The sequence below is a fragment of the Arthrobacter sp. J156 genome, from assembly GCF_056172865.1.
Window position 1 is genome coordinate 962487 of record NZ_CM149650.1, and the last position, 57671, is coordinate 1020157.

The 57671-nt window shown below is 71.4% G+C and carries 48 protein-coding genes and 1 pseudogene (2 of these 49 cut by a window edge); 10 read left to right on the top strand and 39 right to left on the bottom strand.

Translation table 11 applies throughout. From position 1 onward, the window contains the following. The 6 genes from AC0QR5_RS04475 to wecB all read right to left on the bottom strand — a co-directional run. Positions 1–469, bottom strand: partial view of a Gfo/Idh/MocA family oxidoreductase gene (locus AC0QR5_RS04475; RefSeq protein ID WP_329860812.1) — the beginning only. It extends 539 nt beyond the left edge of the window; only the first 469 of its 1008 coding nucleotides appear in the window; it begins with the start codon at positions 467–469; its stop codon lies beyond the left edge, outside the window. Next, complete coding sequence (locus AC0QR5_RS04480; RefSeq protein WP_329860813.1) at positions 466–1569, bottom strand: DegT/DnrJ/EryC1/StrS family aminotransferase; 1104 nt, start codon at positions 1567–1569, stop codon at positions 466–468. The genes AC0QR5_RS04475 and AC0QR5_RS04480 overlap by 4 nt, the downstream gene beginning before the upstream one ends. A 6-nt stretch (positions 1570–1575) precedes the next feature. Further along, entirely contained in the window at positions 1576–2184 is a 609-nt protein-coding gene (locus AC0QR5_RS04485) for an acyltransferase (protein WP_329860814.1), read from the bottom strand. Next, positions 2181–3485, bottom strand: coding sequence for a nucleotide sugar dehydrogenase (locus AC0QR5_RS04490; RefSeq protein ID WP_329860919.1), 1305 nt, complete (start codon positions 3483–3485; stop codon positions 2181–2183). The genes AC0QR5_RS04485 and AC0QR5_RS04490 overlap by 4 nt, the downstream gene beginning before the upstream one ends. 107 nt (positions 3486–3592) lie before the next feature. Then, positions 3593–5410, bottom strand: coding sequence for a hypothetical protein (locus AC0QR5_RS04495; protein WP_329860815.1), 1818 nt, complete (start codon positions 5408–5410; stop codon positions 3593–3595). A 70-nt stretch (positions 5411–5480) separates the two neighbouring features. Then, the gene (gene wecB, locus AC0QR5_RS04500; RefSeq protein ID WP_329860816.1) at positions 5481–6623 is read right to left on the bottom strand and encodes a non-hydrolyzing UDP-N-acetylglucosamine 2-epimerase; all 1143 of its coding nucleotides are present in this window, start codon (positions 6621–6623) and stop codon (positions 5481–5483) included. A 308-nt stretch (positions 6624–6931) separates the two neighbouring features. Here wecB and AC0QR5_RS04505 point away from each other — a divergent pair, with 308 nt between their 5' ends. The 3 genes and pseudogenes from AC0QR5_RS04505 to AC0QR5_RS04515 all read left to right on the top strand — a co-directional run bounded on the left by AC0QR5_RS04505 (position 6932) and on the right by AC0QR5_RS04515 (position 10888). Beyond that, entirely contained in the window at positions 6932–7822 is an 891-nt protein-coding gene (locus tag AC0QR5_RS04505) for an ABC transporter permease (RefSeq protein WP_329860818.1), read from the top strand. A 272-nt stretch (positions 7823–8094) separates the two neighbouring features. Beyond that, positions 8095–8754 (top strand): annotated as a pseudogene (locus AC0QR5_RS04510) (ABC transporter ATP-binding protein); the annotation flags it as partial. A 34-nt stretch (positions 8755–8788) separates the two neighbouring features. Further along, positions 8789–10888 carry a glycosyltransferase family protein gene (locus AC0QR5_RS04515; RefSeq protein WP_329860821.1) on the top strand — a complete coding sequence of 700 codons (2100 nt, stop codon included), beginning with the start codon at positions 8789–8791 and terminating at the stop codon, positions 10886–10888. Between the two features lie 48 nt (positions 10889–10936). Here the strand turns inward: AC0QR5_RS04515 and AC0QR5_RS04520 are convergent, their stop codons facing one another. The 6 genes from AC0QR5_RS04520 to AC0QR5_RS04545 all read right to left on the bottom strand — a co-directional run bounded on the left by AC0QR5_RS04520 (position 10937) and on the right by AC0QR5_RS04545 (position 20030). Beyond that, positions 10937–13153, bottom strand: a complete 2217-nt coding sequence (locus tag AC0QR5_RS04520) for a glycosyltransferase (protein ID WP_329860823.1) — start codon at positions 13151–13153, stop codon at positions 10937–10939. Next, complete coding sequence (locus tag AC0QR5_RS04525) at positions 13150–14106, bottom strand: hypothetical protein (protein WP_329860824.1); 957 nt, start codon at positions 14104–14106, stop codon at positions 13150–13152. The genes AC0QR5_RS04520 and AC0QR5_RS04525 overlap by 4 nt, the downstream gene beginning before the upstream one ends. Before the next feature lie 81 nt (positions 14107–14187). Beyond that, positions 14188–15420 carry a UDP-N-acetyl-D-mannosamine dehydrogenase gene (wecC, locus tag AC0QR5_RS04530; RefSeq protein WP_329860825.1) on the bottom strand — a complete coding sequence of 411 codons (1233 nt, stop codon included), beginning with the start codon at positions 15418–15420 and terminating at the stop codon, positions 14188–14190. A 140-nt stretch (positions 15421–15560) separates the two neighbouring features. Then, positions 15561–17390, bottom strand: a complete 1830-nt coding sequence (locus tag AC0QR5_RS04535) for a glycosyltransferase family 4 protein (protein ID WP_329860826.1) — start codon at positions 17388–17390, stop codon at positions 15561–15563. Further along, positions 17383–18636, bottom strand: coding sequence for a glycosyltransferase family 4 protein (locus AC0QR5_RS04540; RefSeq protein ID WP_329860921.1), 1254 nt, complete (start codon positions 18634–18636; stop codon positions 17383–17385). Before AC0QR5_RS04540 ends, AC0QR5_RS04535 begins: the two co-directional genes overlap by 8 nt. A 5-nt stretch (positions 18637–18641) precedes the next feature. Next, complete coding sequence (locus tag AC0QR5_RS04545; RefSeq protein ID WP_430970711.1) at positions 18642–20030, bottom strand: LCP family protein; 1389 nt, start codon at positions 20028–20030, stop codon at positions 18642–18644. 138 nt (positions 20031–20168) lie between these two features. On the opposite strand from AC0QR5_RS04545, the gene AC0QR5_RS04550 reads away from it, so the two are divergent. Continuing rightward, positions 20169–20420, top strand: a complete 252-nt coding sequence (locus AC0QR5_RS04550) for a type II toxin-antitoxin system prevent-host-death family antitoxin (protein ID WP_329860829.1) — start codon at positions 20169–20171, stop codon at positions 20418–20420. Next, complete coding sequence (locus tag AC0QR5_RS04555) at positions 20417–20827, top strand: type II toxin-antitoxin system VapC family toxin (protein ID WP_329860830.1); 411 nt, start codon at positions 20417–20419, stop codon at positions 20825–20827. Before AC0QR5_RS04550 ends, AC0QR5_RS04555 begins: the two co-directional genes overlap by 4 nt. 176 nt (positions 20828–21003) lie before the next feature. Here AC0QR5_RS04555 and mutM read toward each other — a convergent pair whose 3' ends face one another. From mutM to AC0QR5_RS04590, 7 genes are all read right to left on the bottom strand, one after another. After that, positions 21004–21903 carry a bifunctional DNA-formamidopyrimidine glycosylase/DNA-(apurinic or apyrimidinic site) lyase gene (gene mutM / locus AC0QR5_RS04560; RefSeq protein ID WP_329860831.1) on the bottom strand — a complete coding sequence of 300 codons (900 nt, stop codon included), beginning with the start codon at positions 21901–21903 and terminating at the stop codon, positions 21004–21006. A gap of 3 nt (positions 21904–21906) precedes the next feature. Next, positions 21907–22608, bottom strand: coding sequence for a ribonuclease III (gene rnc / locus AC0QR5_RS04565; RefSeq protein WP_329860832.1), 702 nt, complete (start codon positions 22606–22608; stop codon positions 21907–21909). Positions 22609–22617: 9 nt separating this feature from the next. Continuing rightward, a complete protein-coding gene (rpmF, locus tag AC0QR5_RS04570) occupies positions 22618–22821 on the bottom strand; it encodes a 50S ribosomal protein L32 (protein WP_329860833.1) in 204 nt (67 codons plus the stop codon). A 2-nt stretch (positions 22822–22823) separates the two neighbouring features. Beyond that, the gene (locus AC0QR5_RS04575; RefSeq protein WP_329860835.1) at positions 22824–23384 is read right to left on the bottom strand and encodes a YceD family protein; all 561 of its coding nucleotides are present in this window, start codon (positions 23382–23384) and stop codon (positions 22824–22826) included. A 166-nt stretch (positions 23385–23550) separates the two neighbouring features. Continuing rightward, positions 23551–24450 (bottom strand): UTP--glucose-1-phosphate uridylyltransferase GalU, encoded by a 900-nt coding sequence (galU, locus tag AC0QR5_RS04580; protein ID WP_329860836.1) that lies wholly within the window; start codon positions 24448–24450, stop codon positions 23551–23553. A gap of 54 nt (positions 24451–24504) precedes the next feature. Next, positions 24505–24978: a pantetheine-phosphate adenylyltransferase gene (coaD, locus tag AC0QR5_RS04585; protein ID WP_329860837.1), complete on the bottom strand. Its 474-nt coding sequence runs from the start codon at positions 24976–24978 to the stop codon at positions 24505–24507. Positions 24979–25017: 39 nt separating this feature from the next. Continuing rightward, entirely contained in the window at positions 25018–27108 is a 2091-nt protein-coding gene (locus AC0QR5_RS04590) for an NHL repeat-containing protein (protein ID WP_329860838.1), read from the bottom strand. Positions 27109–27193: 85 nt separating this feature from the next. Between AC0QR5_RS04590 and AC0QR5_RS04595 the strand changes: the two genes are divergently transcribed. After that, positions 27194–28402, top strand: a complete 1209-nt coding sequence (locus AC0QR5_RS04595; protein ID WP_329860839.1) for an aminotransferase class I/II-fold pyridoxal phosphate-dependent enzyme — start codon at positions 27194–27196, stop codon at positions 28400–28402. Next, positions 28392–29195 (top strand): spermidine synthase, encoded by an 804-nt coding sequence (locus AC0QR5_RS04600; RefSeq protein ID WP_329860841.1) that lies wholly within the window; start codon positions 28392–28394, stop codon positions 29193–29195. Before AC0QR5_RS04595 ends, AC0QR5_RS04600 begins: the two co-directional genes overlap by 11 nt. Here the strand turns inward: AC0QR5_RS04600 and rsmD are convergent. The 3 genes from rsmD to AC0QR5_RS04615 are packed head-to-tail and all read right to left on the bottom strand — an operon-like array spanning position 29157 to position 32915. After that, entirely contained in the window at positions 29157–29732 is a 576-nt protein-coding gene (gene rsmD, locus AC0QR5_RS04605; protein WP_329860843.1) for a 16S rRNA (guanine(966)-N(2))-methyltransferase RsmD, read from the bottom strand. The two genes, AC0QR5_RS04600 and rsmD, sit on opposite strands and share 39 nt — an antisense overlap. A gap of 33 nt (positions 29733–29765) precedes the next feature. Further along, a complete protein-coding gene (locus AC0QR5_RS04610; protein ID WP_329860845.1) occupies positions 29766–31934 on the bottom strand; it encodes an ATP-dependent DNA helicase RecG in 2169 nt (722 codons plus the stop codon). 9 nt (positions 31935–31943) lie between these two features. Further along, positions 31944–32915: a DAK2 domain-containing protein gene (locus AC0QR5_RS04615; protein ID WP_329860846.1), complete on the bottom strand. Its 972-nt coding sequence runs from the start codon at positions 32913–32915 to the stop codon at positions 31944–31946. 178 nt (positions 32916–33093) lie between these two features. On the opposite strand from AC0QR5_RS04615, the gene AC0QR5_RS04620 reads away from it, so the two are divergent. Beyond that, a complete protein-coding gene (locus tag AC0QR5_RS04620) occupies positions 33094–33432 on the top strand; it encodes a hypothetical protein (RefSeq protein ID WP_329860847.1) in 339 nt (112 codons plus the stop codon). Positions 33433–33539: 107 nt separating this feature from the next. Here AC0QR5_RS04620 and AC0QR5_RS04625 read toward each other — a convergent pair whose 3' ends face one another. From AC0QR5_RS04625 to AC0QR5_RS04655, 7 genes are read right to left on the bottom strand one after another with little or no spacing between them, the layout of a single operon-like run. Then, a complete protein-coding gene (locus tag AC0QR5_RS04625) occupies positions 33540–35363 on the bottom strand; it encodes a hypothetical protein (protein WP_329860848.1) in 1824 nt (607 codons plus the stop codon). After that, complete coding sequence (locus AC0QR5_RS04630) at positions 35360–39829, bottom strand: glycosyltransferase (protein ID WP_329860849.1); 4470 nt, start codon at positions 39827–39829, stop codon at positions 35360–35362. Before AC0QR5_RS04630 ends, AC0QR5_RS04625 begins: the two co-directional genes overlap by 4 nt. Further along, positions 39826–40638 (bottom strand): hypothetical protein, encoded by an 813-nt coding sequence (locus AC0QR5_RS04635; protein ID WP_329860850.1) that lies wholly within the window; start codon positions 40636–40638, stop codon positions 39826–39828. The genes AC0QR5_RS04630 and AC0QR5_RS04635 overlap by 4 nt, the downstream gene beginning before the upstream one ends. Further along, on the bottom strand, positions 40622–41545 hold the full coding sequence (locus AC0QR5_RS04640) for an ABC transporter permease (RefSeq protein WP_329860851.1): 924 nt from the start codon (positions 41543–41545) through the stop codon (positions 40622–40624). Before AC0QR5_RS04640 ends, AC0QR5_RS04635 begins: the two co-directional genes overlap by 17 nt. Further along, positions 41542–43227: a glycosyltransferase family 4 protein gene (locus tag AC0QR5_RS04645; protein ID WP_329860852.1), complete on the bottom strand. Its 1686-nt coding sequence runs from the start codon at positions 43225–43227 to the stop codon at positions 41542–41544. Before AC0QR5_RS04645 ends, AC0QR5_RS04640 begins: the two co-directional genes overlap by 4 nt. 53 nt (positions 43228–43280) lie before the next feature. Then, complete coding sequence (locus AC0QR5_RS04650) at positions 43281–44093, bottom strand: hypothetical protein (protein WP_329860853.1); 813 nt, start codon at positions 44091–44093, stop codon at positions 43281–43283. Between the two features lie 2 nt (positions 44094–44095). Then, positions 44096–45154, bottom strand: coding sequence for an LCP family protein (locus AC0QR5_RS04655; RefSeq protein WP_329860855.1), 1059 nt, complete (start codon positions 45152–45154; stop codon positions 44096–44098). 100 nt (positions 45155–45254) lie between these two features. Between AC0QR5_RS04655 and AC0QR5_RS04660 the strand changes: the two genes are divergently transcribed. Continuing rightward, positions 45255–45740 carry a DUF3515 domain-containing protein gene (locus AC0QR5_RS04660; RefSeq protein WP_430970710.1) on the top strand — a complete coding sequence of 162 codons (486 nt, stop codon included), beginning with the start codon at positions 45255–45257 and terminating at the stop codon, positions 45738–45740. 9 nt (positions 45741–45749) lie between these two features. Here the strand turns inward: AC0QR5_RS04660 and AC0QR5_RS04665 are convergent, their stop codons facing one another. The 6 genes from AC0QR5_RS04665 to leuC form a co-directional block, all read right to left on the bottom strand. Continuing rightward, positions 45750–46871 carry a D-alanine--D-alanine ligase family protein gene (locus tag AC0QR5_RS04665; protein ID WP_329860858.1) on the bottom strand — a complete coding sequence of 374 codons (1122 nt, stop codon included), beginning with the start codon at positions 46869–46871 and terminating at the stop codon, positions 45750–45752. Further along, positions 46868–47899: an NAD(P)H-dependent glycerol-3-phosphate dehydrogenase gene (locus AC0QR5_RS04670; protein WP_329860860.1), complete on the bottom strand. Its 1032-nt coding sequence runs from the start codon at positions 47897–47899 to the stop codon at positions 46868–46870. The genes AC0QR5_RS04665 and AC0QR5_RS04670 overlap by 4 nt, the downstream gene beginning before the upstream one ends. Next, on the bottom strand, positions 47896–48657 hold the full coding sequence (locus AC0QR5_RS04675; RefSeq protein WP_329860861.1) for a lysophospholipid acyltransferase family protein: 762 nt from the start codon (positions 48655–48657) through the stop codon (positions 47896–47898). The genes AC0QR5_RS04670 and AC0QR5_RS04675 overlap by 4 nt, the downstream gene beginning before the upstream one ends. Then, on the bottom strand, positions 48650–49990 hold the full coding sequence (murA, locus tag AC0QR5_RS04680) for a UDP-N-acetylglucosamine 1-carboxyvinyltransferase (protein ID WP_329860862.1): 1341 nt from the start codon (positions 49988–49990) through the stop codon (positions 48650–48652). The genes AC0QR5_RS04675 and murA overlap by 8 nt, the downstream gene beginning before the upstream one ends. Before the next feature lie 126 nt (positions 49991–50116). Continuing rightward, positions 50117–50716: a 3-isopropylmalate dehydratase small subunit gene (leuD, locus tag AC0QR5_RS04685; RefSeq protein WP_329860863.1), complete on the bottom strand. Its 600-nt coding sequence runs from the start codon at positions 50714–50716 to the stop codon at positions 50117–50119. A gap of 13 nt (positions 50717–50729) precedes the next feature. Beyond that, positions 50730–52193, bottom strand: coding sequence for a 3-isopropylmalate dehydratase large subunit (leuC, locus tag AC0QR5_RS04690; protein WP_329860865.1), 1464 nt, complete (start codon positions 52191–52193; stop codon positions 50730–50732). A gap of 113 nt (positions 52194–52306) precedes the next feature. On the opposite strand from leuC, the gene AC0QR5_RS04695 reads away from it, so the two are divergent. Then, positions 52307–53038: an IclR family transcriptional regulator gene (locus AC0QR5_RS04695; protein WP_329860866.1), complete on the top strand. Its 732-nt coding sequence runs from the start codon at positions 52307–52309 to the stop codon at positions 53036–53038. Between the two features lie 12 nt (positions 53039–53050). On the opposite strand, the gene thiL is transcribed toward AC0QR5_RS04695, so the two are convergent. The 4 genes from thiL to AC0QR5_RS04715 all read right to left on the bottom strand — a co-directional run. Further along, positions 53051–54037, bottom strand: coding sequence for a thiamine-phosphate kinase (gene thiL, locus AC0QR5_RS04700; protein ID WP_329860867.1), 987 nt, complete (start codon positions 54035–54037; stop codon positions 53051–53053). Next, positions 54027–55670, bottom strand: a complete 1644-nt coding sequence (locus tag AC0QR5_RS04705; protein ID WP_329860868.1) for a GTPase — start codon at positions 55668–55670, stop codon at positions 54027–54029. The genes thiL and AC0QR5_RS04705 overlap by 11 nt, the downstream gene beginning before the upstream one ends. Further along, on the bottom strand, positions 55667–57418 hold the full coding sequence (locus AC0QR5_RS04710) for a dynamin family protein (protein WP_329860869.1): 1752 nt from the start codon (positions 57416–57418) through the stop codon (positions 55667–55669). The genes AC0QR5_RS04705 and AC0QR5_RS04710 overlap by 4 nt, the downstream gene beginning before the upstream one ends. Positions 57419–57509: 91 nt before the next feature. Continuing rightward, positions 57510–57671, bottom strand: partial view of a hypothetical protein gene (locus AC0QR5_RS04715; protein WP_430970709.1) — the 3' end only. 954 nt of this gene lie beyond the right edge of the window; the window shows 162 of its 1116 coding nt (coding positions 955–1116); its start codon lies beyond the right edge, outside the window; its stop codon occupies positions 57510–57512.

Genomic DNA, 57671 nt, shown 5'->3' on the forward strand with positions numbered 1-57671 from the left:
CGATCCGGCCCGGGAAGGGGCCCTGGCGGCGGGTGGCGATTTGGACGACGCGGCCGATTTCTCCGGCCGCCAGCTGGCGCTTGAGCTCCTGAACCGCGGGGTTGAAGCGTTCGATGTGGCCGACGGCGCCGACAAGTCCCGCCTGCTCGAACGCGGTCCTGAGCCGGCGCCCTTCGTCGACGCCGGCGGCCACGGGCTTCTCGAAGAGCGTGTGCACCCCGGCCTCCGCGAGGCGAAGTCCGACCTGTTCGTGCAGGCCCGTCGGCACGGCGCAGACCGCCGCGTCGATGCCGTGGGCGATCAGGCCCTCGACGTCCGGATGGAGCGGGACGCCCGGGGCCGCCTGGTGGACGTCGCCGGTGGCGTCGGCGACGGCGACGAGTTCGACGCCGTCCAGGGCGCGGAGGACCCGGGCGTGGTGTCGGCCCATCATGCCGAGCCCGACGAGCCCGACCCTCAGGGGCGTCATGCGCCGGCCCGTGCGACGGTGTTGACGGCCCCGGCGATGCGTTCAAGGTCGCCATCGTCCAGGGACGGGTGGACCGGGAGGGACAGGACCTGGGCCGCGGCCGCGGCCGTGTGAGGCAGCTCGGCGGAGACCCGGAAGGAGGGCAGCTGGTGCGTCGGAACCGGGTAGTACACCCCCGAGCCGACGCCGTGCTCCTCCTTGAGCGCCGCGACGAAGCGGTCCCGGTCCCCGGCGGACGCGCCGTCCAAACGGATCGTGTACTGGTGGTAGACGTGGGTGGCGCCCTCGGTCACCCGTGGCGTTCCCACGCCCTCGAGGTGGGCATCGAGGTAGGCGGCGTTGGCCCTGCGGCTCGCCGTCCAGTCCCGGAGGCGTTCAAGCTGCACTCGGCCGATGGCTGCGTGCAGATCGGTCATCCGGTTGTTGAACCCGACGAGTTCGTTCCGGTACTGGGCTTCCATCCCCTGGTTCCGCAGGAGCCGGAGTCGACGCTGGATCCCCGGGTCCGCGACGCCGACCATTCCGCCTTCCCCGCTGGTCATGTTCTTCGTCGGGTACAGGCTGAAGACGCCCCACGCACCGAACGTCCCCACGGGCTGGCCGCGCCAGGAGGCGCCGTGGGCCTGGGCCGCATCCTCGAAGATCTCCAGGCCGTGCAGAACGGCGAGGCGGAGCAACGCGTCCATGTCCGCCGGCTGTCCGTAGAGGTGCACGGGCATGATGGCGCGGGTGCGTTGGGTGACGAGCGAGGCGGCATGATGCGCGTCGAGGCAGTAGGTGGCGGGGTCGATGTCGGCGAAGACCGGCGTGGCCCCGGTCAGGGCCACGGCGTTGGCGGTGGCGGCGAAGGTGAACGACGGGACGATGACCTCGTCGCCCGGTCCGATCCCGGAGGCCAGGAGCCCCAGGTGCAGGCCGGAGGTCCCGGAGTTGACGGCCACCGCAGGGCGGCCGTCGAGCAGTTCGGCGGAGAACTCCTCCTCGAACGCCGCGACCTCCGGTCCCTGGGCGATCATGCCGGACCGGAGCACGCGGTCGACGGCGGTGCGTTCGGCGTCCCCGATGACGGGCTTGGCCACCGGGATGAAGTCGTGGTTCATGGGCCCTTAGTCCTCCTGGCTCTCTTCGATGAGGACGCCGTCGACTTCGCGGTAGGCGGCTCCCGTGTCGGGGCAGCGGAAGACGGCGCCGTCCTGGATCAGGGGCCGGCCGGCGCGACCGACCCAGCCCCGGCGTCGGGCGGGGACTCCGGCGACGAGGGCGAAGTCGGGGACGTCGGAGGCGACGACCGCTCCGGCGGCGACCATGGCCCACCGGCCGATCCTCACGGGGGCGATGCAGACGGCCCGGGCGCCGATCGAGCACCCGTCGCCGAGTTCCACGCCGACGGCCTCCCAGTCGTCGGCGGTCTTCAGCGACCCGTCGGGCGCGACCGCCCGCGGAAAGGTGTCGTTCGTGAGCACGGCAGCGGGACCGATGAACACGCCGTCGCCGACCACCGCCGGCTCGTAGACGAGCGCGTGGTTCTGTACCTTGCAGCGTCGGCCCATCCTCACGCCGGAACCGATGTAGGCCCCCCGTCCGATGATGCACTCCTCGCCGATGACGGCGCCTTCGCGGACCTGGGCGAGGTGCCAGATCCGGGTTCCCGCACCGATCTCCACTCCGTCGGCGATGTCGGCGCCGGGCGCTGCGGAGAATCCGCCGGTGCTCACGAGGCGTCGCCCGGCGCGGTGCCGATGCTCCGGACGGTCACGCCGGGCCAGAGCGCGGGGTCAAGCACCCGACGCCCGTCGACGATGGTCCGCACGCCGGGCAGCTCGCCGGGCGTGAGCCCGCGGTATCCGGCGTGGTCGGTCTGGACGATGGCGGCGTCGACCTCCCCGCCCAGGTGGTAGGGCTCCAACCCCAGGGCGCGCAGTTCGTCGTCGTCGTAGAGCGGATCGTGGACGCCCACGCGGGCGCCCTCGGCGGCGAGCGCCTCGACGACCGGGAAGACGCCGGAGAACGCGGTCTCCTTGACGCCGCCGCGGTAGGCGGCGCCGAGCACGACGACGTGCTGTCCGGAGAGGGAGCCGTGGGCTTCGGCCAGGAGTCCGACGGCGTAGGCCGGCATCTGCGCGTTGGCCTCCCGGGCGGCGCGGACGATCGAGGCGTCGGGGTCGTTCCAGAGGTAGAGGCGCGGGTAGACGGGGATGCAGTGTCCGCCCACGGCAATGCCCGGCCGGTGGATGTGGCTGTAGGGCTGGGAGTTGCTCGCCTCGATGACCTGGTGGACGTCGATGCCCTGGGCGGCGGCGAAGCGCGCGAACTGGTTGGCCAGGCCGATGTTGACGTCGCGGTAGGTCGTCTCGGCGAGCTTGGCCAGCTCGGCGGCCTCGGCGCTGCCCAGGTCCCAGACGCCGTTCGGCCGCGGCAGTTCGGGCCGTTCGTCGAAGTCCAGGACGCGGTTGTAGAAGTCCACGGCACGCTCGGCCCCGGTCGCGTCGAGGCCCCCGACGAGCTTGGGGTACTTGCGCAGATCCGCGAAGACCCGCCCGGTCAGGACGCGCTCGGGCGAGAAGGCGACGTGGAAGTCACGTCCGGCCTCGAGGCCGGAACCGTCCTCGAGCATCGGCGTCCACCGGCCCCGCGTGGTTCCCACGGGCAGGGTGGTCTCGTAGGAGACCAGGGTCCCGGGCGTCAGGTGCCGGGCGAGCTCCCGAGTGGCCCCGTCCATCGCGGCGAAGTCGGGGCGGGCCTCGGAGTCGACGAAGAGGGGGACCACGACGACGACGGCGTCGGCGCCCGGTACCGCCTCCGCGTAGTCGGTGGTCGCGGTCAGCAGGCCGGCGGACACGGCGTCTGCCAGCCGTTGCCCCAGTCCCGCCTCGCCCGGGAACGGCTCGCGCCCGGCTGCGACGCTCGCGACAACGCGGGAATCGACGTCGACCCCGGTCACGTGGTGTCCCTTGGAAGCGAACTGCACCGCGAGCGGGAGCCCGATCTTGCCCAGGGCGATGACGGCGATCTTCACGGGTGGTTGTCCGTTCTTCTCGTGCGCCGATCGGCGCGAGGGCATGGCGTTGACCACAGTGTAGCCATGCGGGGGCGCGCCGGCGTCGCTTGGCGCGCTGGCGGCGCTCAGAGGTCCAGCCAGGCCCGCGATAGCCACACGTCGGCGGCGTAGATGCGCCAGAAGTACTTCACCATCTCCATCCGGTTCATCCCCTCCGGCACGGCCAGGTTGCCGGCCGCTGCCAGGATCAGGGCCTCGAAGACGTCATCGCTCAGGAGCGAGGCGAAAACCGGGGCGCGGTCGCTGCCGAGGATCTCCGTGGCCAGCTGCACCGCGAGCGTCGTCGAGAACTCGGAGGGCCGACGCGGTCCGGACGGCGCGGGAGCCTCGACGGGCGGCAGCGGCGTCGAACGCGCCTCGTACAGGGCGCCCGAGTACGCCTCGTCCTTGCCACCGGACTCGAACCGCCAGGTGGACCGGTCCAGCGGGAGCCCGAGGACCTCGGGCCAGATCCGGCCGAGCGCACCGAACAGAGCCTTCTCGGAGACCTTCTCGAGCATGCTGAGGGTGTCGCACACGTCCGCGACCTGGGCGTCGCTGATCGGATAGGCGAGCTGCCCGTCGCGCGAGTAGTGGGCCACATGCGCCTGCAGGTAGCGACCGGAACGGAACTGCCGCGCGAACAGGTAGAGCTTCTCGAGGTCGCTGGACGCCTGCACGTCGGCGAGCCAGCCGCGCAGCATCTCGTCGTGCGGCGCCCGGGCGGAGGCGTTCAACAACGCGCCGCCCTGCTTGAGCACCCGGTCCTCGACGCCCTCGGGCGTGTAGCGCATGCGCTTGGCCAGGCCGCCCTTGGTGAGCGGCCACTGGCCGAGCATGATCGCCTCTCCGGGGCGGCGCGGATCGGCCCCCCGGTAGCGGGACGTATGGGGTTCCGAGGGCGGCAGGCCGCCGGATTCGAAGACGGTCCGGCCCACCTGATCGGCGAGGGCGTCCCCGGCCGCCAGCTCCGGGATCTCGACGCTGTGGGGCGTCCCCGTCATCGCGGTCATCGTCCGGGCCAGCTGCACGTCGCCGTCGATTTCCTGGCCGTAGGTCAGGGCCCGGACCTCGATGTCCCGGCCCCGCAGCAGGCCGAGCAGCAGGCGGGAATCCTTGCCGCCGCTCATCCGCAATTGGAGCGGGCGGCCCTCGAGCGAGGCCTGGCTGCGGTCCATGGCGGATTGGAGCGCATCGGCCAGCGCCTCGGCGCCCTCCTCGACGCTGTGCCGGGAAGCCAGGGATCCCGTGAGCCCCGCCGGGAGGTCGACGAGCCGGGGCTCTCCTCCCCGGACGGCCAGGGCGCGGTCCGCCGGGATGGTGCGCACTCCGGTGAACGGGGTGAGCCCGCTGATGGAGTAGCCGAAGTGCAGGTATTCGGAGAGGTAGCCCAGGTCCAGCTGCACGGCGGACCGGACGCCGGACACGAGGCCCAGGGCCGCCAGGAGCGGCCGGTTGCTGATGAAGACATAGTCGTCGGCCACCGCGTAGTGGATGGCTTCGAGGGCGGGGACGGTGTTCCACGCGGTGACCCGGTCGAGGTAGCGTTCGCCGACGACGGTCGCGTACTGGCCCCACACGGGCGTCTCGTAGAGCAGCCGTCCGCCCCGCAGCGTGAGGCTCTGGAGCAGCTCGGCTCCCGCGTCGGTTCCGGCGGTGACGGTCCAGAGGTCGCCCTGCGTCCGCACGCGCTCCGGCTCGCCCGTGCGCGTCCAGCTCAGGACAGCGGCGGTCCCCTGGCCCGCCGTGGAGCTGATCCGCGGCTCGTCGCCGTAGGCCGGGCCCAGGAAGCGGGAGTATCCCTCGGCGATGCGTGCCAGCCGGTCCTGATTGCGCTGGGGCACCAGCTGGCCCTCGAAGGACGAGCGGTCGAGCCGGGGAATGGCAACGAGGAACTCGGACATGGATTCTCCCTTGGGGGTGGACGGTGTCCGGCGCGGCGGCGGGCCTCAGCCGCCGCCGCGCCGGCGCGGGCTAGGCTCCGTAATCGGGCAGTCGGCTTCCCACGCCCAGGAGCTGGGCGATGGCGGCCACGGTGCGCTGCGCGGCCTTGCCGTCGCCATACGGGTTCACGGCATTGGCCATGGCCTCGTACGCGGCGGTGTCGTCCAGCAACGTCGAGACCTCGGCGACGACACGCTCCTCGTCGGTGCCGATGAGCTTCACGGTCCCGGCGGTCACGGCCTCGGGACGCTCGGTGTTCTCGCGCATCACCAGGACGGGCTTGCCGAGCCCGGGCGCTTCCTCCTGCACTCCCCCGGAGTCGGTCAGCACGACGTCGGAGGCGGCCAGGAGGCGGGTGAACTCGCCATAGGCGAGCGGCTCCGTGACCGTCACGTTGCCCTTGCCCTCCAGGAACGGGAGCACGGCCTCGCGCACCACGGGGTTCTTGTGGGCGGGAAGGACGAAGTCGACATCGGGGTAGGAGTCGGCGAGCCGGCCCAGGGCGCGGCCGACGCCGCGCATGGCCTCGCCCTGGTTTTCGCGGCGATGGGTGGTCACGAGCACCAGCCGGCGGCCGTTGGCGGCGATCTCCTCCAACGCGGCGTCGCTGAACGGCACGTTCTTCTCGACGACGTCGAAGAGCGCGTCGATGACCGTGTTTCCGGTCACGCAGACGTCCTCCGGGGTGACGGCCTCGCGCAGGAGGTTGTCGCGGCTCGTCGTCGTGGGCGCCAGGTGGAGGCTGGAGATCTGCGAGGTCATCTTCCGGTTGGCCTCCTCGGGGAACGGGGAGAACAGGTCGAAGCTGCGCAGGCCGGCCTCGACGTGCACCACGGGAATGCCCCGGTAGAAGGCCGCGATCGCACCGGCCGTGGAAGTCGTCGTGTCACCCTGGACGATCACCGCGTCGGGCTTCTCCTGCTCGAACAACGCGTCGAGCCCGTCGATCGTGCGGGTCATGACGCCGTTGAGGGTCTGGCGTGGCTGGATGATGTTCAAATCGTGGTCCGGAGTGATGCCGAACAGCTCATTGACCTGGTCCAGCATCTCGCGGTGCTGTCCCGTCACGGTCACGATGCACTCGAATTCCTCGGAGGCCTCGAGGGCCTTGACGATCGGGGCCATCTTGATGGCCTCCGGCCGCGTGCCGTAGATGGGCATGATCTTGAGCATTGACTACCTCTACTCGGTCGCTTGCGGGGAAATCAGCGGGTCCCCGCCGCGCGGCGGGCGTCCCGGTGGAGGTCCGCGTCGAGGCGTGCGGACCACGCAACACCCTATCCCACGAGTCCCCCGCCGCGGCGCCGACGCGGCCCGCCCCGGGGTTTCCCGGTGCTAGAATCGTCGTCACTGCGCTCCCCCCTGGAGTGCCCGGGGCCTCCGTCGGGCGCGCTCCCCGGAGAGGTGAGGAACGCAGACCCACCGCACAGCGTTGATCTCCGTGTGGCACTCTGTGTTCTACTCAGCGAAAGGGTTGCTAGATGGGCCTGACTGGCCAGATGGAAGAGCCGGCGGAAGCCGAGCGGCGCTACGTCCTCGAGCGGACCGGGATGATCCGCGTTGGTCGCCGCCCGTCGCTCGCGGGATACCTCAAGCAACTGTGGGACTTCCGCGCCTTCATCCTCTTCGACTCTCGGGCACGCATCGCCACGGGCAACAGCGACGACGCGCTGGGCAAGGTCTGGATGGTGCTCAACCCCATCCTCAACGGAGCCACGTACTTCCTGGTCTTCGGGATCCTCCTGGGCACCGGTCGGGGGGTGCCGAACTTCATCGCGTACCTCATCATCGGCGTGTTCATGTTCCGCTTCACCACGCAGTCGATCATCAACGGGGCCCGGTCGATCAACAACAACCAGGCGATCGTGCAGGCCTTCAACTTCCCGCGGGCCACGCTGCCGATCGCCATCAACGTGCGCGAACTCATGAGCCACGTCCCGGTGTTCGCCGTGATGTTCATCCTGATCCTGGCCATCCCGCCGCTCGAGCCGATCTCCTGGCTCTGGCTCCTGTTCTTCCCGGTGCTGGCCCTGCAGATCCTCTTCAACATCGGCCTGAGCCTGCTTCTGGCCAGGATCGTCACCCAGGTCGGCGACTTCGTCCACCTGATCTCGTTCGGGACGCGGATCTGGCTGTATCTCTCGGCCGTCTTCTTCTCGGCGGACCGCTTCGCCGACCACCCGCTCATGATGGCCTTCATGAATGCCAACCCCATGTTCTGCGTCCTGGACATCGTCCGAGACGTGATCCTCTACGACACGCTTCCGGAGGCCGGGCGCTGGCTCGTCCTGGGCGGTTGGACGGCCGCCCTGCTCCTCATCGGAACCATCGTGTTCTGGAAGGCCGAGGAATCCTACGGACAGGAGAAGTGATGACTGCGGAGAACACCGGCCCCGTGGCCACCGGCGATTCCCAGGGACCGATCGACGACGAGGACCTCGAGCCGGACGAGCCGGAGATCGCCCCGCCCGTCATCAGCGACGAGGTGGCCGTCGTCATCGAGGACGTCTCGATGACCTACACCGTGCGTTCGCAGCAGCAGGACACCGGACGTCGATCACTCATGGACAGGGTCCGCGGCATCTCCGGGACGCATACGGTCCAGGTCCCGGCCCTGAAGCCGATCAGCCTCGTGGTCCACCATGGCGAAAGCGTCGGCGTCATCGGCACCAACGGGTCCGGCAAGTCGACCCTGATGAAGATCCTCACCGGCAGGGTCCTTCCCACCACCGGCAACGTCTACGCCTCGAGCACGCCGATCATGCTCGGCGTCAACGCGGCCCTCGTCCAGCAGCTCTCGGGAGGCGACAACATCACCCTGGGCTGCCTCGCCATGGGCATGACCAAGGAGCAGGTCGCCGCCAAGCGGCAGGGCATCGTCGAGCTGTCCGGGCTGGAGGACTCGCTGCACCTCCCCCTGCGGTCCTACTCCTCCGGCATGGCCGCGAGGCTGCAGTTCGCGATCGCCACGAGCGTCGACCCCGAGATCCTGATCATCGACGAGGCCTTGAACACGGGCGATGCGCAGTTCCGCAACCGGACCCGGCGCCGGTTGGACACCCTCCGGACGGAGGCCGGCTGCGTCTTCCTCGTCAGCCACTCCCTCGCCACGATCAAGGAGATGTGCTCCCGGACCATCTGGCTCGAGAAGGGCGAGCTGATCATGGACGGCGACCCCGAGGAGGTCACCAGTACGTACGCGGTCTACGCCAAGAAGCTCGGCCAATCCAAACCCCGCGGCGCCCGGCTCATCCGCGAGGCGAAGCAACGCGAGCTGGCCAAGACGGTCGTTTCATGGCGTTGATCCCCCAGCTCTTCCCCGGCGGCCCGGGACCATCGTGAGGATCAGCGGCCTCCGGGCCATCGCGAGGGAACGGGGGCGCCGCCTCCGCGACCTCGTCGGCGACGCGGCCGCAGCGGCCTACCGGGGCGCCGGCGCGCGGTTGCCCGTGCCCTCCGTCCCGGCCTTCGCCTGGCCGGCCGCTGATCCGGCGCCCGCCACGTTGACGGCCGTGGATGGGGCGGCCGGATCGCGTCTGGGCCTCGTGGTCGACGCCGGTGACCTCTCCCCCGGCGAGCTCCGCGCCCTGACGGGGGCCTCCTTCAAGCCCGTCGACGGCCCTGCTCCCCTGTCCCCGCCGCTCCAGTGGGCCAGGTCCCTCCACGGTGCCGGCCACGACGTCCGGATCCTCCCGGCCGGTGATCGGACGACGGTCGGCGGCCAGGACGCCTTGGCCGTGCTGGCGGGCTCCCCCGCCGCACACGTGGCGGAAGCGCTGGCGGCCGGGTCCGGCCTGCCGCTCTTCGTCCTTCCCGTGCCGGACATCGGAAGCGTCGTCGATACGCGGGCCTTCGCTCCGCGACCGGCGCCGCCGAAGCTCCGCCGCTGGCTTCCGGCCGCCCCCGGAACCCCCCTCGTCGGGTTGAACGTGGGTCCCGCGGACTTCAGCGAGGAAGCGCTCCACGCGCTCATCGTGGCCTGGGACGAGGTGTGTGCCGCGATGGGCACCGAGCAGGCTGTTCCCCTGGCCACCGCTTCGGCCCAGGACGTACGCCGACTGCGGCGCGCCGCGGGGGACCTCGCATCCCGGACCGGCCTGGCCTTCGTCCCCCGGCCGGAGGACGCCCTTCGACCACCCTTGTTCAACGCCTTCTCCGCCGTCGTCGAGGCACCACGGCACGTGGACGACCCGCCATCGCAGTGGATCCGGGAGGCCATGGCGAGTGGACTGCCCGTCCTGCGGTCCACCGGCGTCGGCCCGCGGTCGGTTGCCCTCGGACTCGGGGACATGGCGCGGCGCCAACGCCTGGAGATCGCTGCTTCCGGCACGGACGCGCTGCTGGCGGGCATCGACGTTCCCGGCGCGGCCACATCGCCCGGGGATGCTCCGGCGGCGGCTGCGGAACCCCGGGTCGCCGGGGCCCTGGGCCTCGTCGAACGGCGGAGGATCGTCGTCGCCGGCCACGACCTGAAGTTCGCCCGGGGCCTCGTCGCGCATCTCGAGGCGTCGGGGCATGAGGTCCGGTTGGACGAGTGGAGCGGGCACCAGCGCCACGACGCCGAACGCAGCGGCGCGCTCGCGCGCTGGGCGGACGCGGTGTTCTGCGAGTGGACGCTCGGCAACGCCGTCTGGTACTCCCGGCATGCGGGACCGGGCACGCGTGTCACCACGCGCCTGCACCTCCAGGAGGCGGCGCTGCCGTTTCCCGGGCGCGTCCGCGAGGAGGGCATGGACGCCTTCGTGTTCGTAGCGGACCATGTGCGTCGGCAGGTGGTCGCCGACCACGGGATCGACTTCCGGCGCACCGTCGTGATCCCCAACGCCGTCGGCATTCCATCCGCGCCACCACGACCTGATCCCGCCACACGTCATCGCCTGGGACTCGTGGGCATGGTTCCCGCCCGCAAGGGGCTGCACCGGGCGCTCGACGTGTTGGCGCTGCTGCGCGCCGAAGACCGCCGCTTCACCTTGGACCTCAAGGGGCACCTTCCCACGGACCACGCCTGGATGGAGGGGCGCGGTTCGGAGGCCGTCTACTTCCGGGAGCAGTTCCGCCGGATCGAGGAGGACCCCCTGCTCGCCGGCGCCGTCGCCTTCTCCGGCTACGCCCCGGACATGGCTTCGTGGTGGCAGGGCGTCGGCGTCGCCTTGTCGACGAGCGACTTCGAGTCCTTCCACTTCACGCTTCCCGACGGCGCCGTCCATGGAGCGCTGCCGGTCAGCCTGGCCTGGGCGGGGGCGGACCAGCTCTACCCCCTCGACTGGCTCCACGCCGATGCCGCGTCGATGGCCGCGCGGATCGGCGCGCTGGCGGACGACGCCGGGCGGTGGGCCGAGGAGGTCGCCTCCGCTGCGGCGTTGGTCGAGGCACGCTACGGGGCCGAGGTCGTGCTGCCGCGGCTCGAGGCGTTGATCCTCGGCCTCCCCGGGAGCTAGGCCCGGCTCCGGCGGGGACGCACGTGGCGCGTCCCCGACGGCCGCTGCCTAGCCGACGCCGAGGTGGCCCAGCCAGAGGCGGTTGACGGAGCGCAGGTCCCAGGTCCGCGCGCGGTCGCGCATGCCCAGCGCGGCCTCGTGGTAGGACTCCGGATCCGCGCCGTAGGCGAGGATCTTCTCGGCCGCGGCCGCGGCATCGGCCACCACGAGGTCCTCGCCGAAGACGTCGGCCGAACCGGGCCGATCCCAGACGATCGGCACGGCGCCGGACGCCATGCCTTCCGCGGGCGCCAGGTGGAAGCTCTCGTCGGAACTCGGCGAGAGGACGAATCCGATCTTCCTCAGCCAGGAGCCCATGTCGGCGCCGAAGGGCTCGAACACGACGGCGTCCCGCAAGCGGGCGGACCGGCCCACGCGCTCGAAGAAGGACAGGTAGGCCTCCTGCTCGACGGCCTTGGCCCATACGTGCGGGTATTCCCACGGGAGCCGCCCCCGGATGTGCAGGGTATAGCACGGGTCCTGGTCCAGGAGCAGTTCGAGGGCGTCCAGGGCCCGGTCCGGGCGCTTGAGGAACGGGACGATCCCCACCAGGCCGAGGCGGTGTCCGCTTCCCGGCAGCTTGGACCGGCCGAGGTCGCGGACGTCCAGGGCGTTGGGGACCACGTGGATCTTGGCGGCGTCCCATCCCGTGGCAGCCTCCACCCGGTCGACCATGAGCCGGGAGACGGTCAACAGTCCATCCACGGCGTCGAAGTCGATCTCGGAGAGCCAGGGGGCCCGGACTTCGAAGCCGTGGAGCCGCACGAGCAGCCGCTGTCCGGGCCGCTTGCGCTGCGAGTACCAGACCGCGTTCTTCCCTGCCCACTCGCACAGCACCACGTCCGCCCAGCCGAGCAGCTCCGCGGAACGCGCCTCGTCGTGGACATGGAGCGAGGGCCACTCGTCAAAGCGCAGCTCGATGAGGGGATGCGCCTCCAGCATCTCGATGAGCTCGCCGGCGAACTTCAGGTCGTGCCCGGCGAGAAGCACCTTCAACGGCGCCGTGTGCGGCGTCGCGTCCGCCCGAGCCGGAAGCTCCGTTTCCGCCGCGGCCAGATGGCCCTCGAGACGCTCGGCGGAGGCCGAGAGGGCGTACCAGCGGACGGAGTCCTGTGCCCTGCGCCGCGCGGACCGGATCAGGCCCGCGTCCTGGGAGAGGACGCGGACGAGTTCCGCGACGTCGTCGCGGTCCAGGAACAACGGATAGTCGGCTCCGAGCAACGCCTCGTGGGCCGCCGTACGGTTGAGCAGCGGCGGCGTCCCCACGGCCGCGTACTCCAGGGCCTTGGTGGAGATCTCCAGGCTGGCATCCAGTTCCGGCGACCGCCATCCGAGGCCGATGTCCGCGCGGCGGACGTGTTCGAGCGTCTCCTCGCGGGACATGCCGCCGAGCCAGTCGACGCTGTCCAGCTCGAGACCTTCCCGCATGGCGCCGCCCCAATGGGCGTCGCCGCGGACGCGCTGGAACTTGTCGCCGATCATCGTCACGCGGGCGTCCACGCCGTGCTCGGCCAGTGCCGGAGCGAGCGAGCACATCTCGAGGGTGCGCCACTCCTTGGCGAACTTGCCCGCATAGATCAACTCGAGGGGCCGGTCCGCTCCGCCGTCGACGCCGTCCGCGTCGAGGTCGGCGAAGAACTCGTCGGGGATCATGGGGTTCAGGATCAGCGTCTTGCCCGCCGCGGCGGGGACGTTGGCTTCGAGGTAGGCGCGGGCGTCCTCGGTCTGGGCGAACATCCGGCGGGCCCGCTCGGCGACGAAGCCGATCTCGCGCAGCGCGTAGGACGTCGCGTGCTGCAAGGGGTAGGGCAGGTCCGTGATGTAGGCCCAGAGGCGGCGGGCGAGTCCGGGCCGTTCCGCCACCTGGCGGCAGACGGCCTTGCCGCGCACGACGACGACGCTGGCGGAGACCTCCGCCGCGACCTCGGCGATGCGTTCGGCGGCGCGCTCCGGGGTCAGCTCGGGCGGCTGTCCGGACCAGATCTCGGTGACTCCCGGGCCGGGATCGTGCAGGGTGACGCCGTCGAAGGAGTGCAGTCGCTTGAGGAGGCGGTCGTTGCGCACCTTGCTCTTGAGCAGCACGTGGACGTCGGAGCGCGTCTTCGACAGCGCCTCCGCCATGGAGATCAGCCAGATGGCCGAGCCGTCCAGGACATCGAGGACGACGTCCCCGTACAGCACGATCGTGCGCCGGCCGCGGTCGTGGTTTGGCTCGTGCGCGGTCATCGGCTGACCCCTTCCGATCGCTGGACCGCCTGGGAGGCGGCATGGGATTCGAGCGCCTCCAAGAGGGGAAGGGACGGGGCAGCGGCCCCGTCCGTCCCCGGAACGGCCGCCGGCGGTGCGTCGGGCTGGACAACGTGCGTGGCCACCCCGCGCAGGGTGGTGGAGGAGAGCTCGAGCGTGTCCGAGGCGACGACGTAGAAGCCGATGCCCCGCTCGCGCGATTCCCTGGCCACCTCGAAGATCTCACGCAGCAGGCCGGTGCCGCCGGCCTGCAGGGCCGAGTACCAGGCGCCCGCCCGGAGCGCATCCTCTTCGACCACGACGGCCGTCGGCTGGCTGGCCTCGAGCTCTGCCAGCGACAGGCCGGGCCTCAGGGCGGACACGGAGAAGTCCCCGTTGAGCCGCGCAGCGAGGCGGGGGGTTGCGATCGCCGCGATCCTGCGGCCGGACCCGTTCTCCGGGGCCGCGCCTCCGGGGGCGGCGACCGTACCGCGGGTGGCCGCATAGAGGCGGAAGGGACGCAGCGGGTCGCTGTCGACGGCCGCGGCCTGGCGTCCCTTGGCGGACGGGTTGACGACGTCGAGCTCGACCCGGCCGATGGCCTGGAGCCTCGACGCGGCGGAATGGGCGTCGATCCGCTGTCCGTCCTGTGGCGGTGCCGCGGCGGCGTGCCCGGTGGTCTTGATGCCGTCCCTCAGCTGACGGTCGACGCGCGCGAGTCGAAGGGCGGTCTTCGTGGTCTTCACCCCGAGCACCAGTCCGGCACCGCCCAGGAGCAGGGTACCCGCGGCTCCGAGCCACCATCCCAGGATCAGCAGTTGGACCACGATCAGGGCGGTACCGAGGAGCACCGCCGCCGAGACGGCCAGGCCGACCTGGTTGGAGCCGCCCAGGAGTCCCCGTCGGAGGGCTCGGACGATCCGGCGAGGGAGCCCCCGGAAGTTGCTCGGCACGCGGCGGTTCCTTTCCTTGGCTTGACTTGGGGTTCGGCGCCCGGTCGGCAGGGACGGCCGGGCGCCGTCGACGGCGTCGGGCTAGCGCCAGACGCCGCGGGTGTCGATGACCTTCTTGCCGTCCAGCAGCTGGCGGTCCACGGCCTTGAAGTCGTCGTGGTCGACGAGCAGCAGGACGATGTCGGCCTGCTCCAGGGCGCTCGCGGTCGGCTCGAGGCGGACGTTGTCGAGGCCTTCGAGGCTGCGGGGCAGGGCCTCGATGTGCGGCTCGACGGCCAGGATGGAGGCCCCGGGCAGCGCCGCGGAGAGTTCCTGGGTGATGTGGATGGCCGGGGACTCCCGCAGATCGTCGATGTTGGCCTTGAAGGCCAGCCCCAGCGCGGCGATGACCGGGGATTCCCCGGACTCGGCGGCGGCCGCACGGACCTGGTCGACGACCCAGGCGGGCTTGGCGTCGTTGGTCTCACGGGCTTGGCGGATGATCTGCGCCTCGTCCTTGGCCGCGTCGACGATGAACCAGGGATCGACGGCGATGCAGTGGCCGCCGACTCCGGGTCCCGGCTGCAGGATGTTCACGCGGGGATGGTGGTTCGCCAGCTCGATGAGTTCCCAGACGTTGATGCCGAGCTTGTCGGAGATCACGGACAACTCGTTGGCGAACGCGATGTTGACGTCGCGGTAGGAGTTCTCGACGAGCTTCGCCATCTCGGCGGTGACATCGTCGGTGACGAGGATCTCGCCCTCGCAGAAGGTCGCGTACAGTTCCTTGGCCAGCCGTGCGGCCTCCGGGGTCATGCCGCCGACGATCCGGTCGTTGGTGACGAGCTCGATCATCACACGGCCGGGAAGCACGCGTTCCGGGCAGTGCGCGACGTTGAGGCTGTCGAGGCTGAGGTCGGGGCGTGCGGCGAGGATGCGTTCGGCCATGTGGCGCGTCGCCCCCGGCGGGGAGGTCGATTCGAGGATGACCAGCTCGCCGCCCTTGAGCTTCGGGGCGATGCCATCGGCCGCCGCCTCGATGTAGGACAGGTCGGCGCTCTTGTCGGCGTTGAACGGCGTCGGGACGGCCACGATGTAGGCATCGGCTTCGGGGGTCTCGAGTGACGCGCTGAGGGCGCCACGCGCGACGGCGCCGGAGACGTAGGCCCCCAGATCGGGCTCGACGAACGGCACCTCGCCACGGTTCACGGCGTCGACGGTGCGCTGGCTGACATCCACGCCCTGGACGGTCGATCCGTTGGCGGCCAGGATCGCTGCGGTCGGGAGTCCGATGTATCCCAGGCCGATAACGGCGACGTTCTTGATGGTTGTCATCCTCGGTTCTTTCCGTGAGTCCAATAGTGTGCCGACGCGCATCCGACGGTGGAGTACCCACTCGTCGGGCGTCTCCGAGGGGACACGCCAAAGAACGGCTCCCCCGGTGAGGCCAGCCATCAGTATAGCGAGGGCGTGGACTAGCCGCGGGCGCCGCGCGGGCCGGGATCCGATCCCGTGTCCCCCGCCACACCGGCGCCAAGCCCCCGGTAGACCGCCGAGTACTTCTGGGCATTGGCGGCCCACGTGCGCTCCTCGAGGACCCACGCGCGGCCGGCCGCACCGAGCTTCTCGCACAGCTCCGGATCGCGCAGGAGACGGTCGATGGCGTCGGCGAGCCGCTCGGGAGATTCCGCGGGGGCGAGGAATCCGGTCTTCGCATGGTGCACGAGCTCCGCCAGCGCATCGAGGTCGCTCGCGACCACGGGCCGGCACGAGGCCGAGGCCTCGACGGGCTTGAGCGGTGTGACGCGGCGCGTCACCTCCTGGTCCTTGCGGGGCACGACGAAGACATCGAGGGCCTGGTGGTAGACGGAGGCCTGCTCGCGCGCAACGCGGCCCGTGAAGAGGCACCGCCCGGCGACGCCGAGCTCCTGGGCCAGCAGCCGCAGCCCGGGGAGCGAGACGCCGTCCCCGACGACGAGCAGCCTGAGGTCCGGGTGCTCGTCCGTCAGCAGTGCAAAGGCGCGGACGAGATCGTCGAGCCCCTCGTAGGGGACGACGCTCGTGACCGTGCCGATGTAGGACAAGGAGGGGTCGAGCCCGAGGGCCTTCCTGGCCTCGGTGGCCGGTCCGGGAGCGGCCAGGAAGGCCTCGCCCACGGCGTTGGGGCAGATCGTGATCCGTGACGGGTCCACGCCCTGGTCCACGAGCTCGCGACGCATGGCGGCGCCGAGCGTGATGACGGCGTCGGCCGCGCCCGCCGCCTCCGCCTCGCGGTCCCTGAAGAGCCGGTACCGTTCGGAGTCCCTGGCCTCGTCGGGGCGCGTGGAGGCCCACGTGTCGGCGAGCTGTCCGCGGACTTCGTAGACCCAGGGAATGCCGTAGGCATCGGCCACGGAACGAACGACTGCTGCGTTGACGAAGTGCGTCGTCGTGTGGAGCACGGCGGGCCTGAACTCCTCGACGATCGAGGCGAGGAGCCGGGCCTGCTGCGCCTGTCGCCCGACCAGGTCCCCGGCGATGCGCGTGGGGAGGAGGCGTCGGTACCGGATGCCGTCGACGACGTCCTCGTTGCGCGCCAGGGGCTTGCCGACCTCGACCGGGTATCCGAGGCGGGTCACGGCCAGGACGTCCCAGCCGTCGTGGCGCAGCGACGCCAGCACGGACTGGGTGCGCTGCGCGTATCCGCTCCCCGTGTGGGGCAGCGAGTTGGTCACGAGATGCAGGGCACGCCCCGGGACGGCCCGGTAGCCCGGGCGCGCCGCGAGCCGCGGCGCCTGGCCCCGGAAGGTCGCGAGTTCCCCCTGCATGGTCCGACGCAGGCGGTGGTGCCCGCCGGGCAGGCCTTCGAGCACGCGGACGGCGGCGCTCATGTCGCCGTCGTGCCAGGCCAGCCGTGCTCTCGCCCCGGCCGCTGCGGAGTCGAGCGGAGGCAGGGCGGCGAGGAGCCGGCCGGCCAGGGCGGAATCGCCGATGGCCGTCGCGACGTCCGCAAGGTGGACCGTCCGGCGTCGGCCGGTGCCCCGCGACGCCACGCGTGAGAGGTCGCGCCGGACCGATTCGGTGTCGCCGAGAACCGCGCGGAACACGGCTCCTGCCACCGAGTCGTCGCGGGTCAGGAGCCTGGCGCCGAGGCCGGCGGCCGCCAGTACGGGCCGGGTGTTGAAGCGCCGCGCCGTTTGCAGCAAGAGCACGATCGGGTCGTCGTTGACGTGGTCGCGCACCACGCCCCAGGTGATCGCGGCGTTCTTCAGCAGGCGTCCGATCGGCGCACGGCCGCCCGATGCGCTCGTTGCGGTCCTACCCATGGCGTGGTTCCCCCTTTCGACGCACCCCGTGCGTCCTCACCGCAGGGCCTTCGGCCGTCCTCCCGAACCGCTCGGCGATCAGGTCCATGTACCGACGTGAGAGCCGGCCGTAGTCGCCGTGCTGCCGGACCCAGTCACGGCCCAGGCCGTCTCGTTGCAGGCGCCCACGGTCCCGGGCCGCCTCCCTCCAGAACGCGGCGATCGCCGTGGGATCGGCCGGCAGGACATCGGCCGCACCGGACTCCGTCAGGATCCGCGCCGCTTCGCCGCGGACGATGCCCGTGATGTGCCGGCCGACGGCCAGGAGCTCATAGGTCTTGGAGGGAACGGTCCAATCGAAGCTCGGCCAGTCGTCGCGCAGGCTGATGACGCACGTGTCCGCCCAGGCGTAGTGGGCGGTCGTCTCCTCACCGTGCGAGGGCGGAAGGAACTCGATGGACGCTCCGACGCCGCGGGCGTGCTCTTCGAGCTCCATCCGCCGGGTTCCCGTCCCCACGAACCGGACCTTCACGTCCTCGCCGGCCAGACGGGCCGCGTCGATGATGGTTTCCAGCCCCTGGCTCTCGCCGTGGTTGCCCAGGTAGAGCACGTGCAGTTGCCGTTCGGGCGGCGCGGAGGGGACGCCGTGGGGCAAGGTACCGAGGCTGATGCCATTGTTGACGGTGACCACGTCACGGCATCCACGCTGCCGCAACAGCTCCGCGAAACCCCGGGTGACCGTGACGACCAGGTCAGCCTTGCGCTGGACACCGGCCACGATCCGTTCCATGAGTCCCGGGCGCGCACCGGAAACCAGGTCCGCGTCGCGCGCCAGATCGGGCCAGGCGTCACGCATTTCGACGACGAGAGGGCGGCGCCGCAATCGGGAGACGGCGTAGCCAGCCGCGATGTTCGGAAGGGCCGGAACCGTGACCACGACGACGTCGGGGCGCGGACCCAGGAGGGCCGCCGGCACCATGAAGACGGCACCCATGAGGTGGCTGAACAGCTTGCTGGCCCGTGATTCGCTGTGCTTCAGGAGCGGCACGCGGCGGATCCACTCGCCGTGGCGGCCGTGACCGGCGGTCCAGGCCCGGCCCCGCTCGCCACGGGACGTGTGCGGGGCGCAACGGTCCGGGTGGGCGGTGGGGACGACGACGTCGACGTCCCAGCCCTCCCGGCGGAACGCGCCGATGAAGGCGGCCCACCGCCGTTGCGGAGGAGTCGACTCCGGGTCGTAGGAATGCGTCAAGAGCAGCACGCGCACGGGGCTCAACCGCCCGATCCGGTGTCCGGCGTTCCCGTCGGGGCGCTGCTTGTCCCACCCGTGCCGGTGGTGTCCGTGATCGATCCGCCGAAGGCGTCGGTTCCATGGCCCGAGGCCAGGAAGTCGGCGAGGGTGTCGGAGCGCAGGGCCGTGCGCAGCTCCTCGAGAACGGCGTCGTCGCGCGTGATGATGTCCGCTCCCCCAGGCCCGGTGGCAGGTGGTCCCGTCGGAATCGTAAACATCGTGACGTCGCTTGCGCGGACGTCGCGCAGCTGGAAGGCCAGCCCGGCGACCGTGGCGGCGTCCAGGGTGTCGTCGACGCTGAGGAAGCCCGAGAACTCGGAAACGACGTCCTGGATGCGGGCCGGGTTCCCCAGGGTCTCCGCGTTGAGGAAGCGCTCCAGGACGCCCTTGACGAAGCGCTGCTGGTTCTGCACGCGGTGGAAGTCGCCGTCGGCGAAGGACTTCCGCTCGCGCACGTAGCGCAGCGCGGCGGTCCCCTCGAGCGTGATCTCGCCGGCTTCGAAGCACGACGGATTGACCTGGCCCGCGCAGAAGGGAACCGGGTTGTCCACCGTCACGCCGTCGAGCGCCTCCGTCAGCGCGCCGAATCCCTCGAAGTCGATCGAGACGATGTTGTCGATCTTGGTGTCGAGCAGTTGCTCCATGGTCTCGATCATGAGGGGGTATCCCCCGAGGCTGAGCGCGGCGTTGATCTTGCGCTCCCCGTGCCCGGGAACCTCGACCCAGAGATCGCGCACGATCGACATGACGTAGACGTTCCGCCGGTCCTCCGGCAGGTGGACGAGCATCATCGTGTCGGAGCGTTCCCCGGCCTCGCCCTTGTTCTCCTCCGTGTCGAGCCCGTCACCGCGGCTGTCGGATCCGAGGAGCAGGATGTTCCGGGAGCCGTCGTCGACGTCCTTGTCGGGGCGTTCACTGGGAAAGGCCGAGGCGATCGTGTTGCTCCGGGAGTTGAACGTCCCGGCGAGGTTGGCCACGTAGCTCCCGACGACGACAACGGCGCCGAGCACCAGGACGAGGGCCGCGGCGATCGCGATGCGTCCCCGGCGGCGCTTGGGCTGGGCACGGTGGCGCGGCTGGTAGCCGGGCTGGCGCCGGGTTCGTGGCAAGTGGGCTCCTCGCAGTGCAGGAAACAAATCCCCACAACTGTAGTCCGGATTTCTGTGAGATTGCTGCAGGCCCGTGCCCGGGACGGGCGCCGGCCACGCGCCGATCCTCTCTCCAGCCCGGGCCGTCGAGAGGCTGCACTCCTCCGCGAGGCTCCCCGCACGGAGGCGGCCGATGTCGCTACCCAGCGGGTCGACGGCCTCGACCACCTGGTCGAGCACACCGAGGGCGCGCAGCACCTGCGCGACGTTGCCGAAGCCCACGCCAAGTTCTCCGGACTCGATCTTGCGCAGAGTGTCGCGGGCAGGGCAGCCCATCGCTGCTTCGGATGACCTCGCGCCGGAAGCATCGAGTATACTACCTACTATAGGTACAATTTCGGGAGGCCAAAGGAGACGATCATGTCCACCACCATCACGAGTCGCGACTTCAACCGCGACGTCTCGGCCGCCAAGCGGGCAGCCGAACTGGGGCCGGTCACTATCACCGATCACGGACGGCCATCACACGTGTTGCTCACCGCGGAGGAGTACGACCGGCTCTCCGGCAAACGGGAGTTGATGGGCGATCTCCTCTGGCGGAACCAGGACCCACGCATCGAACTCGAGCTGCCCCGGCGACGCGTCGAGCCCGATCGGCCCTTTGATCTGTGAGGTACCTGCTCGACACCAACGTCCTGAGCGATGCACGCCGCCGGGCCTCTCCAGCGCTCAACGCCTGGCTGTCCACGCAACCGCGGGCCGATCTGGCGATCAGCGTCGTCGCATTGTTGGAGCTCGAACGCGGCGTCCTCCGGCTGGAGCGCCGGGACCCGATAGCGGGAGTGCAGTTGCGCTCGTGGCTGACGCAAGACGTCCCGGCGGCCTTCGCCGGCTCGATCCTTGCCGTCGATGAACGCATCGCGCGTCGCACGGCGGGCCTGCATGTGCCAGATCCCATGCCTGAGATGGACGCCCTCGTCGCAGCCACAGCCTTGGAGCACGACCTCACGCTCGTCACCCGCAATACGAAGGACTTTCAGCGCGCAGGCGTCGCCCTGCTCGACCCCTGGGTGCTGTGAGCAGCGTCAACGGCCGCGCCCAGGGGCCTCCAACCACGGGGAGACCGTCCGCCGCTCAGAAATCCCGCGTCGGATCCATGCGCTGGTGCAGGATCCGGATCACGTCCACGCCGTCGGCGCGCTCGGACACGTGCTACGTCGTCAGACCCAGCACCATGCGCCCGCCGCGCACGTGCTCAGTGACGCGGCCCTCGTTGGCACCTCGGACAGAAGTGGCTCGAGCGGTTCATAAAGGCCTCGCGTTCGATCAGAGCGCCGCACCGCGGGCAGGGCCGCCCCTCGCGGCCGTAGACCTTCAACGATCGTTCGAAGTAGCCCGAGGATCCGTTGACGTTGACGTACAGCGAGTCGAAGCTCGTGCCGCCTTGGTCCAACGCACGGAGCATGACCTCCCGGAGGGACTCGAGCAGCCGTGCGGTCAGGCCGGGCCGCATCGAGGAACAGGGCCTTTCGTAGTGGATCCGGGCGTCGAAGAGGGCCTCGTCGGCATAGATGTTGCCTACTCCCGAGAGCAGGCGCTGGTCGAGGATCGCCCGCTTGATGCCGCTTCGCCTCGAGCGGATCAGCGCGTGGAGCCCCCGGGCCGTCACGGCGGGGTCGAGGACGTCGCGCGCGATGTGCGCGGCGGCGACGGGCAGGAGCGGCTCCTCGGAGCCCGTTCCTCCGGGGCCGCCGTCGCCCGTGGCCACGAGTCGGGAGGTGTGGAGGCCGCCGAAGATCCGCTGGTCGACGAAGCGCAGCTCGTCCGGGGATCCGGCGGACGGACTCAGGCGCAGCGTGGCCTTGAGGTGGCGTGGTTCCGGGTGGTCCGCGTCCTGGACCAGGAGTTGGCCGCTCATGCCCAAGTGGGCGACGAGCGACAGGCCTTGGCCCTCGAGCGGCATCCACAGGAACTTGCCCCGGCGGACGGCCGCCGCCAAGCGGGCGCCCTGGACCGCCGCGACGAACTCGTCCGGGCCTCCGGCTTGTCGGCGCAGGGACCTCGGATCGTGCACGGTGGCCGAGAGGACGTGGCGGCCCGCGACCCATTCCTCAAGGCCGCGGCGGACCACTTCCGCCTCGGGCAGTTCGGGCACCGCTCAGGTTCTCCGCGGAAGTTCGCTGCCCGCGGTGAGCATGCGGAAGGAGACGGCGGCGGCCTCCTGCTCGGCTTCCTTCTTGGACGGGCCGGTCCCGGACCCGTAGCGGGTTCCGTTGACCGCCAGGGTGGCCTCGAAGACGCGGGCGTGGTCCGGTCCGGAACCCTGGATCAGGTACTCGATGGTGCCGAGCTTGCGTGCGGCGACGATCTCCTGGATGGACGTCTTCCAGTCGGTGCCGGCGCCCCGCAGGGCCACATCGTCGAGCAGCGGGCCGACGAGGCGCAGGACCAGCGCACGGGCCGGATCGATCCCCGCACTGAGGAACACGGCGCCGATCACGGCTTCCATGGTGTCGGCGAGGATGCTGGCCTTATCGGCCCCGTTCGTCAGCTTCTCCCCCTGGCCCAGCAGGACGAACTCGCCCAGGCCCAGCGTGCGGGCGATGCCGGCGAGGGCGCGGGTGCTGACGACGGCGGAGCGCCGCTTCGCGAGATCCCCTTCGGGAAGCTCGGGGTACTCGGCGTAGAGGTGCTCCGTGACGGAGAACCCGAGGATCGAGTCGCCGAGGAACTCGAGTCGCTCGTTGGTGGGGACACCGCCATGCTCGTAGGCGTAGGAGCGGTGCGTCAGGGCAAGACGAAGCGTCTCGGGGTCGATGTCGACCCCGAGACGCTGCGCAAGCTCTTCAGTTGAAGGCATCGAACGCGGTTAGGCGTCGGCGACCTTGCGGCCCTTGTATTCAAGGAACAGCGCAGTACCGGCGGAGTCGGTCACGACCTTGGCCTGGTGCGGCAGGCTGTAGCTGACGCGGCCGTTCTCCACGGTCTTCACCAGGTTCGGCGCGGTCGCCTTCCACTGGGAACGGCGTGCGCGGGTATTCGAGCGGGACATCTTCCGCTTGGGAACAGCCACGGCTAACTCTCTTCTCTCTCGACGGATTCGGTTTCTTGCACCGCGTCGTCCGCGGCTGTGCCGGCCAGCCCGGTGAGGGCCGCCCAGCGAGGATCAATGACCTCGTGGTGGTGGTCGGGATCATCCTCGAGACGCGTTCCGCATTCGGAACACAAACCCGGACAGTCTTCCCGGCACACCGGCTGGAACGGCAGCGCGGTCACCACTGCGTTCCGCAGGACACCGTCCAGGTCGACGAAGTCTCCCTGGACCATGTACTGCTCTGCTTCCTCCTCCTCGGGCAGCTCGCTGCCCTCGTAGTAGAAAAGCTCCTGGAGCCTCGCCTCGAGGTCGTACGCGATGGGTCCCAGGCAGCGACCGCATTCGCCGGTGACTTCGGCGAAGGCGGTCCCGGAGACCAGGATCCCTTCGTGCACGGCCTCGAACCTCAGGTCCAGATCGACTACCGATCCTTCCCGGACTCCGATGAGCGCGGCTCCGAGCTCGGCCGGTGCCGCGATCGATTCCTCCAGGGTCTTCATGCTTCCCGGGCTGCGCCCGAGGTCCTTGACCGAGAAGGCCAAGGGCGAACTGCGATCGATGCCGTGTGACGACGAACGATCGTTGCGCTTCTCGCTGATGAGGACTCCCCTAGAACATAGACCGACATTACATCTTAGCCTGAAGCCCCGAGGTTACTCAAAACGCCGACCCCGTGGCGCGTCGGTTCGGCCCCCTGCGGGTCCGTTCCTAGTCCAGGCCGGCCACGAACGACTTCAGCCACGGCCTGAGCTCGGGACCGAGGTCCCCGCGGTCGCACGCGAGGGTGACGACGGCCTTGATGTAGCTGAGCTTGTCGCCCGTGTCGTAGCGGCGGCCGCGGAAGACCACGGCGTAGACGCCGCCGCCCTCGCCGTCGCGCGTGGCCAGTTCCTCGAGCGCGTCGGTCAGCTGGATCTCGTTGCCCCGGCCCGGGGCCGTGCGCTCGAGCACCTCGAACACCGCCGGGTGCAGCACGTAGCGGCCGATCACGGCCAGGTTGGAAGGGGCCTCTTCCGGGGCGGGCTTCTCGACGAGCTTCTTCACCCGCACGTAGTCCTCGCCCTCGACCTCCTCGACGTCCGCGGCCCCGTAGGCGCTGATCGCCTCGGGCTCGACCTCCATGACGGCGATCACGGAGCCCCCGGTCCGCTGCTGGACGTCGATCATCGTCCTCAACAGCTCGTCGCGTTCGTCGATGAGGTCGTCGCCCAGCAGGACGGCGAACGGCTCGTTGCCGACATGCAGCTTGGCGCAGAGGACGGCGTGTCCGAGGCCGCGGGGGTCGCCTTGCCGGATGTAGTGGATGTCGCCGAGGGCCGTCGCCTGCTGGATCCTGCGCAGCTTTTCCGTGTCCCCCTTCTCGGCCAGCGTGGCCTCGAGCGAGGGGACGCGGTCGAAGTGGTCCTCGAGCGCGCGCTTGGAGCGGCCCGTCACCATCAGGACGTCGCTCAGGCCGGCCCGTGCGGCCTCGGCGACGACGTACTGGATCGCCGGCTCGTCGACCACGGGAAGCATTTCCTTGGGCATGGCCTTGGTGGCGGGAAGGAAGCGCGTGCCGAGTCCGGCAGCGGGAATCACGGCCTTGGTGATGCGGGTGGATGAGCTCATGATTCCGACTCTACTTGATCGGTGGTTAACGGAAGGTTGCGCGCGTCACGCAGGTCATACCCCCTGTCGAAGCCGCTGCACGACGGCGCGCGGAAGGTACTCCTCGACGTCTCCGCCGAGGGCCTGGACTTCCTTGAGCAGGCTCGAGGACAAGTGCGTATAGCGGTTGTCGGCCAGGAGGAAGACCGTTTCGATCCCCGTCAGGTGGCGGTTCATGGCGGCCATCGGGGATTCGTACTGGAAGTCCGCGGTGTTGCGCAGGCCCTTGATGATGGCCTCGGCGCCGATGCCCTTGCAGTAGTCGGCCAGGAGACCCTCGCCCATGGGCTCGACGCTGATGCCGCGCAGTCCGGAGACGGTCTCGCGCACCATGGCGATCCGTTCCTCCTCCGAGAAGCGGTACTTCTTGGAGTAGTTCGTGGAGACCACCACGACGATCTCGTCGAAGAGGCTGCTGGCACGGGCGATGATCTCCACGTGGCCCTTGTGGATCGGGTCGAAGGAACCGGGGCATACGGCGCGTCTCATGTCCCCGAATCTACCCGAGCGCGCCGTCAACGGGGCACATTAGCCGAGGACCCTCCGGTACAGCCGGGCACCGCGGGCGTAGTAGAGGCTCCCGTCGGGGGCGCGCACCATGTGCTGGCCCTCGCCGACGGCGGTGACGCCCAGCGTCTCCTTGTCGATGCGGTGGATGCCTCCGCCCCAGCAGCCGTACAGCACGTCGCCGCCGTCCGTGAGGGTACGGCCCGTGACATAGGACCCGGAATCGGCCCGCTGGGAGTGCCGGCCCACCCGCACGACGTCCAGGGAGGCCGGGTCCAGCTCGAAGACCGCGTTGGAGGAGAGGCCCCAGAGCCGGCCGCGCGCGTCGAGGACCAGTGCCGCGATGTTCGGATCGCCCGGGACCGGGATCCGCGAGGCGAGTACCCGCCCCGAACGCACGTCGAAGGCGAGGACGCGGCCGTCCCCCGCCCGGGCCGCGCGGCTTCCCAACCCGGCGGCTCCGCCGGTTCCCGCGTAGACCGTTCCGGACGCCGGATCGGCCGCGAGGCACAGCGGCGACTGGCCGGGCACGATCCGACGGTGGGTTTCCACCGAGCCCGCCGCCACGTCGACGACGGAGAGGGCGCCGTCGCTCTGCCCGTAGACGGGCGTGGTCGCGACGACGGCGAGTCCTCCTGCCGCTTCGACGATGGCCACGGGGCGGTCCTGTCCGTCGGGAATGCGCAGCCCGCCGTCGTCCGCCGCGGACGGGGGATCCCGCGGCGGCGTCGACGGACCGGAGCCGAGCCGGCGGATCACCGCACCGGGATACGCGCCCGCGAGCACCGCGCCGTCGACGACGCCGAAGGACTCGACCTGCCCGCTCGAGGCGAGGCGGTCGAATGCTCCGCCGGCCGGGTCGTAGCGGCGCACATGGCTGGTGCTCGCGAGCGCAGAGACGAGGATCCGGCCCTGCGGGTCGACGCCGAGGGAGCGGAGGCGCAAGGCCCCCGGCGCGACGTCGGAGGCGTGGCCGACGTCCTTCCCGGCTTCCAGGTCCCAGCCCAGGATGCGGCCCGAGGCGTTGACCGTGACGAGCGTGGGCGATCCGCCACCGGACTGCGGCCGGAGCACGGCGCCGCCGCGGAACCGGCTCACCACGAACCCGCCGGGCAGGGGCCGTGACCGGCCCTCCGCGCCGTCGTAGCAGTGGACGCGGTGCTCCTCGTCCGTCCAGTAGACGTCCTCGCCGTTCTCAGCGGCCACGAGCCCGGGCAGGACCCCGTCGAAGCGGTCCACCCACCGGCCGTCGACGAGGTCCCTGACGTAGACGGCCCCCTCGGACTCGACACGGGCGAAGAGGTGGCGCCGCGTCGCGGCCACGTCGTAGACGAAGTCGCGGCGCGGGGCGTCGGGCGGCGGATCTGGCAAGTCGATCCGGGCGGTCTCGCCGTCCGCGAGCCGCACCCGGAAGACGGCGGGGTCCTCGGTGCCCGTACCGACGTAGGCATGGCCTCCGCGGACGGCGACGCCGATCGCGTAGTCGTTCCCCTCCCCGAGGCTCCCATGGCTCGTCCACGTGCCGCGGGCCGGGTCGTAGTGGTGGAGGCGGGCATCGGGGTAGCTCGTCACGAGGAATCCGCCGTCCGGCAGCGCGGCCGCCCGCTGGAAGTACGGCGACTCGACGCCGTCCGGCCCGTCGATCTCGCTCAGCTCCCATCCCCCGGGATCCAAGAGGTAGACGCGTCCCTGCGTGGTGCCGAGGAGGACCCGGCCGCTGGCCGCGTCCGCCGCCAGGGCCCAGACCGTCGCCGAGGCGTCGCCGTCCTCGTCCAACGGACGGTCCGCGACGCGCCGTCCGGTCCGCAGCGAGACGATGCTGACGCGGGCCGGCGCGCCGGAGGCCACCATGACCGCGACGGCCACCCCGTCGCTTCCCTCGGTGAAGGCCGCCGCCGGCACCACGACCGTCTCCATGGGGGTCCCGAGCGCGTGCTCGCCGGGACCGGGATCCGGCGGCGGCACGAGCGGAAGCCCGGGACCGCCGGGGCCCGGCGCCTGGGGGTCCCGGAGCGTCGAGCCGGCGAGGCCCAACGCGATCATGGTGGACAATGAGACGGACAAGACGGTGCGCCGGGAGACGCCGGCGCGATCCTCGGGGTGTGTGCTCATGACTCGTTCCAGCATCTCACGGCGCTTCCGGGGACGTGAACCGGGACGATCGGGGCGTAGGCCCGGGATCGCGGGAGGAGAGAACATGAGCGGTGGACTTCCGTGGCAGCGTGCCGCACAAGGGGCGCATCTCCTGGACGATGACGGCCGGCCGCGCCCGACGATCTTCGAGGAGCTGACGGAACTCGCACGGCTCCACGGCGCGATCAACCTGGGACAGGGCTTCCCGGATGCCGACGGGCCGCAGGAATTGAGGGACATCGCCCGCGGCCACGTGGCCGACGGACTGAACCAGTACGCACCGGGCCGTGGCCTCCCGGTGCTGCGGCAGGCCGTGGCAGCGCACCAGCAACGGTTCTACGGCCTGACGCCCGATCCCGACGACGAGGTGCTGGTCACGACCGGCGCGACCGAGGCCATCGCCGCGTGCATCCTGGGGCTGGTCTCCCCCGGCGACGAGGTCGTCACCCTGGAGCCGTTCTACGATTCCTACGGCGCGCTGCTGTCGATGGCGGGCGCCGTGCACAAGACCATCCCGCTGCGCTGGCCGGACTTCCAGCCGCGGGCCGAGGACATCGCCGCGGCCATCACGCCGGGGACGAGGATGGTCTTCCTCAACACGCCGCACAATCCCACGGGCACGGTCCTCGCGACGGAGGCCCTGGCCCTGATCGCCTCCGCCGCCGAGCGGGCCGGTGCGGTGATCGTCAGCGACGAGGTCTACGAGCACCTCGTCTTCGACGGCAGCCACGTCCCCGTCGCCACCCTCCCCGGCGCGTGGGACCGCACGCTGACGATCGGTTCCGCCGGCGAGACCTTCTCCCTGACGGGATGGAAGGTCGGGTGGATCACCGGCCCGCGCGATCTCGTGGCCGCCGTCCGGACGGTCAAGCAGTTCCTCAGCTACAGCTCCGGCGGCCCCTTCCAGGCGGCCGTGGCGCACGGTCTCGGCTATCCGGACGCCTTCTTCGCCGCCGTGGCCTCGGACCTCGCCTCGAAGAGGGAGCTGCTGGCCTCCGCGCTGACCGACGTCGGATTCCGTGTCAACGCGCCGGCCGCGGGCTACTTCCTCATGGCCGACGCCGCGGACCTCGGCGTGGACGACGCCGTGGCTCTCGCCCGGGAGCTGCCCTCGACGACGGGCGTCGCCGCGGTCCCCGTCGGCGTCTTCGCGCTGCCCGGGAACGCCGGTTCCTACGCGAGCCTCCTGCGCTTCGCGTTCTGCAAGCACCGGGACGTCCTCACCGCGGCCGGCCGGGCCCTCTCCGAGCACGGGGTCCTCCGTGCCACGTAGCCGCCAGGACGGCACCCGTCCGCCCCGGCGCAGCATCAGGATGTCCTCGGGGCTGACCGCCGAGATCATCGAGGACCCGCTGCAGCCGGAGGGACGCGTCCTCCTGTTGGGCGGGGCCGAGCAGTCCCACGTCTACCCCGGGCAGCCGGAACGCATCTTCTACGAATACCTGCAGCGGGCCGCGCACGTCGTCGACGCGGTGTTCCCGGGCAGCGCCCCCGTGCGGGCGCTGCATCTGGGAGCCGGCGCGCTGACGCTGCCCCGCTACCTCGAGGCGAGGCGTCCCGGCTCGCGGCAGACCGTCGTCGAGATCGAGAGGGAGCTGGTCGACTTCGTCCTGACGTCGCTGCCCCTGCCGGCGGAGGCCGACATCGAGTGCGTCACGGCCGACGCGCGCGACTTCGTGGAGGGATTGCCGGCGGGCTCCGCGTTCGACGTCGTCTTCCTGGACATCTTCACGGGTCCCGACTCCCCCGCGCACCTGGCCGATCCGGCCTTCTACTCGCTCCTGGCGGGGCGCTGCGCCCCCGGGGGGACGGTCGTGGTCAACCTCGGCGACGACGCCGGCATGGCGTTCGCCCGCCGGCAGGTCCGCTCCCTGCAGTCCGTCTTCGCGGACGTCTTGGTCACCGCGGAGGCCCGGCTCTTCAGCGGGCGCTACTCCGGCAACGTCATCGCGGCCGGTTCCCACACGCCCTTCGACGCGTCGACGGCCTCGGCCGTCGACGCCGCCGGACCGCACCCGGCGACGACGCTATGCGGGAGCGACGCCGACGCCTTCGGCGAACCATAGGACCGTTTCCCCGTAGCGCCTCTCCCCCGTGCGCTCGAGGGCCGCGGGCCATTCCGGTTCCGGGGAGCGCGAGGAACGCTCGACGACGACGAGTCCGTCCGGCGCGACGTGCGGCGCCACGACCTCGAGGCAGCGGGCCAGCTCCTCCTCGGCGAGGGGGTAGGGCGGGTCGAGGAAGACCAGGTCCCAGTCCGTCCCGAGGCTGCGCACGATCGACGGCGCACGGCCCTTGACCACGGACACCGTCTGCGCCCCCAGGGCCTTGTTGATCCTGGCGGCGTTGGCCTTGGCCGACTTGAGGGCCGCCGCCGAGACGTCCACGAGCACGACCCGATGGGCGCCGCGGCTCGCCGCCTCCAGGCCCAGGGCCCCGCTGCCGGCGTAGAGGTCCAGCACGCGGCACCCCGAGACGGCGTCCAGGTGGTCGAGCCTGGCGAAGAGCGATTCCTTGACGCGGTCCGTCGTGGGACGCGTCCCGTCTCCGGAGACGGAGGCCAGCGTCAGCCCGCCGGCCGCGCCGCCGATAATGCGGCTCACGAGGGGACCTCCGGCGCGACCGCGCCGCCAGCGTCATCCGCGTTCAAGGTAGTCCTTCCGCTCGTCGTCGAGGCCGGCCACGATCCCGGCCAGGACGGGGTGGTTCCGCAGCAGGGGGTCGGCATCCACGATCCGGCGGGCCGCCTGGCGGGCTTGCTCGATGAGGGGCGCGTCCCGCACGACCCGGAGCAGGCGCAAGGTGCTGGCTGTTCCGGACTGGGAGGAGCCGAGGATGTCGCCTTCCTTGCGCTGGGCGACGTCGAACTCCGCCAGGAGCGTGCCGATGCTCGTCGTGGCGACCACGTCGAGCCGCTGACGTGCCGGGTGGTCCTGAGGCAGGCGCGTGACCAGGAGACAGGTCCCCTGGTGGACTCCACGACCCACGCGCCCGCGGAGCTGGTGCAGCTGGGCCACGCCGAAGCGGTCGGCGTCGAGGACCACCATGAGCGTGGCGTTGGGGACGTCGACGCCGACCTCGACGACGGTCGTCGCCACGACCAGCGGGATGGCTCCCGAGGCGAAGCCGGACATCACGGCGTCCTTTTCCTCGGGCCCCAAGGCGCCGTGCAGGGCCTCGATGCGGATCCCTGCGAGCGCAGGGTGCTCCCCCAGCCGGGCCATGGTCTCCGTGACCGAGGCGGTCGACGCATCCCCACCGGGCCCGGCGTCGGATTCGTCGCCGATCCGCGGGCAGACGACGAAGACCTGCCGACCGGCGTCGATCTCCTCGCGGCTGCGCCACCAGAGCCGGTCCTCCCAGCCGGGGTGCTCGTGCAATGCGGCGACGTGCGTGGCGAGAGGGAGCCGGCCTTCCGGAAGCTCGTCGAGCGTCGAGACCTCCAGGTCCCCGAAGACGGTCATGGCCAGGGTCCGTGGGATCGGCGTCGCGGTCATGACCAGGACGTGCGGAGCTGTCCCCGAGCGGGTCCGCAGGGCGTCGCGTTGCCCGACCCCGAACCGGTGCTGCTCGTCGACCACGAGGAGGCCGAGCTCGGCGAACTGGACCATGTCGGACAGCAGCGCGTGGGTTCCGACCACGATGTCGACGGCGCCGGAGGCGATGTCCAGCAGGACCTTCTTCTTCGCGGTGGAGGGCATGGAGCCCGTGAGCTGGGCGATCGAGCAGGCCGTCTCGGGCGCCCCGAGCTGCCCGGCCTCCCCCAGGGGGCCGAGGAGCCGGCTCAGGGAACGGAAGTGCTGGTCCGCGAGGACCTCGGTGGGCGCGAGGAACGCGACCTGCCCGCCGGCGTCGACGACCTGCAGCATCGCACGGAGGGCCACGACCGTCTTGCCCGAACCCACTTCCCCTTGGAGCAACCGGTTCATGGGATGCTGCTGCCCGAGCTCCGTGGAGATCTCCGCGCCGACGCCCATCTGCCCGTCGGTGAGCGTGAACGGCAGACGGGCGTCGAAGGCCTCCAGGAGCCCACCGGCCCGCGGCGGGCGGGGCGAGGAGGGACGTGCCATCCGCTCGGCCCGCCGGATGGCCAGGGCGGTCTGCAGCTGGAAGGCCTCCTGGAAGCGGAAGCGCCGGCGTGCTCCCTCGGCCTCGATGAGGTCAAGGGGCGCGTGGATGACTCCGTAGGCCTCGTCGAGGCCCATGAGGCGCTCGGCGCGGAGGACCTCTGCCGGCAGGGGATCGGCCACGCCGTCGAGGAGGTCGAGGCGCAGGAGCGTGTCGACCGCCTTGCGGATGCGCCAGCTCGGAAGGGACCCGGTCGCGGGATAGATCGGGACGGGCCCCAGATCGGCCTCGTCGAGGGCATGGTCCTCGGGCAGCACCTCGAAGTCCGGGTGGCTCAGGGTCTGCTGGTGGCGGTAGACCCCCACCCTTCCTGCCAACATGACCCGGGCCCCCGGAAGCAGTTCGTGCATCGCCTTGCGGGAATTGAAGAAGGAGACAGCGAGGGTCCCCTGGGAACCTTCGCCCTCGTCGGCGACCTCGACCTCGGTCAGGAAGCCCTTGCGGTGGTGCATCTTCCGGGTCGAGGCCCGCACCACCCGCGCGACGACGGTCACGAGCTCGTCGTGCGGCAGGCTCTCGAGATCGGACAGCGCCCCGCGCTCCACGTAGCGGCGGGGAAAGTGGTTCAAGAGCCCACCGGCCGTCGTGATCCCCAGTTCACGGGACAGGATCTTGGCCGTCGGCGGGCCCAGGAGGCGCTCCAGCTCCAGCTCGAGCGCCTGGGTCCGGCTCGTCACGCCCATGCCCTAGTCCCGCCGGGCCGCTGAATCGCCGGACAGCTCGGTCACCGAGACGTTCTCCGGTGCGCCGTAGCGCTCCACGACGGCGAGGGCGGCCTCGGCATCGGCGACGTGCACGTGGATCCTCCAGCGGTGGTTGGCGTCCCCGGGAAGGTTCAGCGCGCTCATGATGACGGACTCGCCGAGGCCGTCCAGTTCCGCGCGCAGGGAGGCCGCTTCAAGGGGCGTCAGGGCCACCGAGCACATGAACTCAATCCCGTCGTCGCCGTCGAAGTCGGCATGGACGTGACGGTCCTGGATGCGGTAGCCGTGCAGCTCCTCCAGTGCCGTGTCGTCGAAGGGCCGCTGGGTGATCGCCGCGCGCAGGCTCTCCATGATCAGGAGGAATCCGACCGCTCCGGCGTCGACGACGTGGGCGCGGGCCAGCGCTCCCAGCTCGGCCTCGGAGCGCAGCACGGCACCACGCACCCCCTCGATGGCCAGGTCGAGGGTCCTGACCAACGAGGCGTTGGACTCGTCCCGTTCCGGGCCGGCCGCGGCACGCAGCGCGGCGCTCGCGGACGACATGGCGGACAGCATGGTGCCCTCGACGGGATCCGTCAGCGCGGACCAGCTACGCAGCTGTCCGCGCTCGAGCGCCTCGTAGAGCAGCGCCGCCGTCAGGCGCTCCCGGCCCGCGAGCGGCTCGGCGAATCCGGTGAGGAAGACGGCGAAGAGCGTCCCGGAGTTGCCCCGCGCGTCGTCGAGCGCCGCGTTGGCCGCCGCGGCCAGAACGGCACCCCAGTCGTCGGCGTCGCTCCGCGAGGCGACGGAGGACGCGGTCTTGATGGTCTGGTAGAGGTTGCTGCCGGTGTCCCCGTCCGGGACGGGGAAGACGTTGATCGCGTTCAAGCGGTCGCTGTGGTTGCCGACGGCCTGCTCGGCGGCCTTGAGCCACGCGCGGGCGCCAGGGGTCCCGGTGATGTATCGCTGCTGCACATCCATCCCATCGATCGCCCTCCGGGTACCCGCGCCGTGCCGCTCCCGGGTACGGGTTTTGCGGTTCAAGACTATCCCATCGGCCGCCTCGCGCCGCGGAGGGTCCACAGGTGCGGCCCCGGCCGCGGTTCGGCGTAGGATCGAAGTCAAGTCACCACAGCTCAGGAGGCCACGGTCCGTGAAGTACGTCGAAATCCCCGGCGCCCGGCATCTTCGTGCACGGGACGCCTGGGTGGCGGATTCCCGCCCCCGGACCCACGCGCCCGTCGATTCCACCCTGGTCGCCGTGGTCGAACGGCCATCCCGGGTTGATCCCGCACCGGCGCCGCGGGCCGCCGAAGCGCCGGCCGAGCCGACCGCCGTGGCGGCGGGGCCCGCCGGGCTGGCACCGTGGGTGGCACGGGCACCGAGCCCCGAGCGCCAGCGCCGCAAGCGGCGGGTCGCCGCGCTCCTGGTGGCCGGTACCGTCGCCGCGATCCCGCTCTTGGGACTCGGCCTGTTCCTGCTGAACCGCTGATCCACTCCGGCGCACGCCACGAGTCTGCCGTGCAGATCCTGTCGCTCCGGGCGCCGGAAACCCACACGATCTGCAACCCGGACGCGGAAGCCGCTCCCAGCGGCTAGCTAGTCGAGCCCGAGCCAGGCGATGAGCGTCAGGGCGCTGTACACGCCCCTCACCTCCTGCCGGGTCCGCGCCTCGTAGTTCGCCAGATGCCGGACGTACTCGAGATTCAGGCTGCCGGCGTACCGCTCGGCGTCGAGCCGCTCGAGGGCCGTGCGCAAGGACGCGTGGGCTCCGTCGAGGCTCGTGAGCTGCCAGTAGTTGACGCCGAGCGTGTTGGCCCGCTCCACGAGCTCCCGGCGCGCGTCGGGGCCGAGGGCCGGCGCCGCGACCGCGAGGTCATCCAGGCCGGCCGGCAGGTCCCCGACGGGTCCGTGTTCGGCGACGAAGCGGGACACGGGACCGATCCGCGCGGGTTCCGGGAAGGACCGCGGGCGTGGCGCCCGCCGCTGGCGGAGGTAGGCCTCGTTGATCCGGTCCTTGTCGAACGGATAGCCGGCCAGGTCGCCGGCCAGGCCGCGCATGAGGTCGAAACCCAGGACGTTGGCCGACCGCGCCTCGAGCGGCAGCTGGCGTGCGGCGGCGAACCCGTCGACGGAGTACAGCGGATCGAACCGCGCGCCGGTGCGGCTCCAGAGCACGGAGTTCTGTCCGATGTGGTAGCGGTTGCGGATCTGCGAGTACAGGACGTCGCCGATGAAGTCCCGCGGGTGTCCCGCGGCCGCCGCGGCCTTCCAGTGTCCGGCGAGGCGGCGTCCGATCCCCTCGTAGGCGCCGGCCGTCAGCAGGCCGCCGCCCTCGGGGGTGGCGCCCGTCAGCCGGGCCAGCAGCTCGAGCGGATCCGCGGGATCCGCGGGGGCCTCGGGCCAGCGCACGGAATACCAGCTGCGCAGGACCTCCCCGTAGCCCCCGCCCACGGCGACGACGCCTTGCGGGCGCTCCCCGCCGACCGGTCCGCTCGCGGTGAGGCCGCCCGAGTGGAAGATGGGCGCGGTGAGCCGCTCGTGGAGGGCGCCCAGCGGGGTGGGTGAGAGTCCCGCGCTGTCGGTGCGCTGCAGGCCGAAGCGGGCCGTGAGCCCGTCGGCCACGGCCCGGTCGTGCGTGCCTTCGGGGCCGGAGCAGAAGAACTGGAAGTCCTTCTGCGTGCCGGTTTCCAGGATGGCCCCGAGCACCAGCCGGGAGTCGAATCCGCCCGTCAGGTGGGCGACGCGGTGGCTCGCGGGAAGGCGTGCGATCGCCGTGACGGCGTCGATCACCTCCTGCCGGACGGAGGCCAGCGCCTCGCCGTAGCCCTTCTCCTCGTCCACGGCGTCGACGACGGAACTGTACCTTCCGGCAACGACGCCGGTGGACGAGAGGGTCCAGTACCCGAACATCTCCGCACGTTCCACGCCGTCGTAGCTGGCCGGCGTGAGCCCGCCGTTGCCCAGGACCATGCGCTCGAGCTGGAAGTCGACCGATTTGCGGGGCGCGTGGCCCAGCACGGCGGCGACCTCCACGAGCGAGACGAGGTCGCTCGAGACGAGGTCGAACGGCCCGGCGGCCAGCCTCCACACGAGGCAGCCGCCGAGCGGGTCGGGGAGGAAGAGCGCGAGGCCCTCGTCCCGGTCCACGACGACGAGGCAGGACGGGTTGCGGGCCCGCTCCCCCCAGGTCTCGGCGATCCGCCGCGTGGTGGACGCCCGTCCGCCGAGGCATGCCGCGGCCTCCTCGGGCCGGGTGACGGCGACGTCGCCGAGGACGCTCGCCCCGTCCAGGGCGTAGCCGCGCGGGCCGTCCCAATGGAGGAAGTCGCTCCCCCACACGTGCAGTCCGGGCGATGGCTCGGCCGCACCCGCCTCGGCCGGCACGGGGCCGGAGCCGGCGACGACGGCGCGGAGCCTCACGGGGTCCCCGTCCCGTCCCCGGCGGGTGCTCCCAGAATGACCTCCTCCAGGCGGGCCAGGACGTCGTCCTCGTGGAAGTGCTCGCGGGCGTAGTCCCGCGCTTCGGTGGTGGCCCGTGCCCACGCGTCCGGCTCGGAACAGACCGCAAGGATCCGCTCCACCATGGAGGCGGTGGACAGGTGCAGCCAGTGTCCGGGGTAGATCGACTCCGCGCCGGCCCAGGCCAGGCTGACCGGAAGCGCACCCGACGCGGCGCCGTCGGCCAGGGTGAGGTGGAAGGACTCGAAGTCGCTGACGGACAGCACGGTTCCGACCGTGCGGTACCACTCGGCCATGTCGTCCCCGTGGGCGTCGAAGTGAACGGCGCCCGCGAGGAGCGGGTCCTCCTCGAGGCGTCGGAACTGCTCGTCGTAGTACGCCATCTCCTCGGGGCGCTTGGCCATCCAGGGGTAGTCGGCCGGGGTCTTGCCCTTGATCCGCAGCACGTAGCGGTCGTCGACGGCGCGGAGCCCGGCGAGGACGTCGAGAGCGCGGTCCAGGTGCTTCTGCGCCGGGACGATCCCCACGAGGCCGAGCACAAAGCGCGCCGCGGGGTCCTTCGCGGCGTCGAACAAGCGGGCATCGACGGCGTTCGGAACCACGGAGGTACGTGCCGGGTCGTGGCCGAACTTGCGCGCCGCCATCGAACGGATCAGCTCGCCGACGAAGACCGTGTGGTCGACGCGACCGAGCTGCGTGCGTCCCGGCAGCCCCGTGAACAGCTCCTGCGAGTGGAACCTGACGGTCAGTCGCTGGCCGGGGCGCTTGTTGCGGGCATACCATGCCGCGTTTCCAAGGGACCATTCGCAGAAGACGACGTCGGCGCTCGCCAGGAGCTCTCGGCTCGCCGCCGCGTCGTGCTGGTCGTGGTCGGCCCAGTGGTCGATCAGGACGGTGTGGCCGGATGCGCGGAGACGGTCCATGATCCCGCCCGCGAACTTGAGGTCGTGGCCCGCCACGAGAACGGTGCGCGCCTCGGCTGGCTGCTCCGGCTCGACGACGGCGGAGGCCTCCCGCTCCGGAACGACGGGAAGGGCCCGGCGGACGCCTACGACCCGGGCGCCGACTTCCGGCGGCAGGCCGAACCACGGCCGGCCGCCGACGGCCGCCCGCGTCTCGAGCAGGGAATGGCCGCATTCTTCGAGGTCATGGTCCTGGAGCTCTGCGGTGGTCCCCGCGAGGGCGTAGCTGCGCGCGAGGTCCTCCGCCAACACCGGATCGCCGGCCCAGCGGTCCAGGAACGCACGGGGTACGTCCCCGGGAGCCGCCTCGTCGTGGCCGAGGTGGACCGGGATCCCGGCCCGCATCAGACGCTCCCTGGCCGACTCCGTGACCTCGCCGCGATCGGCGACGTGGACCGCGAGGGGTCGGTGCGTCTGCCGCAGCACGTCAACGGCGGCGGGCTCGTCCAAGGACGCGAGCTCGAGAACGTAGGCCGGCACAGCGGGGACGGCGACAACGAGACCGGCCGTACGGAGCATCAACGCGAGCCGGTGGGAGGCCAGATGCGCTCGGTAGACCGTCCGATGGAGGGCCCAGCCGTCGGCGTTACGTGCCGCTTCGTCGTTCAGCCAGTACTCGGCCAGCGCCGAGGCCTCGTCGGCGGTGCCCGCCTGGGGCACCTGCTCGCCGAAGAACGTCGCGACGCCCCGGCCCGCGCCGCTGATCACGGGTGTGCCGCAGGCCGCGAGCTCCATCACCCGGCGGGAGAACATCGTCGGCGATGCATCCACGGAGTTGACGTTCACGTGCACCGGATGGGACGTGTAGGCCTTCACCATCTCGGCGTAGTCGAGGCCGCCGCGGACGAATCCGGCCAGCCGGTCCGGGAAGCGGTAGGGGCTGTCGGGGTGGTTGACCTGCCGGTCGTAGATCGTCAGGCCATGGCCGCCCACCCCGTCGAGGATGCGGGCCAGTTCCCGGCTGCGTTGGGGATAGCGGTCTCCGTAGAACGAGCCGCCGTAGGCCACGGAGGGCTCGAACGGGCGGTCGCTCCCGAAGGGCCGGTGAAGTTCCGCCTGGGCGAAGAAGGGCAGCGCCGCGACCGTGGCGGCGCGGCGCTCCGGATGGGCGAGGTACCGGGGAATGCAGTCGGCGTCCGTGGTGAAGACGTGGTCGAACTCCGCCGCCGTCGGCAGGAACCGCTCCACGTGCACGGGGTCTTCCTTGTTCCAGAAGATCGTGGGAATGCCGCGCCGCCGGCACGCCTCGACGAGCCGCTTCAGCTCGTCGAACTCCTGCTCGCCGTAATAGCCGACCTTCCGGTGCCACGAGCCACCGTTGCCCGACCACGCCGATTCGACGACGAGCACGTCGAAGGGCGCCTCGTCGAGCTGCCGGTCCCACTCCCCCGGCGGGGCGATCCGGACGATGCGGCATTCGGGGGCCAGTGCCGTGGTGGTGAACTCGTCGGCGATCAGGCCAACCGTGACCTCCCGGAGCGCCCGGCCTCCCTCCACGTGAGCGTCCCGTTCGACCACGCGGTGCTCCGTGCGCACGGCGCGCGCGATCGCGGGCCAGGACCTCTCCTCGACGGCCCACGCGCGGGCCGCACGGCCCAGGTCGGCCCGGTGACGGGCATCGCCAGCAAGATGTTTGAGCGCGTCCGCAAGGGCGCGGCTCGAGCCCGCGGGGACCAGGACGCCGCGGACGCCGTCGGGACCGAGAAGGTGCCGGAGCGGTGCGACGTCGGACGCGACGACGCAGCGGCCGGCGGCCATGGCCTCGAGCGGCTTGAGCGGGGACACCATCTCCGTGACCATGTTGCTCACGCGGGGGCAGGGGGCCACGTCGAAGAGGCTCAGGTACCGCGGGATCATCTCGGCGGGGACGCGGCCCGTGAAGGTGACGTGCTCGTTGATCCCGAGCTCCGTCGCCCTCTTCTTCAGCGCCTCGCCGGCGGGGCCGTCACCCACGATGACCAGGCGCGCGTCGGGAACGGCCTCCAGCAGTTGCCGGTGCGCCACGAGCAGCACCTCAAGCCCTTCGTAGGCCACGAGGCTGCCCGCGTAGCCGACGACGAACTGCCCCGGCACGAGCCCGAGCTTCTTGGCCAGCTTCCGGTCCGGCGGGACCGGAACAAAGCGGGAGGTGTCGGCCGCGTTGGGGACGATCCGGATCCGGGCGGGATCGACGCCGCGGCGGACCAGCTCGTCCCTGACCTCCTCGGTGATCGCCAGGACCCGGTCCGCCGACGTCGCGACGAGCGTCTCGAGGCGCACGGCGAGATCGAAGCGATCGCTCTCCAGCCACTCCCGCGCATGCCCAGCGGCTTCCGTCACCTCCCACAGGCCCCGGACCTCGTAGATGAAGGGGAGGCCGAGGCGGCGCGCCGCCAGGAGGGCGGGCAGGGCCGTGACGTGGTTGGAGGCTGCGTGGATGACAGCGGGGCGATTGACCATGGCCTCGCGCACGAAGGCATCCGCCGCGTGGAGGACGTAGGTGTCAAGGGGGTCACGGGTCCAGCGGGGTCCGGGGTTGAAGACGTGGCGGACGCCGTCGATCTCCTGCTCGAAGCGCGTCCTGCCGGGTGGCTGCTCGCTCGTCTTCACGTCCCAGGGATAGCCCGGCCGCGCCGCGACGAAGACGTCGCTTCCCGTCTCGGAGAGCGCCTGGACCAGTCCCGCCGTCCGGGTGGAGTAGCCGTTGCTGTTGAAGCGTCCGGTGCTGTGCGCGCAATACATCACGCGCCCGCGCACGGGCACGTAACCGGGCCCCGGCTGGCGCGGTCCCGGCTCCGGGGGGGTCGAGGCGAGGCGTTCCATGCCGAACAGCTGCCCGACGAAGGCCGCATCCCGCTCGCTGAGCGCTTCGCGCTCTTCCGTGTCCGCGCCGTCCCATGCCCTGCGCAGCTCTTCGGCCGGGACGCCGATCCGGCCGTTCACGAAGAAGTCCTGCTTGGCCTCGAGGACCGCGCGCGTCAGCCCCGCAGCGGGTGCCGGGGACTCCGACGAGGCGCCTGTGGCCGCAGGAACGGTCCGCGCGGCGGCTCCGTTGGCCGGATCCAGCGCCGGCCCGGGCGGCTCGACGGCGGGGCGCGGCTTCCTTCCACGGGCCGCCTTCGCCCACAACCTGCGCGTCGTGACGACCGGCTGCAGCACCGCCGCCGCCGTCTTCAGATGGGGAACGGACCTCAACTGCTCATAGGCCGTCTTGTACTTGGCCACCCGCTCCGTTTGGCGCTCCAGCATCAACTCGAGCCGCTCGCGCCGGCGCACGGCCTTGGCGAGCTTCTCCGCGGCCTTCCCCGCCGCCGCCTGCAGGCTCGCGGCCTCGTTCTCCAAGTGGTGGATCTGCTCGGCGTTATCCCTCGCGAGGCGGCGCAGGCGGACGATCTCGTCCGCCATGGCCGCCGGGTCCTGGCGGACCCGGTGGATGAGGGCGCGCTCCAGGGGCGCGGCGGTGGAGCTCTGGTCCCTGGAAGTCATGCGCGGCGCCGACCGCCTTCCTGAAGGAGGTAACGGGCTGGCTTGTGTTGACGGCGGAAGCGGCGCAGCAGTTGCCGCGCGAGGTTCCGGTCTCCGTCCTTGACGGCCTGGGCGTGTTGGCGGAATCTACGGGCGACGGTCGCCGACGGTCCTTCCGCGAGCACTTCGCCCTCGTGAAGCCACAATGACCTCTCGGTGAGCTGGGACAGAAGGCGCGGGCTCTTGCTCACCACGAGCATCGACCCGCCCTGCCGGAGGTAGCGGCCCAGACGCTCCGCGGCGTCGTCGGAGGTGAGGGCCCTGCCCTGGGCCGCGGGTTCGTCCAGCAGCAGCAGGGGCGCGCCGGTGGCCAGCGCGAGGCAGAGCCGGACGCGTTCGATGACGAGTTCCTCGCAATCGGCGACGAGGCGGGGCAGGTCCTCGGCGGCTTCGGCCTCCTCCCCCACCAGCCGGACGGTCGACTTCAGGGCGGCTCCGTTGATCCCGTAGCCCATGGCGACGCGCTCCATGTTGAACTGGAGCGACTCGTCGAGGGTAAACGCCGTGGCCCGGGTGACCGTCGCCACGGACTCCTCGACGTAAACCGTCCCCCGGTCCGGGGCGGTGGAGCCGCAGACCAGGTCGACGACGTCGTCCGCCCCGTCCTTGCGGGTGCCGAGGACTCCCACGGCCTCTCCGGGCGCCACGAGGAACGTCAGGTCCCGGAGCGCGGGTCCGGCGGCAACGCGGCCCTTGGCCGGACGCTCGTACCGGACCTCATGGAGGAAGGCCCGGGGCCGCACTACCGAGGTGCTAGTCGATTCCGTCATCGCCGCCTTCCGTTGCCCGTTCACCGTAGCGGCCTCCGCGCCGCCAGACCAAAAGCGTGCCCAGCGCCAGGGAGAGCGCGGCCCAGAAGAGGATGATGAGCCAGCCCTCGGGGTCCGGGAGCGTGTTGTAGATGAGCACGGAGCGGGCATGCTCGAGGATCCAGTACATCGGGTTCCAGTGGATGGCCGTCGCGACGGCGGGCCCCAGATCGGCGAAGCGCTCGGCCGCGAACATCACACCGGAGCCGAACATCCACGCGCGCACCGCGATGCTGAGCAGGTTCTGCAGGTCTGGCACGAGGCCGACGAAGTGCGCGGCCAGGAGCGAAAGGCCCAGGTTCAGGGCCATCTGCGCGGCGATGATGGGCACCACGAGCAGCGCGAGCGGCGAGAAGACCTCCTGGGGAGGGAGGATGATGATGATCAACAGCAGCACGAGGTAGCTGGGGAAGCCGCTGAGCCAGGTCCGGAGATTGACGACGACGGGCGCCGTGGCCGGCGGCAGGCGCGTTCCCGCCGTTCCCCCTCGTTGTTTCAGGAGAGACGTCGAGGACCCCGTGATGCACTTGGTCGTCAACTGGAAGAAGAACACGCCAATGAGCAGGAAGCCGATGAAGTTCTCGATCCCCCGGCTCGTCTGCAGGATGATGCCGAAGACCACGTAGTACATGGCCCCATTGAGGATCGGATTGAGGATCAGCCAGAGGCTGCCCAGGCGTTGGCCGCGCGTAGATCCCTGCACATGGGCGCGGGCCTCGTGGAACATGTAGCCGCGGGCGTCCCAGATCTTGACCAGCTCATCGGCCAGTCCGTCGCGCGAGCCCTGGACCTTGAGCCCGGTGACGTCGACGAAGACCAACTCGCTGGCTTCCGCTTCCGGCCCGCTCTCTCCGTTGGATGCCGTCACTGATCCACCACCTCGGCGCGCAATTGTCCATAGCGGGCGATGCTCAGTTCCGCGACGCGCTGCCACGTCCGGGTCTCGAGCACCACGGACCGGCCCGCCCGTCCCATCGCGGCCCGCTGGCTCCCATCGTCGAGCAGAGTCTCGATCGCACGCGCCAACGCCGCCGGGTCGCTGGCAGGAACGCATAGCCCCGTCACGCCGGGGACGACCATTTCCCGCAGCGCAGGGAGGTCGGAGGCCACGACGGGCCGGCACGTGGCCATCGCCTCTACGGGCTTCAGGGGGGTGACGGATCGCGTGACGGCGAAGTCCTTGCGGGGCACCACGAAAACGTCCATGGCCCGGTGGTAGCGGACGGCACGCTCTGCGCTGACCCGGCCGGGGAAGACCTCGTGCGGATCGAGGCCGAGCGCGGCGGCCTGCAGCCGCAGTTCCGAGAGGGCCGGCCCGTCGCCGACGACCTTGAGCCGGACGTCATCGCGTTCCCTGCGGAGGATCGCGTAGGCCTCGACGAGGTCGTCGATGCCCTCGTAGCCGATGAGGCTCGAGACGGTCCCGACGAGCAGCGGCTCGGGGTCCAGGCCCATCTCCGAGCGGGCGACGCGCGGCGGTGGCGGCATGTCCAAGTAGGCATCGCCGACGGCGTTCGGTGATAGCAGGACGCGGGCCGGGTCGACGCCGAACCCGATGATGCGTTGACGCATGGCGTGGCCCAGGGTGAAGACGAGGTCGGCGGACAGCATCACGTCGGTTTCGCGCCGGGTGAAGTCGAGGTAGCGCTCGGAGGTGGCGGCCTCGGGGCTCCGCTTCGAGACCCAGGTGTCGGCGAGCTGACCGCGGACCTCGTAGATCCAGGGCAGCCCCGTGGCTTCGGCCACGGCGCGCACGACGAGTCCGTTGACGAAGTGCGTGGTGGTGTGGAGCACGGACGGCCTGACGTCCAGGACGAGAGCCAGCAGCTGCTCGGCCTCCTCCTGCAGCCGGTCGCGGAGGTTGGGGATGCCGTTTCGGGAGAGCAGGCGGTGGTAGCGGACGCCGTCGATGTCGTGTTTCCGGCTGGGGCCGAGGATGCCGAGCGTCTCGGGGTAGCCGAGTCGCGTCGCCGCGTGCACGTCCCAGCCCAGCTCGTGCTGGGCGCTCAACAGGGAATGCGAGCGCTTCGTGTAGCCCGTCTGGGTGTAGGGCAGGGAATTGTTGAGCAGGTGCAGCACCACCCGTTCGCGGGGCTCGTAGTCCGGGACCGCTTCGACGACGGGGGTCCACCGGCCGTAGACGTCCTGCTCGGCGAGGTAGCGTTCGCGGAGCCGCCGCGTGCGCGCGTCGTCCTCGCGGAGGCAGTTGATGGCCTCGCTGACCCGCCCGTTGTACCAGTGGATCTTGGCCCAGGTGGTGCCCCCGCCGTCCGCTGCTGGATCCATGCGGGTGGCGAAGGTCTGGCCGAGTGCCGGCAGCTCCCCCGCGAGGGACACATCGGCCAGGTACTTGGCCCGCGCGCCCCGGGGGGCCTTCTCCAGGGCCACGGTGAGTCGATGGCGCAGGATCCGGGCGTCGCCGACGAGCAGGGCCGTCATCACGCCGAGGCGCGAGGCCGGGGCGACGGCCAGGATCGAGTCCATTCGCCGCAGCCACCGCTGCAGTCCCGGCGTCGACTTGCGGCCCCACAGCCGCAGCCAGAAGGCCACGGGATCCTCGCGCAAGTGGCGTCGCACAGTATGCCGCAGTGCCAGGAGCCGCCTCACTTGCCCGCCCCTCGCCGGGGGGCCCGGAAGACCTTGAGGTAGTACCAGACGCCCAACGTCAGGACGCCGGCACCCAGGAGGACGTGGACCAGCATCTGGCCGCCCCAACCGGTGGCCGATGAGGCCTGCTCCGTGTCCGCGGTGGCGGGCTCGGGCGAAGGCGTGCTGGAGGGCGCCGGGCTGGAGGGGACGCCGGCCGAAGCCGAGGATGCCGCCGCGGGTGCGGTGGACGCCTCACTGCTCGTGGGTGATTCGGCACTCGTGCTCTCGGGGGCGGCGGACTCCGGCGCGCCCGGTGTCGGCGTCGAGGCATAGAGGACTTGACGTGAGGCGAAGTCGTACTGGAAGCCGCTCGGGGCCAGCGATCCCCGAACCACCATGATTCCGCTCGCGGGATTGATGAGCAGTCCCGTCCGCGGGTGCACCAGGAAGCCGGAAGAGGCGTCGACTGCGAAGCCCGTGCGGGGGTCGACGGCGGCCGCGGGCGCGGTCGGTCGCTGGGCCGTCGGCGTGGGGGCCGGAACGGAGGGGCGACGGCTCGACGACGGCCGGGGGGCCGTGGTCGGCGCGGCGGGGGCCGTGGTGGAGGGCGTCGGATCCTGCGTCGGGCCCGTCGTCGGGTCCCCGGTGCCCGGGTCCGGGTCCACTGGCTCGGTGGCCGGCGGAGGGGTCTCCGTGGCCTGGACCACGGGAAGCGGCTCGGCGGCCGCCGGCGGAGCGCCCACGGCGGCGCCAAGCAGGACGGCGGCCAGGACCGCCCCGGCGGCCGCCGGGGCTCCCGGACGCCGCTCGCGCCAACGCCGACCCATCCCTAGTTCCCGATTCCGTTCTCGACGACGTACGCCGTCAAGGCGTCGTCCCGGAGCGCTTCGCCGATCGCACCCACGGCCTCGGGATCGTTGACGACGATCGACTGACCATCGGCGGAGCGGCCGACGCCCCGGTTGGGCAGGGTGAAGGCGTGGACGTCGCCGGAGCGGACGTCGCGCAGGCCGACGGCAAGCTGGCCGATCTCGGCCCCTCCCAGGCCCTCGTCGACGGAGACATAGGGGGAGAATTCGTCGACGATCGTGGAGATCCTGCCCGGGTTCAGCAGGGTATCGGGGGTCAGGAACGAGGACATGAGCGACTTGAGGAAGAGCTGCTGGTTGGCGACGCGCGAGTAGTCGCCGTCGCTGAACTGCTTGCGCTCCCGGACGAACTTGAGCGCCGATTCCCCATCGAGCAACACCGGCCCGGCCGGGAAGTGCTCCCCCTGGGAACCGGTCGAGGTGAAGGCGCGGGGGTTGTTCACCGTGACCCCGCCGAGGGCGTCGGTCAGGGACTGGAAACCCTCGAAGTCGATGATCGCCACGTGGTCGATCGGCACCTCGAACATGCCCTCGAGCGTCTCGACGAGCAACGGGATGCCCCCGAAGGCCAAGGCTGCGTTGATCTTGTGCGAGCCCTGGCCGGGAATCTCGACCCACGTGTCCCGCATGACCGACATGACGTTGATCGAGCTGCGGTCCCCGGGGATGTTCACGAGCATCATCGTGTCGGAGCGGCCGCCATTGGGCACGGACGGCAGGTCCTCCGTCTCGCCGCTGCCACCACGGACGTCGGAGCCGATGAGAAGGAAATTGAGGGCGTCCTTATTGGCGTCGGACGTCTCGGGGCGGGCCGCGTCGCTCGGGAAGACGGACTCGATGCGCTGGGCCTTGGATTCGAAGGAGTTCATGAGGCTGAAGAGGTAGCCGAAGGCGATGGCCCCGGCGACGGCTACGAGGACGAGCAGGGAGACGATCACCACGACCACGGGGCGGCGCTTCCGCGGCTTCCGCGCGGCGGGCTCGTGGTCTTGGCCCATCAGTTCGTTCACGCCGGTCATGCGACTCCCTCGGTCTCTGGACACGGAGGAGCAACGCTATTGCCCCCCATGGCACGGAGCGCGCGTTCCCATGACGCTCCGCAGCTACCGATAGTATCCCATGGTGACCAATTTTCCCCTCCGGAGGCCCGCGGCGGCCGCGGCCCTGTGCGCCGCGGCGGCGCTCCTGACCGCCTGTTCGGTTCCGCTGGACGTCGAGTCGGCGGAAAATGCCAACGATCCCCGCTGCGCGGACATGATGGTCGTCCTCCCGGACGAGCTCGCCGGCCACTCCCAGCGCCCCACCAACAGCCAGGCCACCTCGGCCTGGGGCGATCCGTCGCACGTCGTCCTGCGCTGCGGCGTGCCGATCCCCGGCCCCACGACGGATCCGTGCGTGAGCGTCAACGGCGTCGACTGGGTGGCCCGTGAGGGAGACCCCGCGTGGACACTGACCACTTACGGCCGCGAGCCCGCCACGGAGGTCCTTTTCGACCCGACGGCCGTGGCCTCGAGCACGGTGCTCGCCGAGCTCGCCGCGGCGGCGGGCCGCATTCCCGCCGACCGCGAGTGCACCTCGGTGGATCAGGACCTCGAGCTGCCCTGACGAACGTGCCTAGCGCAGCCCGGTCCGCCGGTTCATCGCGAGCCAGATCAGCTCGTCGATGAGCTCGCGGTAGGGCAGCCCGGAGGCCGCCCACATCTGCGGGTACATGCTGATGGGCGTGAAGCCGGGCATGGTGTTGATCTCGTTGATGACCCACCGGCCGTCGGGGGTGTAGAAGAAGTCCACGCGGGCCAGGCCCTCGGCTCCGACGGCGTCGAACGCGGCCACGGCGAGCCGCCCGAGCTCCTCGCCCGCGCCCTCCGGCAGCTCGGCCGGGCAGCTGAGCGTCGCGGCGGCGCCGTCGACGTACTTGGCCTCGAAGTCGTAGAAGGTGTGCGCGCCGGCCTCCACGGCGATCTCCCCGGGAAGGGAGGCGCGGGCCGGCGAGGCGCCGCGTCCCTCGAGGACGCCGCACTCGATCTCCCGGCCCGTGATCCCGGCCTCGATGACGACCTTTGGATCGTGCTCGCGGGCCGCCTCGACGGCGGCACGCAGCTGCGAGGGGTCGTCGACGCGGCTGATCCCGACCGAGGACCCCGCCCGCGCCGGCTTGACGAAGAGCGGGTAGTCGAGTCGCCCGGAGGTCGCGAGCGCGGCCTCGGGATCGCGCTGCCATTCCTTGTCCGTGATGACGACGTAGGGCCCGACATCGAAGCCGGCCGCCTCGAAGACCACCTTCATGTAGTGCTTGTCCATGCCGATCGCGCTCGCGGAGACCCCGGAGCCCACGTAGGGCACGTCGGCGAGCTCGAGCAGGCCCTGGAGGGTGCCGTCCTCGCCGAAGGGACCGTGGAGCAGGGGGAAGACCAGGTCCACTCCCCCGAGACTGCGCACGCTCCCGTTGCCGTCGTGCGCCTGCAGCTCGCTGCCGGCGGAGACGTCCGCCAGGCGGACGGGAGTCCCTCCTGCGACCTCGGGGGCCTCTCCCGAGGACAGCGACCAGTCGGCGGGGTCCTGCTCGACGAGCGACCACGAGCCGGAGCGGGTGATGCCCACGGGGACGACGTCGTACTTCTCGCGGTCGATCGCGTTCAGGACGCCGGCCGCCGTGACGCAGCTGACCGCGTGTTCGGAGGAACGGCCGCCGAAGAGCAGGGCGATGCGCGGCTTGCGGAGGGAATCTTGGGTCATGCGTTTCCACCTTCGGATTTCAGGTCCCGGCCCAGGAGACGGTCGCCCATGCCGGCGACGGACAGCCGTCCCTCGAGCACGTCGACGACGGCCTGCGTGATGGGCATCTCGACGCCGTGGCGCCGGGCCAGGTCGAGCACCGCGGAGCCGGATTTGATGCCCTCCGCGGTCTGGGTCATGCGCTGGTTGACCTGCTCGAGGGTCAGCTCCTCGCCGAGGAGCCGGCCCGCCGTGCGGTTGCGGGACAGCGGCGAGGAGCACGTGGCGACGAGGTCGCCGAGGCCCGCGAGCCCGGCCATGGTCTCCACCTTGCCCCCGAGGGCCAGCGTCAGCCGCGTCGTCTCGGCGAGTCCGCGCGTGATGACGGAGGCCTTGGTGTTATCACCCATCCCCCGCCCGTCGCAGATGCCGACGGCCAGGGCGATGACGTTCTTGACGATGCCGCCGAGCTCGACGCCGACGACATCGGCGTTGGTGTAGGGCCGGAAGTAGCGCGGCGTCGCTGCCGCGGCGATCCATGCCGCCGTGTCCTCGTCCAGGCAGGCCACGACCGAGGCCGTGGGTTCCTCGCGGGCGATCTCCATGGCCAGGTTGGGTCCGGAGACCACGGCGACGCGGGCGGGTGCGAGCCCCAACTCCTCGATCACGACCTCGCTCATCCGGGCGTCGGTGCCGCGCTCGAGGCCCTTCATGAGGGAGACGACGACGGCCCCCTCCGGGATATGCCGGCGGAAGGAGCGGAGCTGTTCGCGCAGGGTCTGCGCCGGTACGGCCAGGACGACGATCTCGGCTCCGTCGAGGACCCACGCCGGGTCCGTTCCGGCCACGATGTTCCCCGGCAGGACGGTCTCGCCGAGGTAGGCCGAGTTGGTGTGGTCCCGGTTGACCTCTTCGGCGACCTCGGTGCGTCGCGCCCAGAGCCGCACCGTGGTTCCCGCGGCGCGCCCTCCGTCGCCGAGGACCTTGGCGAAGGTGGTTCCCCAGCTCCCGGCCCCCATGACCGCGATGGAACGCGGTGCGGGCCTCATGCCTGCTCCCCGTCCGTGGGCGCTGCGCCGAAATCGCGGCCCGTGGCCTTCTGGCCGTGCACTGCGGGATCCCACGGCTTCGCGGGAGGTTCCGCGCCGCGCAGCACGGCCACCTCGGCCGTGACGGCGGCGATGATGCGGGACGTCGCCTCCTCGAGCACGGTCCGGGTCACGGGCCGGCCCATCAGGTCCGAGAGGTCCACGGGGTCCCCGACGCGCACGCGGACGCGCTTGCGCGGCCAGATCTTGAGGGACTTCCCGTACCGCGGCAGCACCTGCTGCGCTCCCCAGTGCGCGATCGGCACGACGGGCGCCCCGGTCTGCAGGGCGAGGCGTGCCGCCCCGGTCCGCCCACGCATCGGCCACTCCTCGGGGTCGCGAGTGAGCGTCCCCTCGGGGTACACGATCGCGACGGACCCCTCGTCGATGAGCTGGCGGGCCAGGGCCAGGGATTCCTGGGCGCCGACCGTGCTGCGGGCCACGGGGATCTGCCGGGTGGCCCTCAGCACGGCACCGACCACCGGGACCTTGAACAGCGATTCCTTCGCCAGGTAGCGCGGCAGGCGGCCGTGGTTGTAGAAAGCGTGCCCGACGACGAGCGGATCGATCTCGGTCACGTGGTTCGGGCAGGCGATGAAGCCGCCCTCGGGCAGGGCGTCGAAGCGCTCCCACGTCCGGCCCATCATGAGGTTGAGCGCGGGCCGGGCGATGCCCGCGACGACGGCGAAGACGGCGCGGGCGCCGAAGGTCTCAGTCATGGCGCGCGAGGGCCCCGGCGGACAGCTCGACGTCGGCGCCGAGCGCGGCCAGCTTGCCCATGAAACGCTCGTAGCCGCGGTTGATGATCTCGATGCCCGTGACGCGGCTCGTCCCCTCGGCGGCGAGCGCCGCGATGAGGTGGGAGAAGCCGCCGCGCAGGTCGGGGATGTCGATATCCGCGCCGTGCAGCTTCGCGGGCCCGGTGATGACGGCCGAGTGCAGGAAGTTGCGCTGGCCGAAGCGGCACGGCACGGCGCCGAGGCACTCGCGGTGCAGCTGGATCGTCGCGCCCATCCGCACGAGCGCCTGGGTGAAGCCGAAGCGGTTCTCGTACACGGTCTCGTGCACGATCGAGACGCCCTCGGCCTGGGTCAGGGCCACGACGAGGGGCTGCTGCCAGTCGGTCATGAAGCCCGGGTGCACGTCCGTCTCCAAGACGAGCGGCTTGAGCGCCCCGCCCGGGTGGAAGAAGCGGATGCCGTCGTCGAAGACCTCGAACGCGCCGCCGACCTTGCGGTAGGTGTTCAGGAACGCGGTCAGGTCCTCCTGGTCGGCGCCCTCGACGTAGATGTCGCCGCGCGTGACGAGGGCCGCGGAGGCCCAGGAGGCGCCCTCGTTGCGGTCGGGCAGCGCGCGGTGGTTGTAGCCGACGAGCGTGGGGACGCCCTCGATGCGGATGACGCGGTCCGTCTGCACGGAGATGATCGCGCCCATCTTCTGCAGGACGGAGATCAGGTCCATGATCTCGGGTTCGACGGCGGCGTTCTTGAGCTCCGTGATGCCCTCGGCCTTGACGGCGGTCAGGAGCACCTGCTCGGTCGCGCCGACGCTCGGGTAGGGCAGCTCGAGCTTGGCGCCCTTGAGCCCGTGGGGCGCGGAGATCGCGATGCCGCCCGGGCGCTTGTCGACGACGGCGCCGAAGTTGCGCAGCACGTTCAGGTGGTAGTCGATCGGGCGGTCGCCGATGCGGCAGCCGCCGAGGTCGGGGATGAAGGCCTCGCCGATGCTGTGGATCAGGGGTCCGCAGAAGAGGATCGGGATGCGGGAGTCGCCGGCGTGGGCGTCGATCTCGCGGGACGGGGCCTGCTTGGCACCGGCCGGGTCGAGCGTCAGGTCGCCCGTCGCCGGGTCCTTGCTGACGGTGACACCGTGGATCTCCAGGAGGGAGGTGACGATCTCGACGTCCCGGATCTCCGGGACGTTGCGCAGCACCGAGGGGGTCTCGCCGAGCAGCGCGGCGACCATGGCCTTCGGGACGAGGTTCTTGGCTCCCCTGACTCTCACCTTCCCCTGAAGCGGGACTCCGCCGCGGATCGTCAGGACTTTGCCCATGGATGCACTACCTCGCAGTTGATCGGTACTCCGGAAGCCCGGAACGTCCCTGCAAGCATACAGCCACGCCCCCCGCGAACCGGGCAATTCAGCCGGTCGCGGAGGGCGCGGGCGGTCCGTCCGGGCTCAGCCGCGGGCGGGGAGCGTGGCGGGCTTGAAGGCGGGGCGCGTGGCCTCGTAGCGCGTGATGGCGTCCTCGTGCTGCAGGGTCAGGCCGATGTCGTCGAGGCCCTCCATGAGCCGCCAGCGCGTGTAGTCGTCGATCCCGAATCCGGTGGTCAGCGAGCCGCACGTGACGGTGCGAGACGCGAGGTCCACGGTGACCTCGGTGCCGGGGTGGTTCTCCAGCTCCTTCCAGATGAGCTCGATGTCCGCCTGCTCGACCTCGGCGGCGACGAGGCCCTGCTTGCCGGAGTTGCCGCGGAAGATGTCGGCGAAGCGGGAGGACAGCACGGCCTTGAAGCCGTAGTCCTTCAGGGCCCAGACGGCGTGCTCGCGGGAGGATCCTGTGCCGAAGTCGGGTCCGGCGACGAGGACGGAGCCGCGCGAGAACGGCTCCTGGTTGAGGATGAATTCCGGGTTCTTGCGCCATCCGGCGAAGAGCGCGTCCTCGAATCCGGTGCGCGTGATGCGCTTGAGGTAGACGGCCGGGATGATCTGGTCGGTGTCGACGTTGCTCTGGCGCAGCGGGACGCCGATGCCGGTGTGGGTGCTCAGCTTCTCCATGGGGTCACCTTTCCTAGGCGGCGGCCGTGGCGGCGGCCTCGGCGGCCGGCGGCAGGTCGGACGGGGAGCTCAGGGTGCCGCGCACCGCGGTCGCGGCGGCGACGAGCGGGGAGACAAGGTGCGTGCGCCCGCCCTTGCCCTGCCGGCCCTCGAAGTTGCGGTTGGAGGTCGAGGCGCAGCGCTCGCCCTCGGAGAGCTGGTCGGGGTTCATGCCGAGGCACATCGAGCAGCCGGCGAAGCGCCACTCGGCGCCGAACTCCTTGAAGACGCGGTCCAGGCCCTCGGCCTCGGCCTCGAGCCGGACCCGCGCCGAACCGGGCACGACGATCATCCGCACGTCCGGGTCCTTCGCGCGGCCCTGGATGATCGAGGCGGCGGCCCGCAGGTCCTCCATGCGGCTGTTGGTGCAGGAGCCGAGGAAGACGGTGTCGACGCGGATCTCCTTCATGGGGGTGCCGGCGGCCAGCCCCATGTAGTCGAGGGCGCGCTCGCACGCGGCCTTGGCGTTCTCGTCCTCGAAGTCCTCGGGGCCCGGGACACGTTCTGAGAGCGAGACGCCCTGGCCGGGGTTGGTCCCCCACGTGACGAACGGTTCGAGCGCGTCGGCGTCGAGGTGGACCTCGGCGTCGAACACGGCGCCCTCGTCGGTGTGCAGGGTGTCCCAGTACTCGACGGCGGCGTCCCAGTCGTCGCCCTCGGGGGCGTGCGGGCGGCCCTTGAGGTACTCGTAGGTCGTCGCGTCGGGGGCGATCATCCCGGCGCGCGCGCCGGCCTCGATCGACATGTTGCAGATGGTCATGCGCGCGTCCATGGAGAGGGAGCGGATCGCGGAGCCGCGGTACTCGAGGACGTAGCCCTGTCCCCCGCCGGTGCCGATCTTGGCGATGACGGCGAGGATGATGTCCTTCGCGGTGACGCCGGGACGCAGGGTCCCCTCGACGTTGATGGCCATGGTCTTGAACGGCTTGAGCGAGAGCGTCTGGGTGGCCATGACGTGCTCGACCTCCGAGGTGCCGATGCCGAAGGCGAGGGCGCCGAACGCGCCGTGCGTGGAGGTGTGGGAGTCGCCGCACACCACGGTGGTCCCGGGCTGCGTGAGCCCGAGCTGCGGTCCGACGACGTGCACGATCCCCTGCTCCTTGTCACCGAGGGAGTGCAGGCGCACGCCGAACTCGGCGCAGTTGCTGCGCAGCGTCTCGATCTGGGTGCGGCTCGTGAGGTCGGCGATCGGCTTGTCGATGTCGAGCGTCGGCGTGTTGTGGTCCTCCGTGGCGATCGTCAGGTCCGGGCGCCGCAGCTTCCGTCCCGCGAGGCGCAGGCCCTCGAAGGCCTGGGGCGAGGTGACCTCGTGGACGAGGTGGAGGTCGATGAAGATGAGGTCGGGCTGCCGTGCGGCGCCCTCGCCCTCGCCGTGGCGCACGACGTGCGCGTTCCAGACCTTCTCGGCCAGCGTCTGCGTGCTCTTCTCCGCGGACATTCCAGCCTCCTCCCGTGCTTCTCGGCGTTCGTCCTACAACTGAAGCACCGCCTCGCGGGCGAGCGCCAGCCCGCGGCTGGCGATCTCATATATTGAGACGCTAGTATCACTTTATGGACAACTCGAGTGGTGTCGGTGTGATCGACAAGGCGGCCATGGTGCTCGACGCGCTGGAGGCGGGCCCGACGAGCCTCGCCCAGCTCGTCGCCTCGACGGGGCTCTCGCGCCCCACGGTGCACCGGCTCGCCCAGGCCCTCGTCCACCACCGCCTCGTCGGCAAGGACATCCACGGGCGCTTCGTCCTCGGCGGACGGCTCGTCGAGCTCGCCTCCGCCGCGGGCGAGGACCGGCTCATCGCGGCCGCGGGCCCGCTGCTGATCCAGCTCCGCGACGCGACGGGCGAGAGCTCCCAGGTCTTCCGCCGGCAGGGCGAGCACCGCGTGTGCGTCGCCTCGGCCGAGCGGCCCGTCGGGCTGCGCGACACCATCCCCGTGGGGACCCAGTTGTCCATGCGGGCCGGCTCGGCGGCGCAGGTCCTGCTCGCGTGGGAGGACCACCAGCGGCTCCTCGACGGCCTCCACGGCGCCCGCTTCACGCCCACGATCCTGGCGGGGGTACGACGCCGGGGCTGGGCCCAGAGCCTCGGCGAACGCGAGCCGGGGGTCGCCTCGGTCTCGGCCCCGGTGCGCGGCCCGAACGGCCGCGTGATCGCCGCGGTCTCGATCTCGGGGCCGATCGAGCGCCTGACGCGCCAGCCCGGGCGCGTCCACTCGGACATCGTCTGCCGCACCGCGGCGGCGCTCAGCGAGGCCGTCCGGTCGGCGTCGGAGGCCACGGGCGCCTGAGCGGCGCCGTCGTCATTCGAAGTGGTCCCAGCCCCGGTGCGCGCCGGGGATGCCCCGGACGGTCCCGCGGCCCTCGGCGGCTCGGCCGATCACGGTGAAGCCGTCGGCCACCGCACCGGGCGGGAAGCAGGCCAGGAGGCCGAAGTCCTCCCCTCCCCCGACGACCCAGTCCAGGACATCGCGCCCGTGCCGGGCGGCGAGGCCGCGCAGCCCGGCCCCGAGGTCCCCGAGCACATCGGCGTCGAGCACGAGGTCGACGCCGCTCGCGCGGGCCAGGCGCGGGGCGTCGCGGGCGATCCCGTCGGAGAGGTCCATCATGGCCGTCGCGCCGGCCACGGCCGCGGCCGGTCCAAGGGCCAGGGGCGGGGCGGGGCGCAGCTGCGAGGCGGCGAGCCCGGCCTCGTCGTCGTTCCATCCGGCCGCGGGCACCGCGGACTCCAGCAGGGACAGCCCGGCGGCGGCGCGGCCGGGAGATCCGGTCACGACCAGGACGTCTCCGGGACGCGCGCCGGAGCGCAGGACGGGGCGTCGACCGGCGAGGTCCCCGGTCACCGTCGTGGTCACCGAGATCTCGCGACCGGTGCCGAGGTCCCCGCCGGCCACGGAGCAGCGCGTGGCGCCGAGCCCGACGCACGCCGCGGCGAAGCCGTCCGCGAAGCCGAGGACCCAGTCCACGGGGGTCCGAGGGGGCAATGTCAGGCTGACCACTGCCGCGCTCGCCTCGGCACCCATCGCGTTGACGTCGGAGAGGTTCTGCGCAGCGGACTTCCAGCCGACGTCGAACCCCGTGCTCTCATAGCCGGACGGCCAGCGGAGCCGGAAGTCCTGGTCCTCGACGAGCGTGTCGGCGGTGATCACGAACCGCCCGTCGGGTGCCGCGACGAGGGCCGCGTCGTCGCCGGGCCCGAGCAGGGCCTCGCCGACCCGGAGCCGGGGCAGCACGAGCTCGAGGAGGCCGGCCTCGCCGAGCCCCGCGACCGTCCGGGCCTCAGCCGGCACGGGCGGCCTCCAGGGCGGAGCGGAAGTCGTTGTAGCGGGTCAGCTCCGCGGCGACGGGTTCGACGACGAGCCGCGCTGCGACGTCGTCGACCGCGGCCTCGAGCCGGCGCCGGACCGACCGTGCCCGCTGCCGCGCGGCCAGGCGTCCCGCGAGCCCGGCGCCCAGCGCTGCGGCGACGCCGAGAACGATCCCTCCGAGGAGCAGGAGGGTGGGCACGGGGAAGCCCTCGACGGCCGGGGCCGGCGGGACGTCGAACTGGAGGTACCCGAGCATGGCGAGGCCGCCGAGCCACAGGGCCCCCGCGACGGCGACGGCGAGGACGAGCCACTGCAGGACCGAGGCCGGGGTCCACCACCAGCTGCGCTTCCCTGCAGTCGTGCCGACGCCCGCGACGGCTTGGTCGACGGCGTCGGGGAGCCGGTCGGCGGAGGCCCGGGCCGAACGGCGGATGGCCGCCCGCCAGGCCTCGGGCACGCCCTGGGCGGCCGCATCGGCGTAGGCGCGGACGGCGGCGTCGGATTGGGCGCGCTGGGCGGGGCCTGGGGCCGGCAGCGAGGTGCGGTTGACCTCCGGGGCGACGTCGGTGCGGTGCAGGTTGAGCCTGCGCAGCGGGTCGGGCCGCAGCTTGCGCAGCCAGCGGGTGGGCGGCCATCCCGTCGCGGCCACGGCGCGGAGGCGGTAGGACTTCTCGACGGCCGCGACGACGGTGCCGACGGAGCCCGCGTCGGCGAGCTCCCGGCCGAGCCGGGCCCGGGCCTCGCGCCCCGGCGCCTCGGCCTGCGACCCCGTGCCGCCGTCCGCCAGGAGATCGGCGGCGTGCAGGACGTCGGCCGCGAGCCGTTCGCCCGCGGCCGTGCGGGAATCGGCGATCTGTCCGATAAGCTCGCGCAGCTCCCCCACGCCGTCGCCGTGGACGGCCGAGGTGGCGAGGATCCGGGCGGGCCGCACGCCGTCCTCGTCGAGGATCCGGCGGAGCGAGTCCATGACGGGCTCGCGGTCCCCGGGGGCTAGGCGGTCGCTCTGGTTGAGCACCACGACGCTGACGGCGCCGTGCCCGGCGAAGCGCCGGATGAAGCCGTGGTGGACGGCCGCGTCGGCGTACTTCTGCGGGTCCAGGACCCAGACGAGCAGGTCGACCTGCCCAGCGAGCCGTTCGACGACCTCGCGGTGTGAGTCCTCGGTGGAGTCGAAGTCGGGAAGGTCGAGCAAGACGACCCCGCCCGGGGCCGCCTTCCGCCGGGCGCGTCCGCCGCGGGCCGAGGCCTCCGGCTCGTCGAGGAGGTGCCGTTCGTCGACGCCGAGCCAGTCCAGCAGCTCGGCGCTGCCCTCGCTCCCGGAGACGGCGGCGAGCGGGCGTGAGGTCGTCGGGCGCGTGGCGGCGGCTCGGGCCAGCTGACGCCCGGTCACGGCGTTGAAGAGGGACGACTTGCCGCTGCCCGTCGCGCCGAAGAAGCCGACGACCGTGTGGTCGGGGCTCAGCGAACGGCGCGACGTGGCGCGCTCGAGGACCGCTAGTGCGGCCTCCGCTGCCGGCCCGGGGACGACGCCCTCGCCGAGCTCGCGCGCGCGATCGAGGGCCTCGAGCCGCTGCTCGAGGGGCGAGGCAGAGGCCCGTCCGCGGCGGCGGGTCACTGCTCCCCCTCCGCCCGGGTGGCCAGGAGTCCGTGGGCCAGCCGGCGCAGCTCCTCGGTGTCCTCCGGCGTCCGCCCCGTGGGCAACAGGCGCAGGAAGCGTCCGGCCTCGGCCTCGAGCAGCGCGTCGCAGCGCTCCTCGAGCAGGGACTTGGCCTTGCGGGTGAGGCGGCGGACGGCGTCCTCGCCGAAGATCGCCTCGAGGAGCTTCTGGCCGACGACGGCGGAGCCGCCGGCGATGCCGATCTCGAGTCCCGTGAGCCCGGCGGTGGAGGCGAAGACGACGACCATCAGCGCGACGGCGACGCCGTTGACGCCGAAAGACGCCATGCGGGCGGTCAGCCGGCGGCCCTGGCCCTCGCTGCGGATGAGTTCGAGCAGGTCGCCCTGCCACGCGCGGATGGCCTCGGCCGCGTCGGCGCTGAAGTCATCGGAGACGGCCCCGAGGCCGGCGCCGTCGAGCTGGCCCCGGCCGGCGGCGTCCTGCCGCCAGCGTTCCTCGACCCGTTCGGCCGCGGTCGCAGCCTCGTCGACGACGACGGCGTGCAGGCCGGACTCGATGGCCTCCTCGACGGTCTTGACGGGTTGCGGCCTCCCGCTCAGGAACGCGCCGATGCGGTCCCGCAGCCGGCCGATGCCGCTCTCCAGGGAGCGGAAGAACTCGCCCGTGCCGACGAAGTCCTGCCAGCGGGCGAGCACCTCCCCGCGCAGGAGCGTGCCGTCGCCGGCCGCCCGGCTGATCCCGCTCCGCGCCTCGTTGAAGGCCGCGTCGACGTCGGCCCGGAGCCGGGCGGCGGCCTCGTGCTGCTGGTCCTCGGCGGCCGCGAGCTCCTCGACGCGGCCGGCGAGCTGGGCCACGACGCCGGCCAGTGTGCGCCGGGCGATCTCGGAGCGTACCGCGGCATCGCCGGCGAGCTCGCGGAGCCAGTCGCTGGGGCCCGCTACAGCGTCGGCCGGTAGGAGCCCGTCGGGGCCGAGCGGCGTCTCGGGGACGGTGAAGAGCTTCGCGGCGCCGAGGCCCTGGGCGGCTAGCATGGCGCGCAGGTCGTCGGCGACCTCGTCCTCGACGCCGGGCGGGATGCGGTCGAGGACGACGGCGACGGTGATGTCGCGCGCGGCCGCGTCCTTCAGGAGCGCCCAGGGCACGGCGTCGGCGTAGCGGTTGGCGGTCGTGACGAAGAGCCACAGGTCGGCCGCGGCGAGCAGCTGACGGGCGAGGCGGCGGTTGCCGTCGGAGACGGAGTCGATGTCGGGCGCGTCCAGGAGGGCGATCCCGCGCGGTACCACATCGTCGGCGACGAGCAGGAGGGACTCCGTCCCGGTGCCCTCAGCTCCCCCGGCCGGCGGCGCGGACTCGGCCGCGGTACCCGTCACGCGGGGCAGGGCCGGCAGGATCCGATCGCCGTCGAACCAGGCCGACTCGGAGGGGTGGTGGAGCAGGATGGGCTGCCGGGTCGTGGGTCGGATGGCGCCGGCGCGCGTGACGACCCTGCCGACCAGGGCGTTGACGAGCGTGGACTTCCCGGCACCCGTCGATCCGCCGACGACGGCGAGCAGCGGCGCGTCGAAGCTGCGGTAACGCGGAAGAATATAGTCGCTGACCTGAGTCACTAGCTGGGCCCTCTTCGTACGGGCGTCCTCAACGCCCGCGCTTTGAAGGACGAACTTGGCTTCCGAGAGATCGTGAAGAAGCTTCTCAAGATGTAGGTCTAGACCCCTGGGCCCAGCGTCACCGTCCGTGGTAGCCATAGGACCTCTCAATTCCTAAACGCCTGCTATCGAACCTCCAAACCAACGCGCAGCGCTCCAGCAGTCGCATAGCTTTCATCCGTGCATTCCGCTACAGGTGCCGCTGAAGCGCGTCAGCGATTGGCTGGTCAATAGCCCACCAGTCCTTTGCAAGCCCAGTGGCAGACCGCCGGAACTTCCACCCAGTGCTTACTGCATAGAAGTGCCGATGGATGACACCGGAGTAGATCGCCGTCGTCATTCCATGGATCGA

Bases quoted from the DNA above. Each gene is read 5' to 3' on its own strand.
- AC0QR5_RS04495 (WP_329860815.1), bottom strand. From the start codon at position 5,410: ATGTCCGAGTTCCTCGTTGCCATTCCCCGGCTCGACCGCTCGTCCTTC.
- murA (WP_329860862.1), bottom strand. From the start codon at position 49,990: ATGGGCAAAGTCCTGACGATCCGCGGCGGAGTCCCGCTTCAGGGGAAG.
- AC0QR5_RS04590 (WP_329860838.1), bottom strand. From the start codon at position 27,108: ATGAGCACACACCCCGAGGATCGCGCCGGCGTCTCCCGGCGCACCGTC.
- wecB (WP_329860816.1), bottom strand. From the start codon at position 6,623: ATGCTCAAGATCATGCCCATCTACGGCACGCGGCCGGAGGCCATCAAG.
- AC0QR5_RS04595 (WP_329860839.1), top strand. From the start codon at position 27,194: ATGAGCGGTGGACTTCCGTGGCAGCGTGCCGCACAAGGGGCGCATCTC.
- AC0QR5_RS04535 (WP_329860826.1), bottom strand. From the start codon at position 17,390: ATGGGTAGGACCGCAACGAGCGCATCGGGCGGCCGTGCGCCGATCGGA.
- galU (WP_329860836.1), bottom strand. From the start codon at position 24,450: ATGAGCTCATCCACCCGCATCACCAAGGCCGTGATTCCCGCTGCCGGA.
- leuC (WP_329860865.1), bottom strand. From the start codon at position 52,193: ATGTCCGCGGAGAAGAGCACGCAGACGCTGGCCGAGAAGGTCTGGAAC.
- AC0QR5_RS04695 (WP_329860866.1), top strand. From the start codon at position 52,307: ATGGACAACTCGAGTGGTGTCGGTGTGATCGACAAGGCGGCCATGGTG.
- AC0QR5_RS04635 (WP_329860850.1), bottom strand. From the start codon at position 40,638: ATGACGGAATCGACTAGCACCTCGGTAGTGCGGCCCCGGGCCTTCCTC.
- AC0QR5_RS04480 (WP_329860813.1), bottom strand. From the start codon at position 1,569: ATGAACCACGACTTCATCCCGGTGGCCAAGCCCGTCATCGGGGACGCC.
- coaD (WP_329860837.1), bottom strand. From the start codon at position 24,978: ATGAGACGCGCCGTATGCCCCGGTTCCTTCGACCCGATCCACAAGGGC.
- rnc (WP_329860832.1), bottom strand. From the start codon at position 22,608: ATGCCTTCAACTGAAGAGCTTGCGCAGCGTCTCGGGGTCGACATCGAC.
- AC0QR5_RS04520 (WP_329860823.1), bottom strand. From the start codon at position 13,153: ATGACCGCGCACGAGCCAAACCACGACCGCGGCCGGCGCACGATCGTG.
- AC0QR5_RS04660 (WP_430970710.1), top strand. From the start codon at position 45,255: ATGGTGACCAATTTTCCCCTCCGGAGGCCCGCGGCGGCCGCGGCCCTG.
- AC0QR5_RS04630 (WP_329860849.1), bottom strand. From the start codon at position 39,829: ATGACTTCCAGGGACCAGAGCTCCACCGCCGCGCCCCTGGAGCGCGCC.
- AC0QR5_RS04655 (WP_329860855.1), bottom strand. From the start codon at position 45,154: ATGACCGGCGTGAACGAACTGATGGGCCAAGACCACGAGCCCGCCGCG.
- AC0QR5_RS04670 (WP_329860860.1), bottom strand. From the start codon at position 47,899: ATGAGGCCCGCACCGCGTTCCATCGCGGTCATGGGGGCCGGGAGCTGG.
- AC0QR5_RS04665 (WP_329860858.1), bottom strand. From the start codon at position 46,871: ATGACCCAAGATTCCCTCCGCAAGCCGCGCATCGCCCTGCTCTTCGGC.
- AC0QR5_RS04650 (WP_329860853.1), bottom strand. From the start codon at position 44,093: ATGGGTCGGCGTTGGCGCGAGCGGCGTCCGGGAGCCCCGGCGGCCGCC.
- AC0QR5_RS04675 (WP_329860861.1), bottom strand. From the start codon at position 48,657: ATGACTGAGACCTTCGGCGCCCGCGCCGTCTTCGCCGTCGTCGCGGGC.
- leuD (WP_329860863.1), bottom strand. From the start codon at position 50,716: ATGGAGAAGCTGAGCACCCACACCGGCATCGGCGTCCCGCTGCGCCAG.
- AC0QR5_RS04505 (WP_329860818.1), top strand. From the start codon at position 6,932: ATGGGCCTGACTGGCCAGATGGAAGAGCCGGCGGAAGCCGAGCGGCGC.
- AC0QR5_RS04710 (WP_329860869.1), bottom strand. From the start codon at position 57,418: ATGGCTACCACGGACGGTGACGCTGGGCCCAGGGGTCTAGACCTACAT.
- AC0QR5_RS04550 (WP_329860829.1), top strand. From the start codon at position 20,169: ATGTCCACCACCATCACGAGTCGCGACTTCAACCGCGACGTCTCGGCC.
- wecC (WP_329860825.1), bottom strand. From the start codon at position 15,420: ATGACAACCATCAAGAACGTCGCCGTTATCGGCCTGGGATACATCGGA.